General features: G+C 68.5%; 54 protein-coding genes (1 of these 54 cut by a window edge). 22 read left to right on the top strand and 32 right to left on the bottom strand.

Annotated features, from left to right (window positions below; genetic code table 11):
* Window positions 1-339 carry the 5' portion of an NAD(P)/FAD-dependent oxidoreductase gene (locus ACGTNG_RS17470; protein WP_394797768.1) on the bottom strand. The gene continues 720 nt to the left of window position 1, outside the view, so the window shows 339 of its 1,059 coding nt (coding positions 1-339); it begins with the start codon at window positions 337-339; its stop codon lies beyond the left edge, outside the window.
* A gap of 119 nt (window positions 340-458) precedes the next feature.
* Between ACGTNG_RS17470 and ACGTNG_RS17475 the strand changes: the two genes are divergently transcribed.
* Window positions 459-1,364, top strand: coding sequence for a TIGR01777 family oxidoreductase (locus ACGTNG_RS17475; RefSeq protein ID WP_394797769.1), 906 nt, complete (start codon window positions 459-461; stop codon window positions 1,362-1,364).
* A 102-nt stretch (window positions 1,365-1,466) separates the two neighbouring features.
* Here ACGTNG_RS17475 and rapA read toward each other — a convergent pair whose 3' ends face one another.
* Both rapA and ACGTNG_RS17485 read right to left on the bottom strand, forming a co-directional pair.
* Window positions 1,467-4,415 (bottom strand): RNA polymerase-associated protein RapA, encoded by a 2,949-nt coding sequence (gene rapA, locus ACGTNG_RS17480; protein WP_394797770.1) that lies wholly within the window; start codon window positions 4,413-4,415, stop codon window positions 1,467-1,469.
* 143 nt (window positions 4,416-4,558) lie between these two features.
* Window positions 4,559-5,359, bottom strand: coding sequence for a redoxin family protein (locus ACGTNG_RS17485; protein ID WP_394797771.1), 801 nt, complete (start codon window positions 5,357-5,359; stop codon window positions 4,559-4,561).
* Window positions 5,360-5,474: 115 nt separating this feature from the next.
* On the opposite strand from ACGTNG_RS17485, the gene ACGTNG_RS17490 reads away from it, so the two are divergent.
* The 16 genes from ACGTNG_RS17490 (at window position 5,475) to ACGTNG_RS17565 (ending at window position 18,697) form a co-directional block, all read left to right on the top strand.
* Complete coding sequence (locus ACGTNG_RS17490; RefSeq protein ID WP_394797772.1) at window positions 5,475-5,702, top strand: hypothetical protein; 228 nt, start codon at window positions 5,475-5,477, stop codon at window positions 5,700-5,702.
* Window positions 5,703-5,724: 22 nt separating this feature from the next.
* Entirely contained in the window at window positions 5,725-7,266 is a 1,542-nt protein-coding gene (locus tag ACGTNG_RS17495; protein ID WP_394797773.1) for a phospholipase D family protein, read from the top strand.
* Between the two features lie 234 nt (window positions 7,267-7,500).
* Window positions 7,501-8,325: a phosphonate ABC transporter ATP-binding protein gene (phnC, locus tag ACGTNG_RS17500; RefSeq protein ID WP_394797774.1), complete on the top strand. Its 825-nt coding sequence runs from the start codon at window positions 7,501-7,503 to the stop codon at window positions 8,323-8,325.
* 35 nt (window positions 8,326-8,360) lie between these two features.
* Complete coding sequence (gene phnD, locus ACGTNG_RS17505; protein WP_394797775.1) at window positions 8,361-9,380, top strand: phosphonate ABC transporter substrate-binding protein; 1,020 nt, start codon at window positions 8,361-8,363, stop codon at window positions 9,378-9,380.
* A gap of 53 nt (window positions 9,381-9,433) precedes the next feature.
* A complete protein-coding gene (gene phnE / locus ACGTNG_RS17510; RefSeq protein ID WP_394797776.1) occupies window positions 9,434-10,225 on the top strand; it encodes a phosphonate ABC transporter, permease protein PhnE in 792 nt (263 codons plus the stop codon).
* Between the two features lie 23 nt (window positions 10,226-10,248).
* Window positions 10,249-11,004, top strand: a complete 756-nt coding sequence (gene phnF / locus ACGTNG_RS17515) for a phosphonate metabolism transcriptional regulator PhnF (RefSeq protein ID WP_394797777.1) — start codon at window positions 10,249-10,251, stop codon at window positions 11,002-11,004.
* Window positions 11,001-11,468, top strand: coding sequence for a phosphonate C-P lyase system protein PhnG (gene phnG / locus ACGTNG_RS17520; RefSeq protein WP_394797778.1), 468 nt, complete (start codon window positions 11,001-11,003; stop codon window positions 11,466-11,468). The genes phnF and phnG overlap by 4 nt, the downstream gene beginning before the upstream one ends.
* The gene (gene phnH / locus ACGTNG_RS17525) at window positions 11,465-12,097 is read left to right on the top strand and encodes a phosphonate C-P lyase system protein PhnH (protein WP_394797779.1); all 633 of its coding nucleotides are present in this window, start codon (window positions 11,465-11,467) and stop codon (window positions 12,095-12,097) included. Before phnG ends, phnH begins: the two co-directional genes overlap by 4 nt.
* The gene (locus tag ACGTNG_RS17530) at window positions 12,082-13,203 is read left to right on the top strand and encodes a carbon-phosphorus lyase complex subunit (RefSeq protein WP_394797780.1); all 1,122 of its coding nucleotides are present in this window, start codon (window positions 12,082-12,084) and stop codon (window positions 13,201-13,203) included. The genes phnH and ACGTNG_RS17530 overlap by 16 nt, the downstream gene beginning before the upstream one ends.
* Window positions 13,200-14,033 carry an alpha-D-ribose 1-methylphosphonate 5-phosphate C-P-lyase PhnJ gene (locus tag ACGTNG_RS17535; protein ID WP_394797781.1) on the top strand — a complete coding sequence of 278 codons (834 nt, stop codon included), beginning with the start codon at window positions 13,200-13,202 and terminating at the stop codon, window positions 14,031-14,033. Before ACGTNG_RS17530 ends, ACGTNG_RS17535 begins: the two co-directional genes overlap by 4 nt.
* Window positions 14,030-14,818, top strand: a complete 789-nt coding sequence (phnK, locus tag ACGTNG_RS17540; RefSeq protein ID WP_394797782.1) for a phosphonate C-P lyase system protein PhnK — start codon at window positions 14,030-14,032, stop codon at window positions 14,816-14,818. The genes ACGTNG_RS17535 and phnK overlap by 4 nt, the downstream gene beginning before the upstream one ends.
* 10 nt (window positions 14,819-14,828) lie before the next feature.
* Window positions 14,829-15,572 (top strand): phosphonate C-P lyase system protein PhnL, encoded by a 744-nt coding sequence (phnL, locus tag ACGTNG_RS17545; RefSeq protein ID WP_394797783.1) that lies wholly within the window; start codon window positions 14,829-14,831, stop codon window positions 15,570-15,572.
* On the top strand, window positions 15,569-16,717 hold the full coding sequence (locus ACGTNG_RS17550) for an alpha-D-ribose 1-methylphosphonate 5-triphosphate diphosphatase (protein WP_394797784.1): 1,149 nt from the start codon (window positions 15,569-15,571) through the stop codon (window positions 16,715-16,717). Before phnL ends, ACGTNG_RS17550 begins: the two co-directional genes overlap by 4 nt.
* Window positions 16,717-17,259 carry a ribose 1,5-bisphosphokinase gene (gene phnN / locus ACGTNG_RS17555; protein ID WP_394797785.1) on the top strand — a complete coding sequence of 181 codons (543 nt, stop codon included), beginning with the start codon at window positions 16,717-16,719 and terminating at the stop codon, window positions 17,257-17,259. Before ACGTNG_RS17550 ends, phnN begins: the two co-directional genes overlap by 1 nt.
* Window positions 17,256-18,053 (top strand): phosphonate metabolism protein PhnP, encoded by a 798-nt coding sequence (gene phnP, locus ACGTNG_RS17560; protein WP_394797786.1) that lies wholly within the window; start codon window positions 17,256-17,258, stop codon window positions 18,051-18,053. Before phnN ends, phnP begins: the two co-directional genes overlap by 4 nt.
* On the top strand, window positions 18,050-18,697 hold the full coding sequence (locus ACGTNG_RS17565; protein ID WP_394797787.1) for a DapH/DapD/GlmU-related protein: 648 nt from the start codon (window positions 18,050-18,052) through the stop codon (window positions 18,695-18,697). The genes phnP and ACGTNG_RS17565 overlap by 4 nt, the downstream gene beginning before the upstream one ends.
* Before the next feature lie 88 nt (window positions 18,698-18,785).
* Here ACGTNG_RS17565 and ACGTNG_RS17570 read toward each other — a convergent pair whose 3' ends face one another.
* Both ACGTNG_RS17570 and aptA read right to left on the bottom strand, forming a co-directional pair.
* The gene (locus ACGTNG_RS17570; RefSeq protein WP_394797788.1) at window positions 18,786-20,273 is read right to left on the bottom strand and encodes a CoA-acylating methylmalonate-semialdehyde dehydrogenase; all 1,488 of its coding nucleotides are present in this window, start codon (window positions 20,271-20,273) and stop codon (window positions 18,786-18,788) included.
* Window positions 20,274-20,475: 202 nt separating this feature from the next.
* Window positions 20,476-21,831: an omega-aminotransferase AptA gene (gene aptA, locus ACGTNG_RS17575; protein ID WP_394797789.1), complete on the bottom strand. Its 1,356-nt coding sequence runs from the start codon at window positions 21,829-21,831 to the stop codon at window positions 20,476-20,478.
* Between the two features lie 171 nt (window positions 21,832-22,002).
* Between aptA and ACGTNG_RS17580 the strand changes: the two genes are divergently transcribed.
* Window positions 22,003-22,923 (top strand): LysR family transcriptional regulator, encoded by a 921-nt coding sequence (locus tag ACGTNG_RS17580; RefSeq protein WP_394797790.1) that lies wholly within the window; start codon window positions 22,003-22,005, stop codon window positions 22,921-22,923.
* Window positions 22,924-22,997: 74 nt separating this feature from the next.
* On the opposite strand, the gene ACGTNG_RS17585 is transcribed toward ACGTNG_RS17580, so the two are convergent.
* The 14 genes from ACGTNG_RS17585 to ACGTNG_RS17650 form a co-directional block, all read right to left on the bottom strand.
* On the bottom strand, window positions 22,998-24,410 hold the full coding sequence (locus ACGTNG_RS17585) for an amidase (RefSeq protein WP_394797791.1): 1,413 nt from the start codon (window positions 24,408-24,410) through the stop codon (window positions 22,998-23,000).
* 7 nt (window positions 24,411-24,417) lie between these two features.
* A complete protein-coding gene (locus tag ACGTNG_RS17590) occupies window positions 24,418-25,701 on the bottom strand; it encodes a Zn-dependent hydrolase (RefSeq protein ID WP_394797792.1) in 1,284 nt (427 codons plus the stop codon).
* A gap of 27 nt (window positions 25,702-25,728) precedes the next feature.
* Window positions 25,729-26,424 carry an ABC transporter ATP-binding protein gene (locus ACGTNG_RS17595; RefSeq protein ID WP_394797793.1) on the bottom strand — a complete coding sequence of 232 codons (696 nt, stop codon included), beginning with the start codon at window positions 26,422-26,424 and terminating at the stop codon, window positions 25,729-25,731.
* A complete protein-coding gene (locus tag ACGTNG_RS17600; protein WP_394797794.1) occupies window positions 26,424-27,182 on the bottom strand; it encodes an ABC transporter ATP-binding protein in 759 nt (252 codons plus the stop codon). Before ACGTNG_RS17600 ends, ACGTNG_RS17595 begins: the two co-directional genes overlap by 1 nt.
* A 1-nt stretch (window position 27,183) precedes the next feature.
* The gene (locus ACGTNG_RS17605; RefSeq protein WP_394797795.1) at window positions 27,184-28,224 is read right to left on the bottom strand and encodes a branched-chain amino acid ABC transporter permease; all 1,041 of its coding nucleotides are present in this window, start codon (window positions 28,222-28,224) and stop codon (window positions 27,184-27,186) included.
* 1 nt (window position 28,225) lies between these two features.
* Window positions 28,226-29,086: a branched-chain amino acid ABC transporter permease gene (locus ACGTNG_RS17610; RefSeq protein ID WP_394797796.1), complete on the bottom strand. Its 861-nt coding sequence runs from the start codon at window positions 29,084-29,086 to the stop codon at window positions 28,226-28,228.
* A gap of 48 nt (window positions 29,087-29,134) precedes the next feature.
* Complete coding sequence (locus ACGTNG_RS17615; protein ID WP_394797797.1) at window positions 29,135-30,337, bottom strand: ABC transporter substrate-binding protein; 1,203 nt, start codon at window positions 30,335-30,337, stop codon at window positions 29,135-29,137.
* A 104-nt stretch (window positions 30,338-30,441) separates the two neighbouring features.
* Window positions 30,442-31,224, bottom strand: coding sequence for a FadR/GntR family transcriptional regulator (locus tag ACGTNG_RS17620; protein WP_394797798.1), 783 nt, complete (start codon window positions 31,222-31,224; stop codon window positions 30,442-30,444).
* Window positions 31,225-31,547: 323 nt separating this feature from the next.
* The gene (locus ACGTNG_RS17625; RefSeq protein ID WP_394797799.1) at window positions 31,548-31,934 is read right to left on the bottom strand and encodes a RidA family protein; all 387 of its coding nucleotides are present in this window, start codon (window positions 31,932-31,934) and stop codon (window positions 31,548-31,550) included.
* A gap of 27 nt (window positions 31,935-31,961) precedes the next feature.
* A complete protein-coding gene (locus ACGTNG_RS17630) occupies window positions 31,962-32,729 on the bottom strand; it encodes a DUF3726 domain-containing protein (protein ID WP_394797800.1) in 768 nt (255 codons plus the stop codon).
* Entirely contained in the window at window positions 32,726-34,477 is a 1,752-nt protein-coding gene (locus tag ACGTNG_RS17635) for a hypothetical protein (RefSeq protein ID WP_394797801.1), read from the bottom strand. Before ACGTNG_RS17635 ends, ACGTNG_RS17630 begins: the two co-directional genes overlap by 4 nt.
* Entirely contained in the window at window positions 34,470-36,059 is a 1,590-nt protein-coding gene (locus ACGTNG_RS17640; RefSeq protein WP_394797802.1) for a BCCT family transporter, read from the bottom strand. The genes ACGTNG_RS17635 and ACGTNG_RS17640 overlap by 8 nt, the downstream gene beginning before the upstream one ends.
* Window positions 36,060-36,123: 64 nt before the next feature.
* Entirely contained in the window at window positions 36,124-37,131 is a 1,008-nt protein-coding gene (locus ACGTNG_RS17645; RefSeq protein ID WP_394797803.1) for a dipeptidase, read from the bottom strand.
* Between the two features lie 22 nt (window positions 37,132-37,153).
* A complete protein-coding gene (locus tag ACGTNG_RS17650; RefSeq protein WP_394797804.1) occupies window positions 37,154-38,596 on the bottom strand; it encodes an aldehyde dehydrogenase family protein in 1,443 nt (480 codons plus the stop codon).
* A gap of 112 nt (window positions 38,597-38,708) precedes the next feature.
* Between ACGTNG_RS17650 and ACGTNG_RS17655 the strand changes: the two genes are divergently transcribed.
* From ACGTNG_RS17655 to ACGTNG_RS17665, 3 genes are all read left to right on the top strand, one after another.
* Window positions 38,709-39,602 carry a LysR family transcriptional regulator gene (locus ACGTNG_RS17655; protein WP_394797865.1) on the top strand — a complete coding sequence of 298 codons (894 nt, stop codon included), beginning with the start codon at window positions 38,709-38,711 and terminating at the stop codon, window positions 39,600-39,602.
* 147 nt (window positions 39,603-39,749) lie between these two features.
* Window positions 39,750-40,202, top strand: a complete 453-nt coding sequence (locus tag ACGTNG_RS17660) for a universal stress protein (protein ID WP_394797805.1) — start codon at window positions 39,750-39,752, stop codon at window positions 40,200-40,202.
* 132 nt (window positions 40,203-40,334) lie between these two features.
* Window positions 40,335-41,264 carry a DUF808 domain-containing protein gene (locus ACGTNG_RS17665; RefSeq protein WP_394797806.1) on the top strand — a complete coding sequence of 310 codons (930 nt, stop codon included), beginning with the start codon at window positions 40,335-40,337 and terminating at the stop codon, window positions 41,262-41,264.
* A 164-nt stretch (window positions 41,265-41,428) separates the two neighbouring features.
* Here the strand turns inward: ACGTNG_RS17665 and ACGTNG_RS17670 are convergent, their stop codons facing one another.
* The 7 genes from ACGTNG_RS17670 to ACGTNG_RS17700 all read right to left on the bottom strand — a co-directional run bounded on the left by ACGTNG_RS17670 (window position 41,429) and on the right by ACGTNG_RS17700 (window position 47,565).
* Complete coding sequence (locus ACGTNG_RS17670) at window positions 41,429-41,782, bottom strand: RidA family protein (protein WP_394797807.1); 354 nt, start codon at window positions 41,780-41,782, stop codon at window positions 41,429-41,431.
* Window position 41,783: 1 nt separating this feature from the next.
* On the bottom strand, window positions 41,784-43,193 hold the full coding sequence (locus tag ACGTNG_RS17675) for an FAD/NAD(P)-dependent oxidoreductase (RefSeq protein WP_394797808.1): 1,410 nt from the start codon (window positions 43,191-43,193) through the stop codon (window positions 41,784-41,786).
* Window positions 43,180-43,512, bottom strand: a complete 333-nt coding sequence (locus tag ACGTNG_RS17680) for a (2Fe-2S)-binding protein (RefSeq protein WP_394797809.1) — start codon at window positions 43,510-43,512, stop codon at window positions 43,180-43,182. The genes ACGTNG_RS17675 and ACGTNG_RS17680 overlap by 14 nt, the downstream gene beginning before the upstream one ends.
* Complete coding sequence (locus tag ACGTNG_RS17685; protein ID WP_394797810.1) at window positions 43,490-44,614, bottom strand: NAD(P)/FAD-dependent oxidoreductase; 1,125 nt, start codon at window positions 44,612-44,614, stop codon at window positions 43,490-43,492. The genes ACGTNG_RS17680 and ACGTNG_RS17685 overlap by 23 nt, the downstream gene beginning before the upstream one ends.
* A 64-nt stretch (window positions 44,615-44,678) precedes the next feature.
* Complete coding sequence (gene dctP / locus ACGTNG_RS17690; RefSeq protein WP_394797811.1) at window positions 44,679-45,677, bottom strand: TRAP transporter substrate-binding protein DctP; 999 nt, start codon at window positions 45,675-45,677, stop codon at window positions 44,679-44,681.
* A gap of 30 nt (window positions 45,678-45,707) precedes the next feature.
* Window positions 45,708-47,006 (bottom strand): TRAP transporter large permease, encoded by a 1,299-nt coding sequence (locus ACGTNG_RS17695; RefSeq protein ID WP_394797812.1) that lies wholly within the window; start codon window positions 47,004-47,006, stop codon window positions 45,708-45,710.
* Window positions 46,999-47,565 (bottom strand): TRAP transporter small permease, encoded by a 567-nt coding sequence (locus ACGTNG_RS17700; RefSeq protein WP_394797813.1) that lies wholly within the window; start codon window positions 47,563-47,565, stop codon window positions 46,999-47,001. The genes ACGTNG_RS17695 and ACGTNG_RS17700 overlap by 8 nt, the downstream gene beginning before the upstream one ends.
* A gap of 135 nt (window positions 47,566-47,700) precedes the next feature.
* Between ACGTNG_RS17700 and ACGTNG_RS17705 the strand changes: the two genes are divergently transcribed.
* Window positions 47,701-48,639, top strand: a complete 939-nt coding sequence (locus ACGTNG_RS17705) for a LysR substrate-binding domain-containing protein (RefSeq protein WP_394797814.1) — start codon at window positions 47,701-47,703, stop codon at window positions 48,637-48,639.
* A 42-nt stretch (window positions 48,640-48,681) separates the two neighbouring features.
* Here ACGTNG_RS17705 and ACGTNG_RS17710 read toward each other — a convergent pair whose 3' ends face one another.
* The 6 genes from ACGTNG_RS17710 to ACGTNG_RS17735 form a co-directional block, all read right to left on the bottom strand.
* Window positions 48,682-50,010: a serine hydrolase domain-containing protein gene (locus ACGTNG_RS17710; RefSeq protein ID WP_394797815.1), complete on the bottom strand. Its 1,329-nt coding sequence runs from the start codon at window positions 50,008-50,010 to the stop codon at window positions 48,682-48,684.
* A gap of 117 nt (window positions 50,011-50,127) precedes the next feature.
* A complete protein-coding gene (locus ACGTNG_RS17715) occupies window positions 50,128-50,328 on the bottom strand; it encodes an SDR family NAD(P)-dependent oxidoreductase (protein ID WP_394797816.1) in 201 nt (66 codons plus the stop codon).
* 109 nt (window positions 50,329-50,437) lie between these two features.
* Complete coding sequence (locus ACGTNG_RS17720) at window positions 50,438-51,889, bottom strand: aldehyde dehydrogenase family protein (protein ID WP_394797817.1); 1,452 nt, start codon at window positions 51,887-51,889, stop codon at window positions 50,438-50,440.
* 30 nt (window positions 51,890-51,919) lie between these two features.
* Entirely contained in the window at window positions 51,920-52,663 is a 744-nt protein-coding gene (locus ACGTNG_RS17725) for an MBL fold metallo-hydrolase (protein ID WP_394797818.1), read from the bottom strand.
* Window positions 52,660-53,442: a carbon-nitrogen hydrolase family protein gene (locus ACGTNG_RS17730; protein ID WP_394797819.1), complete on the bottom strand. Its 783-nt coding sequence runs from the start codon at window positions 53,440-53,442 to the stop codon at window positions 52,660-52,662. Before ACGTNG_RS17730 ends, ACGTNG_RS17725 begins: the two co-directional genes overlap by 4 nt.
* Window positions 53,443-53,447: 5 nt before the next feature.
* Window positions 53,448-54,782: a purine-cytosine permease family protein gene (locus ACGTNG_RS17735; protein WP_394797820.1), complete on the bottom strand. Its 1,335-nt coding sequence runs from the start codon at window positions 54,780-54,782 to the stop codon at window positions 53,448-53,450.
* Between the last annotated feature and the right edge of the window lie 5 nt (window positions 54,783-54,787).

Below are 54,787 nucleotides of genomic sequence, written 5' to 3' on the forward strand. Positions count from 1 at the left end.
ACTCATGCGAGGGGCGCCGATCAGGCGCTCGACCTTATCGCGGTAGCGGTGCCAGCCGGATTCGCTCGCCTCCCACAGGGAGTCGGGCCAGGGGGCGACCACGCCCGCCTCGCGCCAGGTCGCGACCTGGCGGCGAAAGGCCGGATCACGCACGCTGAAGAACTGGGCCCCCAGGTCGACCGCGGCATGCTCGAGGCGGCGAGTGGAAAGGCGTCCTCCGGGGCCGCGCGCCTTGTCGAAGAGGCGCACTGGCAGGCCGTGCGCCTGCAGGGCCTGTCCACAGGCGAGGCCGGCGATGCCGGCGCCGATGATGGCGGTGGTAGCGGGGGCGTGGGGCATGGGCCTCTCGTGCAGTCAACGGCGTTCATCGCTAGACTAGCAGAAGTGTACAACGGCTGTATAACTCATGATGGCGTGTCGTCACGGCGTGCCACATAAGGCTTGGGGAGGGATTCCGGATGCGAGTGCTGATCACGGGCGGCAGCGGGTTCGTCGGGCAGCGCCTCTGCCGGCGGTTGAAGGAAGCGGGCCACCAGCTGCTGGTGGTGTCCCGGGAGCCCGACGCGGTCCGCGACCGCCTGCCGGAAGGTAGCGACATCCGGCGTTCGGTGCTGGACTTCGTCGACACCCCGCCGGATGCCATCGTCAACCTGGCCGGCGAGCCGATCGCCGCCAAGCGCTGGAGCGAGGATCAGAAGGAGCGGCTGATCGACTCCCGGGTCAACGTCACCGGCGACCTGGTGATGCTCTGCGAGCAGCTGAAGGCGAGCGAGGGGCGCATGCCGAAGGTGATGGTCTCGGCCTCGGCCATGGGCTATTACGGCGATCAGGGCGATCGCGAGGTCACCGAAGAGACGCCGGCCCACGACGAGTTCGCCCATCGGCTCTGCAAGCGCTGGGAGGAGGTCGCCCGCGAGGCGGCGGACTTCGGCGTGCGCCTCGCCCTGCTGCGTATCGGCCTGGTGCTCGATGTCGGCGGCGGCAGCCTTGCGAAGATGCTGCCGCCCTTCAAGATGGGGCTGGGCGGACGCTTCGGCGACGGCACGCAGTTCATGCCGTGGATCCACCGCGAGGATCTGGTGCGCGCCATCCTCTTCCTGCTCGAGCGCGACGACCTGGAGGGCCCCTTCAACGGCAGCGCCCCCCACCCGGTCACCAACGCCGAGTTTTCCCGCACGCTGGCCAAGCAGCTGGGCCGCCCGGCGCTGATGCCGGTGCCGGCCATCGCCCTGGAGGTCGCCTTCGGCGAGATGTCGCGGCTGCTGTTGACCGGCGCCGACATGCGTCCTGCGCGGTTGCAGGAGGCCGGCTTCGAGTTCCGCTTCCCGACCCTGGACAAGGCACTGGCCGATATTCTCGGCTGAAGCGATGTAGACCCAAATGCGGCTGAGGGCTCTACGCCCGAACGCACAGGGGCCCCGCCGGCATTGCCGGCGGGGCCCCTGTGCGTCGAAGGCCGCTTTCGATCAGCGCGCGTCGTCACCCACCGTGACGATCACCCGTACCGCGTCCAGTCGCAACCGCGTGGCCTCGATGGCGGCATCCAGCTCGGCGCGCTCGCGGCGCAACGACTCGAGCTCGTCGGCGCGCACCGCCGGGTTGAGACGCGAGAGCGCCTCGAGGCGGGCAAGCTCGGCGTCCAGCTCGGCGCGCATACGCCCCTGGGCGGCCTCGACGATGCTCGGCAGCTCCCGCTGGGCCTCGGCCTCGGCGCCGTCGAGCAGCTCGCGCAGCTGGTCGTGGCGGCTCTTGATCAGGTCCCGGGCGACCGCCTTCTTGACCTTCTGCACCGCCTTGGAAAGCCCGGTGAAGGAGATCTTGGCGGTCAGGTTGGCGCCCGACTCGTCGAGCAGCACGCGCACCGCGGTGGGCGGCAGGAAGCGGTTGAGGTGCAGGCGCTTCGGCGCCGGGCAGTGGGTGCGGAAGACCAGCTCGACCATCAGCCGGCCGGCGGGAATGGCCGGGTGCTTGAGCAGCGCCAGGGCGGTGTTGCCCATGGCGCCGCCGAGGATCCGCCCCATCATCTCGCGCAGCAGCGGGTGCTCCCAGGAGAGGCGCTGGACGTCGTCCCGGGCCAGGGCGCGCTCCCGGGAGAAGGTGGCCGAGAAGCCCTCCTCGCCCTTCACCAGGCCCGGCAGGCCGTCGAGCATCTGCGGGCTGGGCTGCAGGTGCTGGATGCCGCCGCCGATGTCCTGGCTGTCGACGCCGAAGATGTCCAGCGCCTGGTCCAGGTAGCGGGCCAGGGCCTTGTCGGCGTCGAGCTCGCGGATCGCCTCGGCGACCGCCTCGGCGCGGTCATGGCGACAGGCGTTGAGCTCGAGCAGGCGGTTGCGGCCGGCGTCGCGCTCCTCGAGCTTGGCCTCGAACAGCGCGCGGGTCTCCGCGATCACCTCGTCGAGGTCCTCGTCGTCGAGCAGGCTGTCGGCCAGGGTGTCGCCGAAGGCGGCGTGGATCTCGCTGCCGAGGCCGTGCGGGGCGCTGAAGGCGTCCAGGCCCTGGTGGTACCAGCGCAGCAGCTTCTCGCCGGGGCTGCCGGTGAACACCGGCGCATGGATCTCGATGGCGTGGCGCTGGCCGATGCGGTCGAGGCGGCCGATGCGCTGCTCGAGCTGGTCCGGGTGCAGCGGCAGGTCGAACATCACCAGATGACGGCAGAACTGGAAGTTGCGTCCCTCGGAGCCGATCTCCGAGCAGACCAGCACCTGACAGCCCTCCTCCTCGTCGGCGAAGGCCGCCGCGGCGCGGTCGCGCTCGACCAGCGAGAGCCCCTCGTGGAACACCGGGGCCTGATAGCCGCCGAGTACCCGCAGGCCCTCGGCGAGCCCCTTGGCGGTCGCGCGGTCGTGGGCGATCACCAGCACCTTGTCGCCGGCGAAGCCCGCCTCGCCGTCATCGGCGAGGCGCTCCAGCAGCCAGCTCACCCGCGGGTCGAACTGCCACCAGGGCTCGGTGTTGAGGGGGTCGTCGGTCATCTCCCGGTACATGGCGTCGGGGTAGATCAGCACCTCGGGATGATCCAGGCCGGTCTCGATCAGCAGCTCGTCCAGGTAGTCCTCGTCCCGGGCCAGGCGGCGAAACACGCGCCGGTAGGCGGAGGGCGCCTCGAGCTCGGCGATGTGCAGGCGACGCTCCGGGAAGCCGCCGACGTGGCGACGGCCGTTGCGGAACATCACCCGGCCGGTGCCGTGGCGGTCGAGCAGCTGGTCGCGCAGCTGCGCCCGCGCCGCGGCGCGCTGGTCGTCGCTGCGCTCGGGGTCGGCCAGGGTGTCGAGCAGCGCCAGGCTGTCGGCCTCATGGATCACCGCGGCGACCCGCTCGCGGTCGGCCGCCTCGCCGGGCAGCCGCTCGAGGGCGTCGATCGCCTCGGCGACCTCCACGTAGTGGGCCTCCTCCTCACGGAAGGCCTCGAGGCTGTGGTAGCGGTCCGGGTCGAGCAGGCGCAGGCGGGCGAAGTGGCTGGCCAGGCCCATCTGCTCCGGGGTGGCGGTGAGCAGCAGCATGCCGGGCACCTGGGCCGCCAGCTGCTCCACGCAGGCGTAGCCGGGACCGCTCTGCTCGGGGCTCCAGTCCAGGTGGTGAGCCTCGTCGACGATCAGCAGGTCCCAGTCGCAGGCCTGGGCCTGCTGCTGGCGATGGGCGTTGGCGAACAGCCAGTCCTGGCTCGCCAGCACCAGCTGGCCCGCCTCGAAGGGATTGGCGTCGCCATGGGCCAGGCTCTGCTGCTCGTCGAGCAGGGTGACCTCCAGGGCGAAGCGGCGCAGCAGCTCGACCAGCCACTGGTGGGTCAGGCTCGCCGGCACCAGGATCAGCGCCCGCTCGGCGCGGCCGGTGAGCAGCAGCCGGTGCAGGATCAGCCCGGCCTCGATGGTCTTGCCGAGCCCCACCTCGTCGGCCAGCAGCACGCGCGGCGCATGGCGGCGGGCCACCTCGTCGGCGATGTAGAGCTGGTGGGGAATCAGGTCGATGCGCGGGCCGGCCAGGCCCAGCGCCGGGTTCTGCTCGACCCGGTGATGGTGGTGCAGGGTGCGAAAGCGCAGGTCGAACCAGTCGTTGCGGTCGACCTGGCCGGTGAGCAGACGGTCGCGGGCCTGGTCGAACTGCATGGTGTCGGCGAGGCGCGCCTCGGGCAGCTCGCACAGCGCGCCGGCGTCGTCCTCTCCGATGTAGACGATCAGGCCGCCGACCTCCTTGCTGTCGTCGACGGTCATCTGCCAGCCCTCGGTGGACTGGATGCGGTCGCCGCTGCCGAAGGCCACGCGGGTCAGGGGGGCGTTGCGGCTGCTGTAGGTGCGGGTTTCCTGACTGGCGCCGAAGAGCACGGTGACGCTTCTGGCGTCGACGTTGAGGATGGTGCCCAGGCCGAGTTCGGCCTCGCCGTCGCTGATCCAGCGCTGGCCGGGAGAGAAGTCGCTCATGATGCCTCGGGGGATGCTTGGGATCGGTTCGTTGCCGCTGGCCACACCCGGCCCGGCGGCGACAGGGCGCGGTATCTTACAGCAAAGCCCGACGCGGCTTAAGCGTCCAGGCACCGATCACTGGGCGATCGCCTCTAGGCCGCTCAGCGCTCGTCCAGCCAGGCCGCGAGCTGGGCGCGGGTCAGCTCGCCGACGTGCTGCTCGCGGGCACGCCCCTCGGCGTCGAAGAGCAGGGTGGTGGGCAGGCCCGGCGACTCGGCCAGCACCATCAGTTGCTGGCGCGGATCGAGCAGCGCATGGCGGAAGTCCAGCTCCTGCTCGTCCAGGTAGCGCACCGCCTGCAGCAGCGTCTCGCCCTGGTTGACGATTACCACGCTCACGTCCTCCCGGGCATCGGCCTCGGCCAGGAGCGGCATCTCGCGCCGGCAGGGCGGGCACCAGGTGGCCCAGAGGTTGACCACCACCGTCTCGCCCTCGAGGGCGGCGAGGTTCACCGGCTCCCCCTCGAGGTTCTCCAGGGTGAGGTCGGGGAGTTCACGCAGGGCCATGCCGCCGCCCAGCGGCGCCAGGGTCACCAGCGCCAGCCACGCCAGCGAGACCCCGAGCGCCAGGCCCATGGCGCCGAGCATCGCCCCCAGCCGATCCCTGAGCGTCCAGGCCGTCCAGGCCAGCGCGGCCAGTAGCCCCCAGAGGCCGTGGTAGCCGGGCTGCCAGAGCTTGAGCGCGTCCAGCGGTGCCTCCAGGTAGGGGCCGGCGTTCATCGCCACGTGCCCGAGCCGGGCGCCGATCAGCCAGGCCAGCAGCAGGCCGTTGAACCAGCGGGCGTGGCGGCGGCGCGGCAGGCCGAGGAGCAGGGCGCTGGCGCCCAGCAGCACCAGGGCGGCGAGGAAGGCATAGAGGCGCGGCAGCGCGATCAGCAAGGGCCCCAGGGCGATGGCATCCATGTCGTGGCGGTGGCTCCGGGAGGTCGGCGGCGGGGGCGGCAGCGGTTACACTGGACGAATTCGTTTCGCCAAGCCTACTGCCGGCGGGCAGGGCTGTCATCCAGCGGGAGCATTCATGTCACGACCGGCCTTCGATACGCTGCGCGCCCTGGCCATCGCCAGCCAGGCCCTGGGCTTCATCCTGATCCTCACCCTCGAGACCGTGATGGGCGATGCGGCGCGCCCCTGGCAGGGCTGGACCCTGGCGGCGATGGTCGCCTTCGCCCTGGGCATCGCCCTGGTACGGCTCTACCGGCGCAACAAGGCGCGCAAGGCCTTGGCGCGGCAGCGGACCGATGACTAGGAGCCTGCGGCGAGGCCCATGGGTGTTGGCCGGCTGGCTGATGCTGGGCCTGCTGGCGGGCTGTGCCGGCCCGGCCGGGCCCCGGGAGCACGGGCTGGCGTTGCGGGATGACGAGATCCGTAGCACCTGGCTGGGCCAGTGGGCCCGTCAGGCCGCCGCCGAGCATGCCGGCCTGAGTGGCTTCTCCCTGCTGGCCGAGGGCGAGGAAGCCTTCGCCCTGCGCGCCAACCTGGCCGAACAGGCCGGCAAGCGTCTGGATGTCCAGACCTACCTGCTGGGGGAGGGCCAGACCGTCCAGGTGCTGCTGCATCGCATGATCGGCGCGGCCCAGCGTGGCGTCGAGGTACGCCTGCTGCTCGACGACCTCACGGCGACGGGGCAGGGAGAGAAGCTGGCAGCGTTGGACAGTCATCCCAACATCCAGGTCAGGGTCTTCAATCCCTGGCCCGTGGGGCGCGAGCACCTGATCAGCCGGGTGCTGCTGTCGCTGCCCGCCCTGGCCCGGCAGCACCGACGCATGCACAACAAGACCTGGATCGTCGACAACGCCGTGGCCATCACCGGCGGGCGCAACATCGGCGACGAGTACTTCAACGCCAGCAAGCCCCGTAACTTTGCCGATATCGACCTGCTGGCGGTGGGCGACGTGGTCGATGACCTGTCGCTGAGCTTCGACCTTTACTGGAACCACTTCCTCAGCCACCCCCTCGCGCGCTACCACACCGCCGCGCCCGAGGCCTGGCGTGAGCTGGCGGCGATGCTGGCCAGCCAGCTGGCCGAACAGCGCGACAGCGAGTCCCCCTACTTCATCGCCCTGAAAGCCCGCTACGGGGCGGCCGCCCAGGACAAGCTGTTCAGCGAGCTGCAATGGGGCCCGGGCCAGGCGTTATGGGACCCTCCAGGCAAGCTGGCCGGTCGCGACCGGTCGCCGCTCAAGCGGACCCTCTTCGGCGCCCTGCTCGACCAGCTCCCGGAGCTGGAGTCGCGGCTGGTGATCGTCTCGGCCTACTTCGTGCCCGCCGAGCAGGGGACGGCCCTGCTGACACGGCTGGCCGCGTCGGGCATCCGCGTCGAGGTGATCACCAACTCGCTGGAGGCCACCGACCTGTCCCTGGTCCATGGCGCCTATGCGGCGCGTCGTCGAGTGCTGCTGGAAAGCGGGGTGCAACTGTATGAGCTGCGGGGCCGCCAGCAGACCGGGGAGGAAGCCGAGATCGGCATTCCCGGCACCTCGATCTCCTCGCTGCACAGCAAGGCGGTGAGCTTCGACGACGACCTGGTGTTCATCGGCTCCTTCAATGCCGACCCGCGCTCGGTCGTCTGGAACTCCGAAGTGGGGGTGCTGGTAAAGAGCGAGGCCCTGGTGGCGGAGTTTCTCGAGTTCGCCGAGGCGGGCATGACCCCATCACTGAGCTACCTGCCCGGACTCGACGACGAGGGACACCTCTTCTGGCTAACGGAACTCGACGACCGCCAGGAGCGTCTCGACCGCGAGCCGGGCTCCTTCAAGCAGCGGCTGGGCTCATGGTTCAGTCGCGTGCTGGGCCTGGAGATCTGGCTCTAGTGCCTGCCATCGCCGTGGCCTGATACCCGGCTGCGCCGATGACACCCGAGTGACGACCGCGCGTCACTGTCATGACACTCCCTTCTAACCTGCTGATTTCTTTTGGCCTGGGCTGATCGGCCGGGGCCCGTCGCCGCACGGCGCGGTCGAAATTGTCACCAGACTGCCATTGTCTAGACAAGTGGCCTTCATCTTGCGCCGCGACACTGATGCCATTCCAAGAGGAGAGGCGTCATGTCGATTCCCAGCATCATCGTCGAGCGACTGAGCAAGACCTTCGGGCAGCATGCGGTCCTGCGCGACATCGACTTCGAGATCCACCCCGGCGAGATGGTGGCCCTGATCGGGCCGTCCGGCTCCGGCAAGTCCACCCTGCTGCGCCACCTGATCGGCCTGACCCGGGGCGATCGCCACGGCGGCCGCGTCCGCCTGCAGGGGCGCGAGGTCCAGGCCGGCGGCCGGCTAGCGCGGGCCACCCGCCCCCAGCGCTGCCGTACCGGCTACATCTTCCAGCAGTTCAACCTGGTGGGGCGCCTGAGCGTGCTCACCAACGTGCTGGTGGGTCGCCTGGGCTCGATGCCCCGCGGCCGGGCACTGCTCGGGCGCTTCACCGACGAGGAGCGGGCCATGGCGCGCCGCGCCCTGGCTCGGGTGGGCATCGAGGCGCTGGCCGACCAGCGCGCCAACACCCTCTCCGGCGGGCAGATGCAGCGGGTGGCCATCGCCCGGGTGCTGATGCAGGACGCCGACGTCATCCTCGCCGACGAGCCCATCGCCTCGCTGGACCCGCGCAGCGCCCAGGAGGTGATGCAGATCCTCGCCCGCATCAACGAGGAGGACGGCCGCACCGTGGTGATCACCCTGCATCAGGTCGAGGTCGCGCGGCGCTTCTGTCGGCGCGCCATCGCCCTCAAGGACGGCCGCCTCTACTTCGATGGCCCCATCGAGGCGCTCACCGACACCCGACTCACCGCCCTCTACGAGAACGCCGGGCTCGACGAGCTCAAGGCGCGCACCCCCTCCGTCGACCTCACGGCGCCCATCGGCGCCCTGGGCTGAATTTCGCCAGGCTTCACCACCCGAGGAGAATTACCATGTCATTCCCGTCACTGCGCCGCCTGTCCCTGCCGCTGATCGCCGGTGCGACCCTGCTGGCGAGCCCCTTCGTCGCCGCCGAGGAGCCGCTCAAGTTCGGCATCATCTCCACCGAGTCGAGCCAGAATCAGGCGCCGCTCTGGGATCCCTTCCTCGACGATCTGTCCGAGGCGCTGGATCGTGAGGTCGAGCCCTTCTTCGCCACCGACTACGCGGCCGTCATCCAGGCGATGCGCTTCGACCAGATCGACCTGGCCTGGTACGGCAACAAGTCCGCCATGGAGGCCGTGGACCGCGCCGGCGGCGAGATCTTCGCCCAGACCGTGGCCGCCAACGGCGCGCCGGGCTACTGGAGCCTGATGATCACCCACCAGGAGAGCGAGCTTGCGAGCGTCGACGACGTGCTGGCCAACGCCGACCAGCTGATCTTCGGCAACGGCGACCCGAACTCTACCTCCGGCTTCCTGGTGCCGGGCTACTACGTCTTCGCCCAGAATGGCGTCGATGCCGCCACCGCCTTCAAGCGCACCCTGAACTCCAGCCACGAGACCAACGCCCTCTCGGTGGCCAACGGCCAGGTCGACGTCGCCACCTTCAACACCGAGAGCATGGAGCGCCTGGAGCAGGTCCACCCGGACAAGGCCGAGCAGCTCAAGGTGATCTGGAAGTCGCCGCTGATCCCCTCCGACCCATTGGTGTGGCGCGAGAACCTTTCCGAGTCGCTCAAGGGCGAGCTGCGCGACTTCTTCTACGCCTACGGCGAGACCGAAGCCGAGCAGGGGGTCCTCGAGGCCCTGCAGTGGTCCGGCTTCGATCCCTCGACCAACGACCAGCTGTTGCCGATCCGCCAGCTCGAGCTGTTCAAGGAGCGCGCCCAGGTGGCCGCCGACGAGAGCCTCTCCGAGGAGGAGCGCGAGGCCGCCCTGGCCGAGTTCGACGCGCGCCTCGATGCCCTGAACGCGCGCCTCGAGGCGGCCGAGGCCGCCAAGGCCGACGCCTCCCACGCCCAGGCCAGCTGAGCCGATCCACCGGAAGCGGGGAGGGCGACCCCCTCCCCCTGGAGCAACGCGACATGCATCACACTTCCACCCTGAGCGACGCCGCGGCCGGCAAGCGTGGCTGGGCCACCCTGCTGGGCTGGGCCATCACCCTGGGGGTGCTTTCCTGGGCCTGGCAGGGCGCCGAGATGCAGCCCTCGCTGCTGGTCACCAACGCCGACAACATGGGCGAGCTGATCGGCGACTTCTTCCCGCCGCAGTTCGGCAACCTCGGCCACTACATCGACCAGATGATGGTGACCATCCAGATCGCCATCTGGGGCACCCTGCTGGCCGTGCTGGTGGCCATCCCGGCCAGCCTGCTGTCGTCGGAGAACCTCACCCCCTGGTGGGTCCACCAGCCCGTGCGCCGGCTGATGGACGCCTGCCGCGCCATCAACGAACTGGTCTTCGCCATGCTCTTCGTGGTGGCGGTCGGCCTCGGCCCCTTCGCCGGCACCCTGGCGCTGTTCATCCACACCACCGGCGTGCTCGCCAAGCTCTTCTCCGAGGCCGTGGAGGCCAGCGAGGCGGGCCCCATGGAGGGCATCCGCGTCACCGGGGCGGGGCGCATCGAGGAGATCGTCTTCGGGCTGATCCCCCAGGTGCTGCCGCTGTGGATCTCGGTGAGCCTCTACCGCTTCGAGTCGAACATCCGCTCGGCCACCGTGCTCGGCATGGTCGGCGGCGGCGGCATCGGCGTGGCGCTGTGGGAGACCATGCGCGGTTTCCAGTACGCCGAGACGGCCACCATCATGCTGGTGATCATCGTCGCCGTGACGCTGCTCGACATGGCCTCCCAGTTCGTCCGCAAGCGCTTCATCTGAAGCGCTTTTCTTCAGGAGCCGACATGTCTAGACAAGTCGTCCGCGAGCCCCGCTACCGCACCCTGGCCGAGACCCTGGCCCGGGAGGTGAGGGCCGACTACGCCCCCGGCGAGCTGCTGCCCGGCGAGGCGCTGCTGGCCCGGCGCTTCGGCGTCAATCGCCACACCGTGCGCCGGGCCCTGGACGAGCTGGTCGCCGCCGGCATGGTCACCCGCCACCAGGGGCGCGGCACCCAGGTGGTCGACCGCCGCCTCGACTACGCCCTCACCGCCGGCAGCAAGGTCACCCACAACCTCGCCGAGCAGGGCCTGGCCAGCGAGACCCGCTGCCTGACTCTGGGGCTCCGCGAGGCGCCCGAGGCGATCGCCCGGCGCTTCGAGCGGGCCGCCGGTGAGTCCCTGCTCTGCGTGGAGACGCTGCGCCACGTCGACGACGCCCCGCTGCTGCGGCTGCGCCACTGGTTCGACCCGGCGCGGGTGCCGGGCTTCAGCGAGCGCTACCGCGGCGGCTCCACCCGGGCGCTGCTCGCCCAGCACTACGGCCTGCACCTGAGCCGCCGCCGGGTGCGCATCGAGGCGCTCGCCGCCGACCCCGACGACAGCCGGCTGCTGCAGTGCGCCCATCGCGCGCCGCTGCTGGCGCTGACCAGCGACAACGTCGATGCCGACGGCGCCCTGGTGGAGGTCTCGGAGGGCCGCGCCCGGGCCGACCGCCTGGCCTACCACATCGACTTCGACGCTCCCCCTTCTTCGATGACCCCCGACGAGGTTTTTCCATGAAGCAGACGCCCTCCCGACGGACCCCGGCCGAGCGCCAGCGCGTCCTGGCGCTGACGCCCCGCGAGCGCCTCGAGGCGCACTGGGCCGCGCTGGCCCTCGCCGCCGACTACCGCTGCGTGCGTGGCCCCGAGACCGGCATGGCCATGGTGCGCGGCCGCATGGGCGGCACCGGCAACGCCTTCAATCTCGGCGAGATGACCCTGAGCCGCGCCAGCGTGGCGCTGGACGGCTGCGCCCCGGACGGTGGCCCGTTGGGCCACGGCTGGGTGGCCGGCCGCGACCACCGCCATGCCGAGCTGATCGCCCTGGTCGACGCCTGCGCCCAGCGCCCCGACTGGGCCGCGCGCATCGACGCCGAGCTGATCGACCCGCTGGCCGCGTCGCTGGCCGAGGGCCGCGAGGCGGCCTCGCGCACGGCGGCGGCGACCCGCGTGGACTTCTTCACCATGGTTAGAGGCGAATGACGATGCGCTGGAAGGCCTTCCCCGATCCCGTCCACGACGGCCAACGCCAGTTCCGCCGGGTGCTCGCCGCCATGGCCGAGCCCGGCACCCTGCACACCGCCGCGGCGCCGGCGGTACCTGCTGAGGCCGCCATCGGCGCCGCCCTCTGGGGCACCCTGCTGGCGCTGTGCGACCTCGAGACGAAGCTGTGGATCGCCCCGGGCCTCGAGGCCGGCGGGCTCGCTGAGGCGCTCGGCTTTCATACCGGCTGTCGGGTCACCACGGCCCCCGAGGAGGCCGACTTCGCCCTGGTCACACCGGCCACGCTGGCCGAGCCCGCCCCGGCCTTCGCCGAGGGCAGCGACGCCTACCCCGATCGCAGCACCACCCTGCTGGTGGTGCTCGACGTCCTCGCCGAGGCGGGCCCCTGGCGGCTCGCCGGTCCCGGCATCCCCGGCACCCGCACCCTGGCCGTCGGCGAGGCGGCGCCGCTGATGCGCCGCCTGGTCGCCAACCGCGCCCGCTTCCCCCGGGGCCTGGACGCCATTCTCACCTGCGGCGAGCGCCTGGCGGCGATTCCCCGCAGCACCCGACTCGAGGCCCCGGCCCTCGATCAGCCCAAGGAGGACAGCGTATGTATGTCGCAGTGAAGGGCGGCGAGCAGGCCATCGCCAACGCCCACCGCTGGCTGGCGGACCGCCGCCGCGGCGAGCGCGACCGGCCCGAACTCTCGGTCGACCAGATCGCCGGCCAGCTCAACCTGGCCGTGGACCGGGTGATGGCCGAGGCCTCGCTCTATGATCCCGAGCTCGCCGCCCTGGCCCTCAAGCAGGCCAGCGGCGACCTGGTGGAGGCGGTGTTCCTGCTGCGCGCCTACCGCACCACGCTGCCGCGCCTGGCCGAGACGCTGCCGGTGGCGACCGACGCCATGCGCGTCGAGCGGCGCATCAGCGCCACCTACAAGGACATCCCCGGCGGCCAGGTGCTCGGCCCGACCTACGACTACACCCATCGGCTGCTCGACTTCCTGCAGCTGGCCGAGGGCGAGACCCCCGACCCCGCCCGGGCCGAGCAGGCGCTGGAGGCCTGCCCGCAGATCCTCGAGCTGCTCGACGACGAGGGGCTGGTCGAGCGCGAGGTGGACGACGGCGCCGCGCCCTGCGACATCACCCGCGACCCGCCCGACTTCCCGGTGGATCGCGCCACCCGCCTGCAGATGCTGGCCCGGGGCGACGAGGGGTATCTCCTGGCGCTGGGCTACTCCACCCAGCGCGGCTACGGCCGCAACCACCCCTTCGCCGGCGAGATTCGCATCGGCGCCGTGGAGGTCGAGATCGTCGTCGAGGAGCGCGAGGCGCCGGTCTGCCTGGGCGAGATCACCCTCAGCGAGTGCCAGATGATCAACCAGTTCGGTGGCTCGCGAGAGGCCGCGCCCCAGTTTACCCGCGGCTACGGCCTGGCCTTCGGGCGCAACGAGCGCAAGGGCATGGCCATGGCGCTGGTCGACCGGGCGCTGCGCGCCGAGGAGCTCGGCGAGCCGGTCCAGGGCCCGGCCCAGCAGGCCGAGTTCGTGCTGGCGCATGCCGATAGCGTCGAGGCCTCGGGCTTCGTCTCCCACCTCAAGCTGCCCCACTACGTCGACTTCCAGTCCGAGCTGGAGCTGCTGCGCCGGCTGCGTCGCGACCACGCCGCGCGCCGTGACGCCGCGACCAGCGTCGCCCCCGAAGAGACGCCCGCAGAGGAGCCCCAGGCATGAACGGCTACAACTTCGCCTACCTCGACGAGCAGACCAAGCGCATGATCCGCCGCGGCCTGCTCAAGGCGGTGGCGATCCCCGGCTACCAGGTCCCCTTCGGAGGCCGCGAGATGCCCATGCCCTACGGCTGGGGCACCGGCGGCATGCAGCTCACCGCCAGCATCCTCGGCGAGGACGACACCCTCAAGGTGATCGACCAAGGCGCCGACGACACCACCAACGCGGTGAGCATCCGCGCCTTCTTCGAGCGGGTGGCCGGGGTCGAGACCACCACCGCCACCGAGCGGGCGGACGTGATCCAGACCCGCCACCGCATCCCCGAGACGCCGCTCACCGCCGGGCAGATCCTGGTCTTCCAGGTGCCGATCCCCGAGCCGCTGCGCTTCATCGAGCCGAGCGAAGAGGAGACGCGCATGATGCACGCCCTGGAGGAGTACGGGGTCATGCACGTCAAACTCTACGAGGACATCGCCCGCCACGGGCATATCGCCACCACCTACGCCTACCCGGTGAAGGTCGACGGCCGCTACGTCACCGATCCCTCTCCGATCCCCAAGTTCGACAACCCCAAGCTGCACATGAGTGATGCGCTGATGCTGTTCGGTGCCGGGCGCGAGAAGCGCCTTTACGCCATCCCGCCGCACACCCGGGTGGAGAGCCTGGACTTCGAGGATCACCCCTTCGAGATCCAGGAGTGGGACGCCCCCTGCGCGCTGTGCGGCGCCCGGGACAGCTTCCTCGACGAGGTGATCACCGACGACCGCGGCGGGCGCATGTTCGTCTGCTCGGATACCGACTACTGCCAGAACCGTCAGGAGGAGGTGGCATGAAGTGCCCCCAGCTCGATCGTCCCACCCTGCTCGAGGCGCGCGACCTCACTCGCCTCTACGGCCCCGGCAAGGGCTGTGACGGCATCGACTTCGCGCTGCGCAGCGGCGAGGTGCTGGGCATCGTCGGCGAGTCCGGCTCCGGCAAGTCGACCCTGCTGCGCACCCTGTGCGGCATGGAGGCCCCGGACGCCGGCCGGGTCCTCTACCACGGCCACGAGGGCGAACTCGACCTCTACGCCATCGGCGAGGCGCGTCGCCGGGCGCTGCTGCGCATGGAGTGGGGCCTGGTCCACCAGAATCCGCGTGACGGCCTGCGCCTGGGCGTCTCCGCCGGCGCCAACATCGGCGAGCGGCTGATGGCCCTGGGCGAGCGCCACTACGGAGAGCTGCGCGCCGCCGGCCAGGACTGGATGGGCCGCGTCGAGCTCGACCCGGGCCGCATCGACGACGCCCCCCAGCACTTCTCCGGCGGCATGCAGCAGCGCCTGCAGATCGCCCGCACCCTGGTCACCCGGCCGCGGCTGGTGTTCATGGACGAGCCCACCGGCGGCCTCGACGTCTCGGTGCAGGCGCGGCTGCTCGACATGCTGCGCACCCTGGTGCGCGAGCTCGGCCTCTCGGTGGTGCTGGTCACCCACGACCTGGCCGTCGCCCGGCTGCTCGCCGACCGGCTGATGGTGATGCGCCGCGGCCGCGTGGTGGAAGCCGGCCTGACCGACCAGATCCTCGACGACCCGCAGCACGCCTACACCCAGCTGCTGGTGTCGTCGGTACTGACGCCCTGAGGAGCCCGAGATGACCGCGATGAATCAACCCTTCCTGAGCGTCGAATCCCTCGACAAGACCTTCGTGCTGCACGGCCAGGATGGCCTGCGCCTGGAGGTGATGCGCGATCTGTCGCTGACCCTGTCGCCGGGCGAGTGCCTGGTGTTGGCCGGGCGCAGCGGCATCGGCAAGAGCACCCTGCTGAAGATGCTGCACGGCAGCTACCGGGTCTCCGGCGGCCGCCTGCGCCTGTACTTCGAGGACGGCGAGCTCGCACTCGAGTCGCTGCCGGCCCACGCCTGGCACCCGCTGCGCCGCGACGTGATCGGCTACGTCAGCCAGTTCCTGCGCGTGGTGCCCCGGGTGCCCGCCGTGGAGGTGGTGATGGAGCCGCTGCTGGCCCGCGGCTGTGACGCCAGCGAGGCGCGGGCGAAGGCCGAGGCGCTGCTCGCACGCCTCAACCTGCCCGAGCGGCTCTGGTCGCTGCCCCCCGGCACCTTCTCCGGTGGCGAGCAGCAGCGCGTCAACATCGCCCGGGGCTTCATCGGCGAGCACCCGCTGCTGCTGCTCGACGAGCCCACCGCCTCGCTGGACGCCGCCAACCGCGACGTGGTGGTGGCGATGATTCAGGAGGCCAAGGCCCGCGGCACCGCCATGCTCGGCATCTTCCACGACGACGACGTGCGCGAGCGGGTCGCCGACCGCCTGCTGCCGCTGGACCGCCACATGTCGGCTCGCCAGATGCCCGCCACCCCTGAGGAGACGCCCCGATGAGTGCCAACGAACAGATCCTGACCAACGCCCGCCTGATCCTCGACGACGAGGTGGTCACCGGCAGCCTGGTGATCCGCGACGGCCTGATCGCCGGCCTCGACGCGGCGCCGAGCCGGGCCCCCGGCGCCATCGACTGCGACGGCGACTACCTGCTGCCGGGGCTCGTCGAGCTGCACACCGACAACATGGAGAAGTACTTCCAGCCGCGGCCCAAGGTGGCCTGGCCGAGCCGCCAGGCGGCGCTCGCCCACGACGCCCAGATGGCCGCCAGCGGCATCACCACGGTGTTCGATGCGGTGTCGATCGGCGACGTCGACGAGCAGAGCATGCGCCACGGCGCCCTGCACGAGATGGTCCAGGCGCTCTCCGGCATCGTTGACGACGGCCTGGCGCGGGTCGACCACCGCCTGCACCTGCGCTGCGAGGTCTGCCATCCCGAGACCCTGGCGCGCTTCGACGAGTTGGCCGACGCGCCGCTGCTGGGGCTGGTCTCGCTGATGGACCACGCCCCGGGGCAGCGCCAGTTCGTCAGCCTCGACGCCTACCGCACCTACTACCAGGGCAAGCACGGCCTTGACGACCGGGCGCTGGAGACCTTCATCGCCCAGCAGCTTTCCAACAGCGAGCGCTACAGCGCCGAGCACCGCCGCCTGATCGCCGAGCGCTGCCGCACCCGCGGCCTGGCGCTGGCGAGCCACGACGACGCCACCATCGCCCACGTGGCGGAGAGCCGCGAGTACGGCACCCGAGTGGCGGAGTTCCCCACCACCCGCGAGGCCGCCGAGGCCTCCCACCGCCACGCCATGGCGGTGATGATGGGGGCGCCCAACGTGGTGCGCGGCGGCTCCCACTCCGGCAACATCGCCGCGGCCGAGCTGGTGCGCCTGGGCGTGCTCGACATCCTCTCCTCGGACTACTATCCGGCGGCGCTGCTCGATGCGGTGTTCCGGGTCGCCGAGATGGAGGGGGGCTATGCGCTGCCCCGCGCCGTGGCGACCGCGACGCGCACCCCCGCCGCCGCGGTGGGGCTCGAGGACCGCGGGCGGCTGGCCGAGGGGCTGCGTGCCGATCTGTTACGCACGCGGTTGGTGGATGGCCATCCGCTGGTGCAGCGGGTGTGGAGCCGCGGCAGGCAGGTACACTGATGGGCCGCCTGGTCTACCTGATGGGGGCCAGCGGCGTCGGCAAGGACTCGCTGCTCGATGCCGCCCGGGCCCGCCATCCCGACTGGCTGGTGGCGCATCGCTACGTGACCCGCGACAGCGGTGGCACCGAGAACGGCGTGGCGCTGACCCCGGACGAGTTCGCCTCGCGGCGGCGCCTGGGGCTGTTCTGCCTGACCTGGCAGGCCCACGGGCTCGACTACGGCCTCGGCCTCGAGCTCGAGGCCTGGCTGGCCCGGGGCCAGACGGTGCTGGTCAACGGCAGCCGCCGGGCCCTGCCCGCCGCCCGGGTGCGCTTCGGTGAGGCGCTTTCGCCGATGCTGGTCACCGCCCCCGAGGCGGTGATCGCCGAGCGGCTGCGGCGTCGCGGGCGCGAGGACGAGGCGCAGATCGAGGCTCGCCTGGCGCGCCACCGCGAGCTCGCCGCCGCACTGCCCGAGGTGGCCCGGGTCGACAACGGCGGCTCCCTGGCCGAGACCCTGGCGGCGCTGTGCGAGCGACTCGACGAGGAGTGCCGGGCATGAACTTCCGCTTCGTCGGCACCGGCGACAGCGCCCAGGTGCCGCGCTTCGGCTGTGACTGCCCGGCCTGCGCCCGGGCCCGGGTGCTGACCAGCCACCGGCGCGGCGCCTGCTGTGCCGAGGTGCGCCTCGATGGCCGGCGACTCCTGCTCGACGCCGGGCGCACCGACCTCGCCGACAGCTGCGAGGCCGAGCGTCCCGCGGCGATCCTGGTCACCCACTACCATGCCGACCACGTGCAGGGGCTCTTCCACCTGCGCTGGGGCACCGGCGAGCCGATCCCGGTCTACGGCCCCAAGGACCCGCACGGCTGTGCGGACCTCTACCGCAACCCCGGCGTGCTCGACTTCCGGCCCGGACTCAAGCCGTTCCGGCCGCTGCATCTGGAGGGGCTGACGGTCACGCCGGTGCCGCTCAACCACAGCAAGCCGACCCTGGGCTACTGCCTGGACGACGGCGGCCAGCGACTCGCCTACCTCACCGACACCCTGGGACTGCCCGCCGAGACCGAGCGTTTCCTGCGCGACTGGCGGCCCGACGTGGTGGTGCTCGACGCCACCCATCCCGCGGCCTACCAGTCCCCGCGCAACCACAACAACCTGCCCCTGGCGCTGCAGATCCTCGAGCGGCTCGCCGCGCCCTGCGCCTACCTCACCCATATCGGTCACGACCTGGATGCCGAACGGCTGGACGCGGCGACGCCGCTGCCTCTTGGTGTCCGCTTCGCCCACGATGGCCTGGCGCTGAGCGTTCTGCATGGTGGCGCCATGGCCGCCGACACGGAGACTTCCTCATGACCCAACCGCCCGCCATCCGGCTGTCCCCGACCCCCCGGGTGGCCGACTCCGCCCACCTGCATGCCGCCGAGTTGGGACGCTGGACCGAAGTGGGCGAACGCTGCGTGCTTAACCATGTCACCCTCGGCGACTACAGCTACATCGAGCGCGACAGCGACTTGATGTACGTCGAGGTGGGCCGCTTCACCTCCATCGCCGCCAGCGTGCGCCTCAACCCCAGCAACCATCCCTGGTGGCGGGCCACCCTGCACCACTTCACCTATCGGCCCGGCAAGTACGGCCTGAGCGAGGAGGCCGATGGCCTGGACCCGGAAGTGTTCCAGTGGCGTGAGGCCGACCGGGTGGCGATCGGCCACGACGCCTGGCTCGGTCATGGGGTCATCGTGCTGCCCGGGGTGACGGTGGGCAATGGCGCCATCGTCGGCGCCGGCAGCGTGGTCACCAAGGACGTGCCGGCCTACCACATCGCGGTGGGCAACCCCGCCCGGGTCCTGCGGCCCCGCTTCGAGGACCCGAGCCTCGCCGAGCGACTCGACGCCCTGGCCTGGTGGGACTGGCCGGAGGCGCGCATTCGCGACTGCCTGCCGCTCTTCCAGCAGGGGGTCGAGACCTTCCTGGCGGCGGTGGAGGCGCGTGAGGCTTAGCGTGAAAAACCGATAGCACGGCCCCTCCCGGCCGGGGCAAGTGGCCCTCCTGGGTCGGGCAGGGAAGGAGACTACCGTCCTCGAGCGGTCAAGAAGGGAAGGAGAACTGCGCCCCCTCGCGCACCCCGGCCGACGGCCAGCGCTGGGTGATGGTCTTGCGCTTGGTATAGAAGCGCACCGCATCCGGGCCGTAGGCGGAGAGGTCGCCGAACAGCGAGCGCTTCCAGCCGCCGAAGCTGTGGTAGGAGACCGGCACCGGCAGCGGCACGTTGACGCCCACCATGCCCACCTGGATGTGGTCGCTGAAGTAGCGGGCCGCCTCGCCGTCGCGAGTGTAGATGCAGGTGCCGTTGCCGTACTCGTGATCGTCGATCAGCCCCATGGCCTCCTGCATGGAGTCGGCGCGGACCACCAGCAGCACCGGGCCGAAGATCTCCTCCAGGTAGCAGGTCATGTCGGGGGTCACTCGGTCGATCAGGGTGCCGCCCACATAGAAGCCCTGCTCGTGGCCGGGCACCTGCACGCCGCGGCCGTCGACCACGATCTCGGCGCCCTCGCGCTCGGCGCTGTCGATATAGCCGCAGACCTTCTCCTGGTGGGCCTTGGTGATCACCGGGCCGAAGTCGTTGCTCGCCTCAAAGAAGGGGCCGACCTTCAGGGTCTTCATCTGCTCCTGCATCTTGGCGATCAGGGCATCGGCGGCGTCGCCCACGGCAACGGCCACGGAGAGCGCCATGCAGCGCTCGCCGGAGGAGCCGAAGGCCGCCCCGGTCAGCGAGCTGACCACGTTGTCCATGTCGGCATCGGGCATCACGATGGCGTGGTTCTTGGCGCCGCCCAGCGCCTGGCAGCGCTTGCCGTTGGCGCTGGCGCGGCTGTAGATGGTTTCGGCGATCGGCGTGGAGCCGACGAAGCTCACGGCCTTCACGCGCTCGTCGTCGAGCAGGGTGTCGACGGCTTCCTTGTCGCCGTTGACCACGTTCAGCACCCCGGCGGGCAGGCCGGCCTCCAGCGCCAGCTCGGCGATGAACAGCGCCGAGGTGGGGTCGCGCTCGGAGGGCTTCAGTACGAAGGTGTTGCCGCAGGCGATGGCCATGGGGTACATCCACAGCGGCACCATCGCCGGGAAGTTGAACGGCGTGATGCCGGCGACCACGCCGAGCGGCTGGAACTCGCTCCAGGAGTCGATGCCGGGGCCGGTGTTCCTGCTGTGCTCGCCCTTGAGGAGCTCCGGGGCGCCACAGGCGTACTCGACGTTCTCGATGCCGCGCGCGAGTTCCCCCTGGGCATCGTGGACGATCTTGCCGTGCTCCTGGCCGATCAGCCGGCAGATCTCGTCGGCGTGCTGCTCCAGCAGCGCCTTGAAGCGGTACATGACACGGGCTCGCTTGGCGGGCGGCGTGTCGCGCCAGGCCGGATAGGCGGCCTCGGCGGCGGCGATCGCCTGCTCGACGGTGGCCTGGCTGGCCAGGCTGACCTGGCCGGCGACCTCGCCGGTGGAGGGGTTGAAGATGTCCTGGGTGCGCCCGTTGCCGTCGACGCGGGTGCCGTTGATCAGGTGGCCAAGCGTGGTCATAGGTGTCCTCACAGATGGAGTGTTGTTGGTTGAAGTCATTACTCTGCAGGTCAGTCGTCGTCGACGGGACTGCGAGCGGGGCCGGCCCACCGGAGGCGCCGTGAACCCTTCCATGGGGGCTACTTTTGCCATCCATGGCAAAAGACCTTCTCTTCGTCCCGTCCCCGGCGCCCCTTGTCATTCGTCGCTGCGATTGCCCCGTTCAGTCCAGTTCGCCGAGAGCGTCGCCCAGGGCGTTGATGAGGCGGTCGATCTCCTCGCGCTCGACGATGAAGGGCAGACCGAGCTGGATGGTGTCGCCGCCGTAGCGCACGTAGAAGCCTTTCTCCCAGCACTTCATGGCGATCTCGTAGGGGCGGCGGGCCGGCTCGCCGGGGTAGGGCGCGATCTGCAGGGCACCGGCGAGGCCGTAGTTGCGGATGTCGGTGATATAGCGGCTGCCCTTGGGGCCGTCCTTGAGAGAATGCAGGGCGTTCTCGAAGATCGGCGCCATCTCGCGTACGCGCTCGATCAGGCGCTCATTCTCGAGCACGTCCAGGGCGGCCAGGGCCGCGGCACAGGCCACCGGGTGCCCCGAGTAGGTGTAGCCGTGGGGCAGCTCCATCATGTAGTCGGGGCCGCCCTGCTCCATGAAGGTGTGGTAGATCTCGCCCTGCACGATGACCCCGCCCATGGGCACGGCCCCGTTGGTCAGCTGCTTGGCGACGTTCATGATGTCCGGCACCACGCCGAACTCCTCGGCGCCGGTCATCGATCCCATGCGCCCGAAGCCGGTGATCACCTCGTCGAAGATCAGCAGGATGTCGTTGGCATCGCAGATCTCGCGCAGCCGCTTGAGATAGCCCACCGGCGGCGGAATCACCCCGGCGGAGCCGGCCATGGGCTCGACGATCACCGCGGCGATGTTGGAGGCATCGTGCAGGGCGATCAGCTCGAGCAGCTCGTCGGCCCGCTCGGCGCCGCGCTCTGGCATGCCGCGGGTGAAGGCGTTCTCCTTGAGCAGGGTATGGGGCAGGTGGTCGGCATCGATGCCCTGGCCGAACATCATGCGGTTGGCGCCGATGCCGCCCAGGCTGATGCCGCCGAAGTTGACGCCGTGATAGCCCTTGGTGCGGCCGATCAGCTTGGTCTTGGTGGGCTTGCCCTTCTTGCGCCAGTAGGCACGGGCGATCTTCAGCGAGGTATCGGCGCTCTCGGAACCGGAGCCGGTGAAGAACACGTAATCGAGGCCCTTGGGGGTCAGCTCGCGAATGCGGTGGGCCAGTTCGAAGGCCTTGGGGTGGCCGTACTGGAAGGCCGGCGCGTAGTCCAGCTGGCGCAGCTGCTGGGACACCGCCTCGGCTATCTCCGGGCGGCAGTGGCCGGCGCCGCAGGTCCACAGGCCGGAGAGGCCGTCGTAGATCCGGCGCCCATCGGCTGCGGTGTAGTAGCTGCCCTCGGCGCCGACGATGATCCGCGGGTCGCGCTTGAACTGGCGGTTGCCGGAGTAGGGCATCCAGTAGGCATCCAGCTGCTCGGCGGTCAGGCCCGCGGTCTGCTGGGGAGAACGATCTGACATGGCAGCACCCTCTGTTGTCATCGTCTTGTTGGCGGCTGTGTAGGATCAGCTTGGCCCGGCGCCGGGCTAAGTTAAATCTAGGCTTATTTAATTTCATGTAAGCGTGGAGTTAACTTATGGTCCTTCCCGGAATAGGCTGCGGGAGACACATCACCGCGAGAGGAAGAGACCATGGCACGTCGCAAGGAGGCCCTGACGGGACAGCTCAGCGATGCGGACCTGCGGCTGCTGCGGATCTATCGCAAGGTCGTGGAGTGCGGCGGCTTCTCCGCCGCCGAGGTGGAACTCAACATCAGCCGCGCCGCCATCAGCATGGCGATGAACGACCTGGAGACGCGCCTGGCCCTGCGGCTGTGCCAGCGGGGCCGCAGCGGTTTCGCGCTGACCGACGAGGGTGCCGAGGTCTATGAGGCCACGCTGCAGCTGCTGGCGGCGACGGAGGGGTTTCGCACCCGCGTCAATAGCCTCCACGCCTGGCTCAAGGGCGAGCTGAACATCGGCATCACCGACAACCTGGTGACCATGCCGGAGATGCACATCACCGACGCGCTCAGCGCGCTGAAGGTGCGCGGTCCGGACGTGCGCATCAATATCCGCATGATCCCGCCCCATGACATCGAGCTCGGCGTGCTGGATGGTCGCCTGCACACCGGCGTGGTACCGGCGATCAAGACCCTGCCCGGGCTGCACTACCTCTCGCTCTACGAGGAGACGTCGCAGCTCTACTGCGCGCAGGGACATCCGCTGTTCGACGCCGAGACCGTGACGGAGGCGCAACTGGCGAGCAGCGATGCCGTGACGCCGGCCTATGCCCAGAGTCCTGAGATCAAGGCCCAGCACGAATCGCTCACGGCCACCGCCTCGGCCACGGATCGCGAGGGCATCGCCTTCCTGATCCTCTCCGGCCGCTATGTCGGCTATCTGCCGACGCACTTTGCCGAGCGCTGGGTGCGCGACGGCAGGATGCGCGCGCTGAGGCCAGACACCTGTCGCTACGTCACCCGCTACAGCGCCATCACCCGCAAGGGGGCCCCGCCCAACCTGGTGCTGGAGAGCTATCTCGAGGAGCTCGGGCTGCGGGTGGAAGTCTGAGTCTCGCCGCATACACTCGCTTGCCGGCCTGCCGGGACTGGGCGGCGGTTCGGGCCTCGCGGCGGTGGCGATCTTCAGTTGGCGGGGGGCTGCAGCCTCGGCAGGTGCGCTTCCAGCAGCCTGGCGGCCTGCATCACCTTGAGGTCTTGGTACTTTGGCCCGACCAGATGAATCCCCACCGGGAGCCCCTGATGATCCAGGCCGCAGGGTAGAGAGGCGGCCGGCTGTTGGGTGAGATTGAACGGGTAGCTGAATGGCGTCCAGTCCATCCAGTCCTGAAAAGCCCCCCCTGGCGGGACATTGTGACCGGCCTCGAACGGACTGATCGGCATGGTGGGGGTGATCAACAGGTCGTAACGCTGGTGGAACTGCGCCATGTGCGCCGTGAGGCGTTCACGCTCCCGGCAGGCCGTCAGGTAATCGCGCATCGAGATGTCCATTCCACGATGGGCAATGTCCAGAAAGCCAGGGTCGAGCCTGGCCTGCTGTTCCTCATCCAGGCGTTCCAGCATCTGTGAGGCACCGGCGAACCACAGGGTGTTGAACGTGCCCAGTGGATTGTCGAAGCCTGGATCCACCTCGTCGACAGTGGCCCCAAGCTCCCTCAGCAGCCCCACACCCCTCTCGACGTTTGCGGTGATATCCGGCGCGACCTGTACATAGCCTAGATCCCGACTGAAGGCGATTCTCCACCCTTTCAGGTTCGGTGGTGGAGGGGTCAGCCAGTCGAACCGTCGCGGATTGCCGAGATAGCCATCTCGGGCATCCGCTTGAGCCAGGACATTGAGCATCAGGGCGCTGTCCTCGGCGGAGCGCGTGATGGGGCCCAGGTGGGAGAGGGTGCTCATGGCACTGGCGGGCCACTGGGGCACCCACCCGAAAGTGGGCTTGATACCGAAGGTGCCGGTGAAACTACAGGGAATACGGATCGAGCCGCCGGCATCGCTGCCCTGGTGCAACAGCCCTAAGTTCAGGGCCGCTGCCGCTGCCGCGCCTCCCGAGGATCCGCCGGGGGTGAGGCGCGCATCCCAGGGATTGCGCGTGATGCCATGCAGCGGATTGTCGGTCACTCCCTTCCAGCCGAACTCCGGTGAGGTGGTCTTGCCGATCAAGACCGCGCCGGCGTCGCGGAGATGCTGGCTGATCGGAGCATCGACCTCGCATGCCGCCTCTGCCGGGCTGGTCATTGAGCCCATCCGGGTCGGCATGCCACGGGTCAGGGTCAGATCCTTGATGGTGGTGGGGATCCCGTCCAGGGGGCCGCAGGGGGCCCCGGCCAGCCAGCGAGCCTCCGAGGCTCTTGCGGCCTCGAGTGCTTGCTCCGTTGCTACATGAGAAAAGGCGTTCACTCTGGGATTGTCACGCTGAATGCGGGACAGGCAGTCCTCGACCAAGGTGATTGGCGAAAGCGCCTGGCGACGGAAGAGTGCCAACGCTTCGCTAGCGGTGAGGGAGGCCAGTTCGCTCGACGAGAAGGAGGCTGTCATGGTCTGCTCACTCCTGCTCGGCGTCGATGACCTGGGCGAATTCCAGCATGGCATGCAGCAGCACGTTGCAGCCGCTATGCAGGTCCTCCGGTGTGGCGTTCTCGATCTCGTTGTGACTGATCCCGTTCTCGCACGGCACGAAGATCATTGCCGCGGGCGCTACACGGCCGAGGAAGATGGCGTCATGGCCAGCACCGCTGACGATATCCATGTGAGCGCAGTTCAACTGCTGCGCGGCGTTGCGTACCGCACGCACACAGTGTGGATCGAACGATTCCGGTGCGAAATCGGCGGTGGGTGTCAGTTCGGCGACCAGTCCATGGCGGGTGCTGATTTCCTCGACGGCCGAGCCGAGCTCGGCGACCATCTCATCCAATGCTTCCGGGTCTAGGTGACGCAGGTCGATGGACATGGCGACCTCGCCGGGGATGACGTTGCGTGAGCCCGGATGCAGCTTCATGGACCCTACCGTGCCGCGGCCATGGGGCTGTCGGGCATTGGCGATGCGATTGATCGCCTGGGTCACTTCTGCCGCCCCCATCATGGCATCCTTGCGCAGTGGCATGGGGGTGGGGCCGGCGTGCGCTTCCACGCCTGTCAGGGTCAGGTCGAACCACTTCTGGCCCAAGGCCCCGATCACGACACCGATGGTAGTGCCGGTATCTTCCAGAATCGGGCCCTGCTCGATATGGGCCTCGAAATAGGCACCGATGTCATCGGTTCCCACGACGTCGTCGCCCCGGTAGCCAATGGCCTCCAGCGCGTCTCCCGCCGTCACCCCCTCGCCATCGGTCTTGCCGAGCATCTCCTCCAGCTTCAGCTGACCGGCAAATACGCCGGATCCCATCATGCATGGCGGGAAGCGACAGCCTTCCTCGTTGGTCCAGACCACTACCTCGATCGGGGCCCTGGTCTGGATGTCGTGCTGGTTGAGGGTGCGGATCACTTCGAGACCTGCCAGGACACCGAAGCAACCATCATATTTCCCTCCGGTTGGCTGGGTATCGATATGACTGCCGGTCATGACGGCAGGTCTCTCTGGGTTCTGGCCCGGACGGCGGGCGAAGATGTTGCCGATAGCATCGATGCGGATCGTGCACCCTTCGGCGCGACACCAGTCGATGAATACGTCGCGGGCCTGGCGGTCCAGTTCGGTCATGGCCTGGCGGTTGACTCCTCCCTTGGGCGTGGCGCCAAGCTGTGCAAGGTCCATCAGTGCCGTCCAGAGACGTTGCCGGTCGGTGTGCAGGCCGGTGATGGAGGGAGTGGCCATGTCGTTGACTTGAGTCATGGGGTATTCCTTATTGTTGTTTGTCCGTCAGGCGCTGAGGGCCAGGTAGCGGTCTCGGATCGAGGGGTCGGCCTGAAAGTCATCGGCACTGCCGTGGTAGACAACCTGTCCTTGCTCGAGAATGTAGTGGCGATCTGCCACGGCCTCGCAGACCCGAAGATTCTGCTCCACGAGCAGCACGGGGAGGCCTTCCTTGCGAATGGCTGCCAGGATCTTGACGATCTCGTCGATGATGACCGGAGCCAGACCCTCGGTCGGTTCATCCAGCAGGAGTATCCGGGGATCGTTCAGCAGTGCCCTGGCGATTGCCAGCATCTGCTGTTCCCCACCGGACAGGGCATTGCCCGAGTTACGCCGCCGCTCCTTGAGTCGGGGGAACCACTGGTAGATGTCCTCCAACTGCCAGCGACTACCCCTGCGCACCGATATCTTCAGGTTTTCCTCGACGGTCAGGATGCTGAAGATGCCTCGGTGTTCGGGCACCAGTGCCACCCCCCGACGAGCAATGTGGAAAGGCTGTTGTCCCGTGACGTCGTGGCCCTCGAAGGTGATATGCCCCCGTCGGGTGTCCACCAGGCCCATGATGCTTTTCAGCGTGGTGGTCTTCCCTGCGCCGTTACGCCCCAGCAGCGTGACCAGTTCGCCGGCATCGACGTGCAAGGACACACCCTCGAGCACGTGACTCTTGCCGTAGTAGCTGTGGATATTGTCGAGTTCGAGCATCAGGCGGCCTCCCCTAGATAGGCTTCTCTCACGCGCTGGTCCTGACGCACCGTTTCCGGCGCACCTTCGACCAGTACCTGACCGCGGTTCATGACCGTGATGATGTCGCTGATCGACATGACAATGCTCATGTTGTGTTCGATCAGCAGGATGCTGTGATCCTTGCCTAGTTCGCCGATCAGACGGGTCATGGCAGGAATGTCATCGATGCCCATGCCTGACGTGGGCTCATCCAGCAGCAGCAGCCTAGGGCGCGCGCAGATGGCCATGCCGACTTCCAGAATGCGCTGCTGGCCATGAGACAGCTCACCCGCCGGGATAGCGGCGCGATCGGATAGCCCCAGTCGTTCCAGTATCTCGTTGGCCGTCTGGATGTGCTGCTGGCGGGCATTCAAGCGTTGCCAGAAATTGAGGGCGCGCCAGCCATCCACCCCTTGTGCCGCCAGGCGCAGGTTTTCCAGAACACTGAGTTCCTGGAACAGGCTGGTGATCTGAAAGGAACGGGCCATGCCCAGGGCGACCCTGCCATGGGCCGGTTGGCGGGTGATGTCCTCGCCCTGGAGCAGGATGCGACCACTGGTCGGGCGTCGCTCTCCCGTCAGGCAATGAAAGAGGCTGGTCTTGCCGGCGCCGTTTGGACCGATGACGGTATGGATGGTCCCGGGCTTGATGCACAGGTTGACCCCGTTTACCGCCTTGAAGGCGCCGTAGGCGAGTTCAAGCTGCTGGGTCTCGAGCAGGGGCTTAGTGGTTTCCATTTCAAGCCTCCTCGTCGTGCGGTTTGGAGGAGTTGCGAGACTCCCGATTCAGCAGGGAGTGCAGCCCTCCCCAGAGGCCGCCGCGCATGAAGATCACCACGCCGATCAGCGCCACGCCGAGGAGCAGCATCCAGCGCGGCCAGATGGAGGACAGGATGTCGCCGAGCAGCACGATACTTCCGGCGCCCAGCAGTGAGCCGAACAACGAACCTGTGCCGCCGATGATGGTCATGATCAGGATCTGCTCGGACATCAGGAGCTCGATGTTCGATAGCGGAACGAAGTTGAGCAGCATTCCGTAGAGTGCTCCGGCGACTGCGGTGATGGCACCTGACAGGACGAACACCATGATCTTGAACAAGCGAGTGTCGTACCCCAGGGCGGAAGCACGCGATTCGTTCTCGCGGATCGCCAGCAGGGTGCTGCCGAAAGGGGAGTCCGTGATCCTGCGAGCGATGATATAGATGGCGGCGAAGATCACGGACACCAGGCCATAGAAAGCCAGGGGCGAGGCGAAGCTCATCAGCGTCATCTCGCCAAGGGCCAGCGGTGGGCGAGGGACGCCCAGCAGGCCGTTGTCGCCGCCGGTCCAGTCGCTGAGCGTGTAGGCAAGGAAGTACGCCATCTGCGTCAGGGCGAGGGTCAGCATCACGAAGTAGATGCCCTTGCGGCGAATGCACAGCATGCCCACCAGCATGGCGAGGACGCTGCCGACGACCAGAGCAACGATCAGCGCACCGACCAATCCGAAGTTCCAGTGAATCATGGACAGGGCACTGGCATACGCACCGGCACCGAAGAAGATCGCCTGACCGAACGAGAGCAGGCCGGTATAGCCGAGCAGCAGGTTACAGGCCAGGGCGGCCATGGCGAAGATCAGGATCTCCGTGGCCAGCGTGGCGGAGGGCAGCGCGATGGGCAGGGCGATCAACACGGCGAACATGGCCAGAGTCGTGCCCGAGGCACGACGGTTCTTGCCGAGCCGGGCGAGCAGGCCGGTATTCGAGGAGGTGGGGGGTGTCACGGCTGTCTTGGTGTTCATGTCAGGCTCTCCCGAAGAGTCCGTAGGGGCGCAGCAGGATGACCACCGCCATCGCGGCATAGATCATCAGGCTGGCGCCTTGGGGCCAGATGGTGGTCATCAGGCTCTGCACCACCCCTACCAGCAGGCCGGCGACAAGGGCGCCGGAAAAGGAGCCCATGCCCCCGATCACGACCACGACGAAGGCCAGGCCGAGCACTTCCGGGCCGATGAAGGGGTGTGCCCCCCGCAGCGGGGCCGACAGTACGCCGGCCAAGCCCGCCAGACCCACGCCCAGGGCGAAGGTGATGGAGAACAGCCGAAATATGTTGGATCCCAGCAGGGACACCATCTCGGTGGATTCGCTGCCGGCTCTTACCAGAGCACCAAACCGGGTGCGTTCCAGCAGCAACCAGAGCAGGACGGCGACGGTGGCGCTAAAGGCGATCAGGAAGAGGCGATAGATGGGGTAGGCGAAGTCTCCGAAGCGCACTACCCCTTGGAGCAGTTCCGGCGTGGGAATGCTCTTGCCGACTGGCCCCCAGATCATGATCGACAGTTCCTGGATGATCAGGGCAATGCCGAGAGTGACCAGGATCTGAAAGGTGTGCGGCAAGTGGTAGATGCGCTGGATGAGGCTGCGTTCCAATGCCCAGGCCAGCATGGCCACCAGTAGCGGCCCGGCGATCAGGGCGAGCCAGAAGTTGCCGGTCAGGGTGACCAGGGTGTAGCACAGGTAAGAGCCCAGCAAGAAGAAGGCACCGTGCGCGAAGTTAACGAAGTTGAGAAGCCCGAAGATGAGGGTCAGCCCCACCGAAATGAGGAAATAGATCATCCCCAGGCCCAGGCCATTGAGGACCTGGAACAGATAGACATTGAGCATGGTCACGTCTCCTGGTGGGCCGGGGCATTGAACGCCCCGGCACCCGGGTCAGAGTTGGCAGGCGGAATCGTCGCTGCTGGCGAACGAGCGTCCTGAACTGATCACGTCGGCGTAATCATCCGGGTCGTTCATCTCGCTTTCGGCCTTGCCCTGCAGGAGGTAGTAGTCCTTGATCACCTGGTGATCGGCTGCCCGGATGGTCTCTTCACCCGTTGGACCCTGGTAGGTCAAGCCTTCCAGCGCCTCCAGGAGTGCCGGACCCTCGGTGGCACCGGAGGCATCCACGGCCTCCAGCATCACTCTCGTCATGATGTAGTCGGCGGCCAGCGGGTAGTTGGGGGTGATATCGAATTTCGCCTTGACGGACTCGACGAGCTCTCGATTGAGAGGCGTATCCACTTCATGCCAGTACTGCGCCCCGAAATAGATGCCGTCGACGTTATCCGCGCCCAGCTCCTGGAACTGTTCCAGGCCGGCCGACCAGACCATGACGATGTCCATCTGCTCGTTCAGGCCGAAGTTGCGAGCCTGGCGAAGTGCGTTGGAAGACTGTGAGCCAAAGTTGAGCAAGACCAGCACATCGGGTGAGGAGGACATGGCATTGGTCAGATAGCCGGAAAACTCCTGCTCCTGGAGAGAGTGATAGCTATTGCCGACGTGCTCGAGACCATGCTCCTCGAAGACATCCTTGGCATTCTGGAGCAGGGCTTCCCCGAAGACATACTCGGGAGTGATGGTGTACCAACGCTTGGCGTCGGGCATCTTGTCGATCAGCGGCTCTAGTGTCTCCCGGATCGCCCCATAGGTGGGGACCGACCAGCGGAAAGTGGAGGCATTGCATTCACTGCCAGTCAGCTCGTCGGCTCCGGCAGGGGTCATGAAGACACCGCCGACATTGTTGACCTCCTTGCCGACTGCAAGCGCTGTCGACGACAGCGTCGCCCCGTTGAATAGCCTTGCGCCATCCTGATTGATGGCTTCCTGAACCTTGCGGATAGCCCGTCCCGCATTGCCTTCGGTATCCAGCGTCGTGTAGGTGATCTGGCGTCCGAGGCTGTCACTCATCTCCTCGATGGCCAGTTCGGAGCCCATCTCGGCGTACTTGCCATAACTCGCGAAGGCGCCGGAGAGTGACTTGACACCATAGAAGTCGATAGGGGATTGCTCCTGAGCCATCAATGGCGCAGTAAGAAGGCTGCAGGAAACAAGCGTTGTTGCCGCGATAGAGGTCGGTTTGATACGCACAGACATTATTGTTCCTCATTCTGGTTTTTACCCAGTGCCATTCGGCGCTATGGTTTTTTGTGGCTGGCGTTTTGGTCGTATTTTGTTGTTATTGGTTTCTTGCGGTGGCGTTAGTGGGGTTCGCTCTCCTTGAGTGAGTCGGGGGAAACGAGAAACTGCTTGGCCATTTCCCCTTCCAGGGCTGACATGTGGTGTTCGGCATCGCACATGTGTTCATGCATCAGTTCACGAACACGCCTTCGGTCCTTGTGCTCGAAAGCATCCAGCAGGGCGATGTGATAACGAATATTCGCCTCGTCGAATACATGACGATCTGGCTTGTAGGCTTTCTTGATCACCACGAGGTCGCGTAGGAGGTCATTCAGGAACTGACTGATGAATCTCAGCAAAGGATTCCGACAGTATTCGGCAAGGACATTATGAAACTCGAGTTCCAGGATGCGGTGCTGACGCTGGCTGAGTTCATCATTGTGTGGGTGCTGACACTGCTCGATATTCTCGCGAAGGCGGTTCATCGCGGTGTCATCAAGCTCGTCGATCACGGAGTCGGCTATCTCGACCTCGACCATTCTCCGTAACTGGTAGACTTGACTGCCGTCTATGTTCTGGAAATGCAGGAAGTTGCGTAAGGCATTCGAGGCTGGCTCGATGGTGACTTCCTGAATGATGGCCCCTCCGCCGGGCCCGGTCTTGAGTTTGACAAGTCCCTCGACCTCCAGGACTCGCAGCGCCTCACGGATCGTGCCTTTAGCGCACTCATACCGTTCCATCAGCGCCTTCTCGTTGGGCAGTCGGTCACCCGGTGCCAGGTTGTCCATCACGATCCAGTGCTTGATGTCTTCGCAGATCAGGTCGGCAAGTTTCTGGCGCTTGGTTGTTCTGGGGATCGACACGGGCGAGCGCCTCGGTTGATTTATTCGAATAAATATAATGATTAGTCGAGGCCTTTCTCCCCGTCAAGTAGAAACCCGACGCTGCCGAGCGAAGCCATCCAGGGTTGATGTGTTAAAACCCTGAAATATTAGATGGTTATGGGTTTGGGTGACGAAGCTTCTGACGCAGAATTAGCTGTGATCGATGCGCAGTGGCGGGCCCGTGGAGGGTATGCGAGGGGGGCGATGCGGCCTTCGGGGACCTTGGTAGATGGCACGTTGACATGAAAGCATGCGGGGGAGGCTCATCGAGCCTCCCCCGCATGCAGTTCGACGAAGCCGCCTCAGGACGCGGCGGCGTCCACGGCCGCGTAGGCCACCATCTCGACCCGCATCTCTTCCCGGGCGAAGCCGGAGACGATGATGGCGGCGCGGTTGGGGTAGGGCTCGCGCACGTACTCGGCATAGACCTGGTTGACCGTGGCCAGGTCCTCGCGGGCGGTGACGTAGATCAGCACCTGGGTCAGGGCCTCCACGCCGGCGCCGGCCTGCTCCAGGGTGTGGACGAGGTTGTCCAGGGTCTGGCGGGTCTGGGCCTCGATGCCGCCCGCCACCACCTGGCCGTCGGCGCCGATGGGGATCTGGGCGGTGAACAGGATGCCGTTACCGACGACGGCCCATTCCAGGGGCGCCTTGGAGGCGAAGAGGTCGGTGCTTACGGGGTGAATCATGTCGTGGGTCTCGTCTCAGTCTCAGGGTCAGTCGTTGTCGTTGGTGCCGGCGCCGGCCCCTTCCCGGGAGGTCTCGGTGGCCTCCACCAGCATGCGGGTGGCGAGGTGCTTGAGGCGCTCCCAGACGGCCTCGTCGACCTCGATGCCCTCGGCCAGGGACCGGTGGCGGCAGGCCAGCAGGTCGGATTCGTTGTGGCGGGCGAGCAGGTCGTAGCGGTAGTCCGAGCGCATCGCCGGCAGCAGGTCGACGTGGTTGGCCATCACCAGGGTGATGCCGTCGTTGGGCTCGTTCTCCTCCGGGACTTCCTTCACCGCATAGACGCGGATCTCGGGGACCGAGCTGTTGGCCTGGAAGCCGACGACCTGCTCGGTCGGCGGATGCTCGGCGTTGCGCCAGAAGGCGGTGACGTTCATGCCGCGCCCGGCGAGTCGCGCCAGGTAGCCCATGATCAGCTGGCGGTTGTGGCAGTGGCGGATCTTGATCACCGAGAGGCCGCGCGCGCGAGCCTTGGCGAAGCCGAGTTCGAGCGCCAGGGTGGAGCTTCGCAGCACGCTCTGGCCGTGGCCGTCGACCACCGCCAGGTCGCCGTCCTGGTAGAGCACGCTGGGCAGCTCGTCGGGGTCGTCCGTGAGCAGGAAGTCCAGGCCGCGGTTGAGGGCGGCGAGGCCCCCCAGGCCGAAGCACTGCATCCAGGCGACCATGTCGGCGGCGTCGGCCGCGTCGCCTTCCTCGAAGCCCATGCCGATGAACGCCTTGCGGCACAGGCCCTGCAGCTCGTTGTAGGACGCCTTCATGATGTCTCTCCTACCTCTTGTCGTTGTGCGTGCATGATCCCCTCGGGCTCCAGCGGGAAGCTCCAGTCGTCGACCTCGGCCTGGTCCCGGGGCTCGGCGTTGAGCTCCTCGACCAGGGGCGCGCCCTGGAAGAGGGTGATGCGCACCCAGCGGTCGGACTTGGGATCGAAGCGCCCGGCGCCGAAGAACGACAGCTTGGTGCGCAGCAGGTGCATGGGCTTCATGTCGCGGTGCCAGAGGTTGGCGCGGATCTCGCCGTAGGGCGTCTCGGCCATGGTCTGGATGCGCCGCACGATGTCCTTGTGGCGCGGGTGGGCGATCAAAAACTCCACCACCAGGGCGCGGGGGTTGGCCTCGAGGAACTCGGAGAGCACGCCGTGGGTGTGGTGGACCCGCGGCGCGATGGCCAGCGACAGCTCCTTCTCGGCCCCCGGCTCGACGCCGCGCACGCCGAGCCGCGGCTCCTCCTTCTCGGCGGAGCGGTACCAGAACCAGTAGCGCGCCTCGGGCGCCTCGAAGTCCTCGGCCAGCGCCCAGTCGTAGTGGGTCTCGATCAGCTGCTTCAAGCGCACCAGCGGCATGTCCGGGGTCAGCTCGAGGCGCTCCTCGGTGCCCATCTGGTCTTCCAGCGGGTCGACCTGCTCGGGATAGAGCTCGATCAGCAGGGTGTTGACCAGCTCCTGGGCCTCCAGCGGCAGGGTGCGCGCGCTCCAGGCCACCAGCTGGGGCCACAGGGTCTCCTCCAGCGGCACCTCCTCGAGCCAGGCGATCACCTCGGGCAGCGCCGCGACCACGGCGGCATTGCGCTCACCCTGCTCGGCGTCCTCGGTGACCGTCTGGTCGAGGTGGCGCATGGCGCGATGGGTCAGTGCGATCAGCCGCTGGCGCCGCTCCTCGTCGGGCACCTGGCCGAGCACCAGGGCCAGGGCGGTCTCCCGGCAGGTCACCCACTGCTGGATCAGCTGGGGGTGGTTGATCAGGAAGGGCGCCATGCCAAGCCCGGTGGAGTTGCCGATGCCCAGGTAGCGGCGCAGCTCGGTGGTCAGGGGCACCGCACGCTCGGGCGCCTGGCAGCGGGCGATGTGCTCCACCTGCTCGATGGAGAAGTGGCGCAGCAGGTAGACCGCCAGCATCTGGGCCGAGAAGGGGCGGTGGAAGTCGGGGTTGTCCTGCAGGCGCACGAAGTCGGCGATGCCGAACTTGCCGTTGCCGTAGACCGCCGTGGTCCGGTAGAGGTAGCCGACCCGGGTCAGCCAGGCGGGATCGGGCTGCTCGCCGCTGGAGAGCGCCTCCACGAAGTGGGCGAAGTTGCGCAGGCTGCGGTTGGCCCGGGAGAGCACCAGCAGCCGCGGGTGCTGGCGGCCGGCCTCCTGCAGCGGCACGTTGGCGGCCATCTGCTCGAGCAGGGCGTCGTCGACGTCGCCCTCGACCACCCCGAAGGTCACGTCCCAGGCCTGGGCGATCACCCGGTCGGAGCGCTGATCGTCGGCCAGCTGCTGGGAGAAGATCACCCCGTGATAGCGGCCCTGGGGCGTCTGCAGGCGATAGATGGCGACGCCGTGCCCCTGCTCGTCCAGGTCGAAGCGCGCGGTGCTGATCTGCCAGCGCTGGCGCGCCATCTGGCGGACCAGGCTGCGCACGAAGCTCAGGCGGCTGGCCGGCAGGCTGCCCAGCCGCTCGAGGTCCATGACCTCGCCGGCGCCGCGCAGCGGCACCGTGCCGGCGATCGGGTAGCGGTACTCAAGCATCGTGGGTCTCCGAGGAGCGGCGGGCGAGCAGCCCCTGCTCGCGGGCCATGGCGTAGGCGGCCTGGGGGCCGGTCCACAGCGAGGGCAGCAGTACCAGCGACACCGGAATGGCGGTGATGACGATGAACTGCTGCAGCACGCTGATCTGGCCGGCGCCCATGTAGAGCAGGATGCCGGCCATGATGGCCATGGCGATGCCCCAGAAGGCGCGAATCAGCGAGCTGGGACGATCGTGGCCGGAGCCCACCACGGCGATGGCGTAGCTCATGGAGTCGCCGGTGGTGGCGACGAAGATGGTGGTCAGTACCAGGATCGCCACGGCCATCAGGGTGCCGCCGGGCAGCGCCTGCGCCACGGTGAGGGTGGCCACGTCGAACTGGAAGTTGTTGAGCGCCTCGGTGAGGTCGATCACCCCGGTCAGCTGGTAGTGGATCCCCGAGCCGCCGAGCAGCGTGAACCAGATGGTGGTGGCGACCGGCGCCAGCACGGCCACGGCCAGGATCATCTGGCGTATCGAGCGCCCCCGCGAGATGCGCGCCACGAAGATCGCCATCAGCGGCCCGTAGCCGATGAACCAGGCGAAGAAGAACACCGTCCACCACTGCATCCACCAGGCGGGCGCGGTCTCGGCGGTCATGGTGGCCATCGAGAAGAACGAGGTCAGGTAGGTGCCGAAGCCCTGGGTGAAGGCGTTGGTCAGAAACAGCGTCGGGCCGAAGACGAAGATCACCGCGGCGATGGCCAGCGCCAGGAAGACGTTGAAGCGGCTCAGTATCTGGATGCCCCGGTGGATGCCGGTCACCGCCGAGGTGACGTAGACCACGGCCAGGGCGACGAGGATGGCGAGCTGGGTGCCATAGCCCTCGGAGATCCCGAACAGCTCATGCAGGCCGAAGCTGACCTGGGTGGCCAAAAAGCCGATGGGCCCCACGGTGCCGGCGACCACGGCGATCACGCACAGGGCGTCGATCACGCCGCCGACGGGCCCCTGGATGATCCGCTCGCCGAGGATCGGCGTGAGCAGGGTGCGCGGCTGCAGCGGCTGGCCCTTGTCGTAGTGGGCGTGGGCCAGCACCACCGCGGTCAGCGAGCCGAGTACCGCCCAGGCCAGGAAGCCCCAGTGCATGAACGACTGCGCGAGGGCCCCGGCCACGGCGTCGACCGTGCCGGCCTCGCTGTCGAAGGCCGGCGGGGTGACCACGAAGTGATAGACCGGCTCACCGGCGGCGAAGAAGACGCCGCCACCGGCCAGCAGGGTGCACATGATGATCGACAGCCACTTGAAGGTGCTGATCTCCGGCGTGGCGAGGTTGCCGACCCGCGCGTTGGCGGCGGGGGTTAAGGCCACGCCGATGCCGATGAAGAAGGTCAGCAGCAGCAGTAGCTGGAAGTAGGAACCGAGGGTGGCGGCGGTCCAGGCGAAGCCGGCGCCGATGACCTCGGCCACCCCGTCGATGTCGTAGAGCGACAGGGCGATGAACAGAAGGATGAAGCCGACGCTGAGCACCAGGACGACGGGATCGCCCAGGCGGTGCTCGCGCCGCGTCGGCGTAGCGGAGTGAGTGGCGTTGTGTTGTGTCATGTCGGTGGCCTTTGCAGTGGGCCCCTGAGGGGCCCTTGTTATTGTCCCGAAGCGTGCGTCGATGTCAGGCGGCGGCCTCCTCGGTGCGGGCCGGCGTGGCGGCCCGCTCCAGCAGCTCGACCCAGTTCTGGCCCATGATCCGCGCGATGGATGCCTCGTCGAAGCCGCGCTGGCGGAGTCCCGCGACCAGGTTGGGGAAGTCGCGGCTGTCGCGCAGCCAGGCGAGCGGCCGCGGCCAGCCGGCGTTAGCCTGGCTGCCCTCGCCGTAGTCCATCTCCTTGGACCAGCGACCGTTACGCATCCACTCCAGCACCGAGGTCGGCTGCGCCTGGCACAGGTCGGTGCCGATGCCGACATGCTCGATGCCCATCAGGTCGGCGGTGCGGGCGATCATGTCGCAGTAGTCTTCGAGGCTGCAGTCGGGCCCGTTCTTCAGGTGGAAGGGGTAGGCGGAGAAGCCCAGCAGGCCGCCGGACTCGGCAATCGCCTCGAGCACCCTGTCCGATTTGTTGCGCCTGGCCGGATGGAAGGAGGCCGGGTTGGCGTGCGAGATGATCACCGGCCGCTCGGAGAGCTCCACGGCCTCCAGGGTCGAGCGCTCGGCGCTGTGCGACATGTCGATGACCATGCCCACGCGGTTCATCTCGCGGATCACCTGGCGACCGAAGCGGGTGATGCCGCTGTCCTCGGCCTCGTAGCAGCCGCAGGCCAGCAGGCTCTGGTTATTGTAGGTCAGCTGCATGATCAGCAGCCCCAGGTCGCGCATCACCGCGACCATGTCGATGTCGTCCTCGATGGGCGAGCAGTTCTGGGCGCCCAGGAAGATCCCCACCTTGCCGGCCTGGCGGGCGCGCTCGATGTCGCCCGCCTCCTTCACCGGCATGATCAGGTCGCCATGGGCCTCGAAGCGGCGATTCCACTCGCCCAGGCGGGTCAGGGTCTCGCGGATGTTCTCGTGATAGACGAGGGTGGCGTGGACGGCATCGACGCCGCCCTCGCGCATCTGTTCGAAGATCTCCCGCGACCAGTTGGAGTACTGCAGGCCGTCGACGATCAGCAGCTCTTTTGACATGACGCTCTCCTCGGGCCTCGGCTCAGCCGGCCTTCACGTAGCAGGTCTTGACCACGGTGTAGAACTCTCGGGCGTAGCGGCCCTGCTCACGAGGGCCGAAGCTGGAGTCCTTGCGGCCGCCGAAGGGCACGTGATAGTCGGTGCCGGCGGTGGCCAGGTTGACCATCACGCAGCCGGTCTCGGCGCGGGCCTTGAAGTCGCTGGCGAGCTTCAGGGAGTCGGTGATGATGCCGGCGGTGAGGCCGAAGTTGGTGTCGTTGAGGGTGGCCACGGCCTCCTCGTAGTCGCGCACCTTGATCACGCAGGCGATCGGCCCGAAGACCTCCTCGCGGTTGATGGCCATGGCGTTGGTGGTGTCGACGAACAGCGTCGGGGCCATGTAGAAGCCGTCGGTGTCGCGGGTGAGGCGCTCGCCGCCGAAGGCCAGGGTGGCGCCGTCGGCGCGGGCGCGCTCGATCCAGGCCAGGTTGGACTCCAGCTGGCGGCCATCCACGGCGGGGCCGATGTGCACGCCCTCTTCCAGGGCGTGGCCGACGCGGATGGTCTCGAGCTTCTTGATCAGCTTCTCGACGAAGGCGTCGTGCACGGCCTCGGTGACGATCAGGCGCGAGGAGGCGGTGCACTTCTGGCCGGTGCCGGAGTAGGCGCCGGCGAAGGCGGCCTCCACGGCCAGGTCCAGGTCGGCGTCGTCGGCGACGATCAGGGCGTTCTTGGAGCCCATCTCCAGCTGGCACTTGACCAGGTTGCCGGCGGTGGCGGCGGCCACGCGGCGGCCCACGTCCAGCGAGCCGGTGAAGCTCAGGGCGTGGATGTCGGGGCTCGAGATGAGCGCATCGCCGACGCTGGCGCCTGGGCCCATCAGCAGGTTGAAGGTGCCGGCAGGCAGCGCCTGGCGGCTGATGATCTCGGTCAGCGCCCAGGCGCTGGCCGGCACCAGGTTGGCCGGCTTGAAGATCACGGCGTTGCCGAAGGCCAGCGCCGGGGCGATCTTCCACACCGCGGTGGCCATGGGGAAGTTCCAGGGGCTGATGATGCCCACCACGCCGACCGGCTCGCGGCGCGTGTCGACCTCGACGCCCGGGCGCACGGAGTCGACCCGCTCGTCGATCTGGCGCAGCACCTCGGCGGCGTAGTAGTGGAAGAACTGCCCGGAGCGATAGACTTCGCCCACGCCCTCGGCCAGGGCCTTGCCCTCTTCGCGGGCCAGCAGCCGGCCGAGCTCGTCCTTGCGGGCGATCAGCTCGTCGCCGATGGCCATCAGCACACCGTAACGCTGCTCGAGGCCGCTATGACGCCACTCGTTAACGCCGCGCCGCGCCGCGGCGATGGCCACGCCGACCTGGTCGACGCCGGCCTGGGCGTAGTGGCCGATCACGTCGCTGGTGTCGGACGGATTGACGTTGGCGATGCTGTCCTGGCCTTCGACCCAGCTGCCATCGATGTAGAGGGAGTGAACGTGTGACATGGAAACCTCCTTGGTGACGTTGCCGTCATCCTAGGTGAGCGTCCAAGATAAGCATAATCAATAAAAAAGATCCGATGATCAGGTTTTCTTACCATGAGGAGGGGAGGTGGCCATGCTGCCGGAGCTCAAGATTCAACCGCTGCGCTGCGTGCTGGCCATCGTCGACGAGGGGGGCTTCCACGCCGCGGCGCGTCAGCTGCACCGCACCCAGCCGGCGGTCTCCATGGCGGTGCGCGAACTGGAGCAGCGGCTGGGCGAGCCACTGTTCGAGAAGGGCGGCAAGGCGGCCCTCACGCCCTTCGGCCGCTACTGTGTCCCGCGCTTCCGCGAGCTGATCACCCAGCACGACCGGCTGAGCCGCGAACTCTGGGCGCAGGTGCAGAAACAGGCGGGGCACGTGGACATGGCCGCGGTGCCGTCGGTGGCCAGCCGGCTGATGCCGCGGCTGCTCAGCGACTTCATCCTGCGCTATCCCGACCTCAAGGTGAGCCTGCAGGACGGCAGCGCGGACTTCGTCAGGCGCTTGGTGGCCGGCGGGGAGGTCGAGCTGGGGCTCACCAGCCTGTGGCGGGAGGAGGACGAGCTCTCCTTCACGCCGCTGATGCACGACGATGTCGGCGTGGTGTGCCGGGACGATCATCCCCTGGCCGCGCGTGCCGAGCTGGGCTGGGAGGCGCTGCAGGGCCAGGTGCTGATCCGCAACGGTACCTCGCGGCTCCTGGAGGGCACCGAGGCCGAGCCGCTGCTGGCTGAGAGCGCCTTCGACATCTCCAACATGATCTCGCTGACCGCCATGCTGGTGGCGGGGATCGGCATCACCACCCTGCCGCGGCTGGCCTTTCCCCAGGAGTACGAGCGGCTGCGCTTCATCCCGCTGGTGGACCCGATGGTGGAGCGCGAGCTGGGCCTGCTGCGCCCCGCCCAGCGCAGCCTCTCCCCGGCGGCCCAGGCCATGGAGGCCTTCGTCATCGAGTCGCTTCGCGCCGAGGCCTTCGCCATCCCCTGACGAACAGGCCTTCCTCGCAACGGGTTTGGCCGGCCAGCCGAGCGCGCCTTATATATCGGTATTTGCCGAAATGTGGGTAGCGTCTAGTCTTGAGAGTAAAGGGCCGGTCGCGGCCCACCTCCCACCCGCACAGGACCGAGACCCGCCATGTATACCTCAATCCTTGTCCCGCTCGATGGTTCCTCCCATGCCGAGAAGGCGCTCACCGTGGCGGCCCAGCTGGCCCGCGGTGCGGGGGCGACCCTGCATCTGATGACCGTGGCCGAGTTTCCGCCCGACAACATTGGCCTGTTCACCGGCGGCACCGCCGAGCCGTTCTCCGAGGAGGATCGCGAGAAGCTGGCCGCCGGCATGAAGGACGAGGCGCGCAAGGTCATCGACCAGGCCCGGAGCGCGGTCGACCTCGAGGGCATTGAGGTCGAGGAAGTGGTGCGCCAGGGGCGTCCGGCCGAGTGCATCAACGAGGCGGCCGAGTCCCTCGACGTCGATGCCATCATCATGGGCAGCCGCGGCGTCAGCGACATGCGCGGCATGGTCTTCGGCAGCGTCTCCCACAAGGTCAGTCATACCGCCGGCTGCAGCGTGATCACCGTGACCTGATCGGGTCCGCTGATTGGAGCGATTTCCAGGGCACTCTTCCGGGGCCGGCGTTTATCGTCGGCCCTTCTTCTCCGTTAGCGCGCTCGCGTGCTTCCGCGCCTTTCCAATCCCGTCAACCAAAGGAGCCACCGCGTGGCCGGCAGCAGCCTACTGACCCTGATCGACGATATCGCCACGCTTCTCGATGACGTCTCGATGATGACCAAGGTGGCGGCCAAGAAGACCGCCGGCGTGCTGGGCGACGACCTGGCGCTCAACGCCCAGCAGGTCACCGGTGTCCAGGCCGACCGGGAGCTGCCGGTGGTCTGGGCGGTGGCCCGGGGCTCGCTCATCAACAAGCTGATCCTCATTCCGGCGGCGCTCGCGATCAGCGCCCTGCTGCCCTGGGCGGTCACCCTGCTGCTGATGCTCGGTGGCGCCTACCTCTGCTTCGAGGGCGTCGAGAAGCTGGCGCACAAGTTCCTGCATGCCCAAGAAGCGCAGGAGGAGCACCGCCAGCGTCTCGCCGCCGTGGCCGACGAGACGGTCGACATGCGCGCCTTCGAGGCGCGGAGGATCAAGGGCGCGGTGCGCACCGACTTCATCCTCTCCGCCGAGATCATCGTGATCACCCTGGGGACGGTCGCCGGTGAGGCCCTGGGCATGCAGGTCGCGGTGCTGGTCGGCATCGGTCTCTTGATCACCGTCGGCGTCTACGGGCTGGTGGCGGGGATCGTCAAGATCGACGACCTGGGGCTCTACCTGAGCCGCCGAGAAGGGCTGTCATCATCGGTCGGGCGAGGCCTGCTGGCCGGGGCGCCCTACCTGATGAAGGGGCTCTCGGTGGTCGGCACCGTGGCGATGTTCCTGGTCGGCGGCGGCATCCTCACCCATGGCATCCCCGCGGTCCACCACCTGGTGCAGGGCGTGGCCGAGGCCCGTCTCGATATTCCCGGGCTCGATGCCGTGGTCCATGGCCTGGGCCCGTCGCTGCTCAACATGCTCTTCGGCCTGCTGGTCGGCGCGCTGCTGCTGGGCGTGGTGAGCCTCGGGCAGCGGCTCTGGGCGAGCAGGGCCGGGTGAGGGGGCGGGAGCGATCTCGCCAGGGCGGCGTGCTTTCTTGACCGATGACACCGGCCTCACGCAGCACCCGGCGGCCTGCGTCTGGGCCCTTCGCCGGCGGGTAACGCCAAGGGCCCCGCGATCGCTCGCGGGGCCCTTGGCAGGAGTTGGTGTGCCTGGCCGGGTCAGCTGGCCAGGGCGGCTACCACGGAGATCTCGACCAGCAGCTCCGGGCTTGCCATGCGAGCCTCCACGCAGGCGCGGGCCGGGGCCTTGCCCTCGGGCACCCAGGCGTCCCAGGCACGGTTCATCTCGTCGAACAGCGCCATGTCCTTGAGGTAGAGGGTGGCGGACAGCAGGTGCTCCCGGTCGCTGCCGACGCTCTCCAGCAGGGCGTCGACCTTGGCCAGCATGGTCTCGGTCTGGGCTGTGATGTCGGCATGACGGTCCTCGGCCACCTGGCCGCAGAGGTAGACGGTGTCGTGATGGACGACGGCGCGGCTCATGCGCACGCCGGTCTCGAAGCGTTGCAGGGTCATCTCAGTTCCTCATTGGGGTATCGGGTCCGTTCAGGCTGGCCAGCTCGCCCAGGCTGAGCGGCTTGATCGGGGGGCGGATGTGGTAATAGCCGACGGCGTCGACCGGCTCGCCGCACTGGTCGGCGATCACCTGGGAGACCGTCAGGCCGCACAGCCGGCCCTGGCAGGGCCCCATGCCGGCCCGGCAGAAGGCCTTGGCCTGGTTGGGGCCGCGACAGCCGGCATCGGCGATGCGCCGCAGCTCCCCCGCCGTGACCTCCTCGCAGCGGCAGACGATGGTGTCGTCCTCGGGCACCAGGAAACGCCGAGCCGGCTGGTAGAGCACGTCCAGGAAGGGGCGGATGGCCAGCTGGGGCGCCAGGCGCCGGCGCAGCGGTGAAGCGAGACGATCACGCGCCGAGGCGTCGAGGCGCTCGAGCTGCTCGGCGATGGCCAGGGCAGACAGGCGTCCGGACTCCTCGGCGGCCATGGCGCCGGCGATGCCGCCGGAGTCGCCGGCCACGAAGATTCCCGAGCGGGACGTCTCGCCCCAGGCATCGAGGCGGGGCCGCCAGCACTGCTGGGCCTCGTCCCAGTCGTGCGCCAGCTCGAGTGCCCGGGTCAGCTGGACGTTGGGCACCACGCCCTGATGCACCAGCAGGGTCTGGCAGGGTGTCTCGTGCCACTGCCCCGCCTGCCGGTAGCGCACCTGGGTCAGGCGCTCGCCATCGCGGCCCTGGGCCTCCAGGCGCTCGATCCCCTTGAGGTGGGGAATGCCGGCGCGACGAATCTCCCGAAGCAGCCCCAGGCCCTTGGCCAGCAGCCGCGGGTTGCGCAGCGCGCCGGCCAGATGGCGCGCCGCCCGGCGCCAGTTGCGGCGCGGCGTGGTGTCGAGCAGCGCCTCGACGGTCACGCCGGCGCGCGAGAGCTGGGCGGCGATCAGCAGCAGCAGGGGACCGCTGCCGGCCAGCACGATGGGGCCGGGCGGGGCCATGGCGCTGCTCTTGAGCAGGATCTGGGCGGCGCCGCCGGTCATCACGCCCGGCAGGGTCCAGCCCGGGAAAGGCACCGGACGCTCCTGGGCGCCGGTGGCCACCAGCAGGCGCCGGGTGCGCAGCCGCTGGCTGACGCCCCGGTGGGAGACGTCGAGGCTCAGGTCGTCCTCGACCCCCCAGACGGTGGTGCCGGGCCTGAAGTCCACGCCGGCCTGCTCGAAGGCCTCGAACAGGGCGCGGCCATGATAGTAGTCCTCGCCGAGGATGGCCTCGTTGGCCAGGGGCGACCGGCCAATCGCCCGGTAGATCTGGCCGCCGGCCTCCTCCTGCTCGTCGAGCAGGGCGCAGCGCAGTCCCTGCCGGGCGGCCTCCACGGCGGCGGCCATGCCGGCCGGGCCGGCCCCGATGATGATCAGGTCGTAGTCAGGCGGCGCCATGGGAGTCCTCCCCGTGCATGTCGCGCGCGCCGCACTGCCGGCGAATCCGCATGCCGTCGTAGACGGGGATCATGCAGCCCTGCTGGTTGGGCGCGCCGTCGATCTCGATCAGGCACTCGAAGCACACTCCCATCAGGCAGTAGGGCGCCCGCGGTGCCTCGCTTGCCGGGGTGGTGCGGGAGGGCAGCAGGCCGGCGGCCAGGACCGCGGCGGCGGCGCTGTCGTGCTGCCCCATCTCGATGGGGGTGTCCTCCACGAACACCGTCACCGTGGCCTGCGGCCGGCAGGGCAGGCGCTCAAAGGGCGAAGCGTTGGGCATGGAACTCCTCCAGGGGCAGGTCGGTGTCATCGCCGGCGATCCAGTCCGCCAGCGGGCCTTCATGCAGGGCGCCGAGGGTCACGCCGCTGTGGCAGGTGACGAGATAGGCGCCGGGACACTCCCGGGAGGCCTGGTAGACCGGGTAGCCGTCGGGGGTCATGACGCGCAGGGCGCCCCAGGCCCTGACCATCCTGACGTCGCGCAGCAGGGGGAAGAGGCGCACGGCGCGGTGGGCGATGTGCGCCATGACGTCGGTGCTGGTGCCGCTGTCGAAGCCGACATCCTCCTTGGAGTCGCCGATCTGCACGGTGCCCTCGCCGGTCTGGCGGACGTGGCCGGTGGGGTAGTGCAGGAAGGGCCGCACGCGTTCTGCGATCAGCACCTGACCGCGATTGGGGAAGACCGGCGCCGACAGGCCGACCATCGGGGCGAGCTCGCGATTGCCGAGCCCCGCGGCCAGCACGACCTTGGCGCAGGACCAGTCGCCGGACGGGGTGGTGACCCGGAAGGCCTCGCCCTGGCGCTCGATGCCCTGGACTCGCCCGCCGTTGTCGATCACGCCGCCCTGGTCGCGGAAGCGCTGGGTCAGCGCGCGCAGCAGCAACAGCGGATTGAGGTGGCCGTCCTCGGGGCACCAGGTGGCACCGGCGACCTCGTCGCCGATGTCGGGGAAGTAGTCGCGCACCTGGGCGAGATCCAGCGTCTCATGGGGATAGTCGCCGCCCGCGGCGTCGCGCATCTTGGCCAGCATTTGCCGCCGGGCCTCGAGCTCGTCCTCGGTGAGGCACAGATAGAGCCCGCCGCGCTGCTGGAGCTGGACATCGATGCCGGTCTGCTCCCGCAGGCGCCGGGCGAGGTCCGGCCACAGTCGAGCCGAGCGACGGGTGATGCTGGCATAGGCGGGTTGGGTATCGCCCTTGCCCTGGACCCATACCAGCCCGAAGTTGCCGCGAGAGGCGCGCAGGGCGATGTCGCCCTCGTCGAGCACGGCGACATCCAGACCATGGCGCTGGAGGCCTAGCGCGATGGCGATGCCGACGAGCCCGCCGCCGATCACGCATGCGTCGGCGCTACGCGAGCCGTTTGGTGGCCTTGGCGTCATCGTCGTTACCTGAATGATGGTCGAGAGGGGGAAGGAGGCCCGGCCGGTGGCCGGGCCGGGGTGTTCAGCGAATGGCCTTGTCGAGCACGGCGTTCGCCCATTCGGCGCCGATGTCATCGAGGATGACCGGCCAGACGTTCTCGCGAACCAGCTTGGCGTGGCCGGCGATCTGCTCGTCGGAGACCGGCACGATGGTGGCGCCGGCGTCGGCCAGCAGCTGCTCATTGCGTGCCTGGTCGGCCTCGGCCCCTTCCCAGCGCGCCGCCTCGAAGCGCTCTGCGGCGTCCTGGAGCGCTACCTGCTGCGCCTCGTCCAGCTCGTTGTAGATGTCCTGGTTGATCAGCAGGTACCACATCTCGAAGTGGGTGTTGAGCGGCAGGTAGTACTCGGTGACGTCGCGGAACGAGGCATAGTAGCCCTCGGCGCCCGAGCCCATCACGCCATCCACCACGCCGGTCTGGACGGCGGTGAAGGCGTCGGAGAAGGGCAGCGGCGAGCCGATGTAGCCGATGTTGTCGGCCATCAGCTGGAAGGACTTCATGGGCGGCACGCGCAGCTTGGCGCCCTTGTCGGCGCTCGGGTCGGCGGCGTTATCCACCTCACTGTTCAAGGCCACGCCGCCGAAGTAGACCGGCCAGGCGCCCAGCACCTGGATGTTCTGTTCCGCGTAGATCTTCTCGACCTCTTCACGCAGCGGCGCGCCGTCCTGGAACACCTGCTGAGCCTCGTCCCAGCTCTGCACGAGGTAGGGCAGGTAGGCCAGCTGGAAGCGCTTGTCGGCGCCGGAGGCCGGCGGCTGTACCGCCATGTCGACGGCGCCCAGGCTGACGCGCTCCTGCACCACCGTGTAGTCGCCCAGAGCGTTGGCCGGGAAGAGGCGCACGTTCAGCTCGTCGTCGGTGGCCGCCGCGACGTCCTCGGCGAAGGCCGCGGCGGCGTCGTCGATGGCGGTGTCCTGGGGGCGCACGTGGGAGAGCTTCAGGGTGGCGGCCTCGGCGACCGTGGACAGGCCGGCCGCGAGGGCGACGGCGCTAACAAGAGTTTTCATCTTGAGGGTTTTCATTGTTGTCTCCTGATGAGAGCGGATGGACGATCAATAGCCGAACAGGCCGGGCAGGAACTCGGACAGGTCGGGCCAGGCAGAGACCAGCACCACCACCGGGATGTAGCCGAACAGGATCAGCGTCATGGCGGGCTTCACTACCTCGGTGAAGCGCACCTTGCCGATGCGGGACCCCAGGTAGAGGATGCTGGCGTAGGGAGGCGTCACCCCGCCCATGGCGGTGTTGACGCCCATGATGGCGGCGAACTGCACGGGGCTGACGCCCAGCGCCTCCATCAGCGGAAGCAGCAGCGGCGCCGTGAGGATGATGGCGGTGATGTCGTTGACGATCATGCCGATGAAGAACAGCAGCAGGTTGATCAGCAGCAACAGGACCAGCTTGTTGTCGGTGATCTGGAAGATCATGTCGACCAGCGCCTGGGGGATGCTCTCCATGACGTAGATCTGGCTGAGCATCAGGCTGAACAGGATCATGATCAGGATGGCGCCGATGGCGGTGGCCGACTCCTTGCCGGACTCCAGCAGGGTCCGCCAGGTCAGGCCGCGGTAGATCAGAAAGCCCACCGGCAGCGCGTAGATGACCGCCACGGCCGCGGCCTCGGTCGGTGTCATGATGCCGCCGTAGATGCCGCCGAGGATGATCACCGGCATCAGCAGGGCCGGTAGGGCATGGCCCGTGCGCCGCCCGGCATCGCGCATCATCTGGTCGAAGGGCAGCGGCTCGTCGAGGACCAGGTCGAACTTGCGCGACATCACCATGTTGACGAGGCAGAAGTTGAACATGATCAGCAGGCCCGGCCCCAGGGTGGCCAGGAAGCTCGCCAGGATCGAGGTGTCCGTGACCCAGCCATAGACGATCATGGTGACGCTGGGGGGAATCAGCAGGCCGAGGATCGACGAGTTGGCGATCAGGGCGGTGGAGTAGGCGCGCGGATACCCCTTGCGCTCCATCTCCGGGATCAGCAGCGGGCCGATGGCGGCGATGCCGGTCAGGCCGCTGCCGGAGATCGCGCCGATGATGGCGCAGCTCACCGCCGCCACGGCGCCCAGGCCGCCGCGGATCCGCCCGACGAAGACATTGACGAACTTCAGCAGGCTGCCGGCGATGCCGCTCACGCTCATCAGGGTGCCGGCGAAGACGAACAGCGGGATGGCCAGCAGGATCGGGTTGGTCAGCTGACTGAAGCCCCAGACCATCATGCCGCGCATGGTGGCTTCGCCGATCAGGGTCATCACCATCAGGGCGGCGCCGAAACAGAAGGGCAGGGGAACGCCGATGGTCAGCAGCACAATCAGGACGGCAAAGGCCAGCAGGGCGATCTCAATCATGGGAGGTGTCCTTCTGCGAATCGGTGAGTACCCGGAACTCGTGTACCTCGGAGGTCTCCGGATAGTCGGGATCTGCGGAGGCGTGGTCCGGGCGCTGGCGAACGCCGAACAGGAAGCCGAGGTTGCGCAGCAGGTGCCAGACGGTGAAGGCGATCATCAGCACCAGGCCGATGAACAGGGCCGATTCGTAGATGATCGTCGGCAGGTAGAGGGTGGGGGTCTCCTTGTCGACGCGCAGCGCGTAGGCGAAGTAGTCCCAGGCCCAGAGGGTGAGCCAGACCGAGACCACGATGCTGACGATGTCGGCGATGGCCTGCAGCAGCGCGCGAGCGCGATCGGTCTTGAGGAAGATGTCCAGGACATTGGCGCGGATCTGGGTGTCTTCCCGAGACGCGTTGACGCTGCCGAGGATGTAGAGCCAGATCGTGGGAATGATGGCGGCCTCCTCGAGCCCCATGATCGGTGTCTCGAAGAGGTAACGGGTAATGACCTGGATGAACTGGCAGATCGCGACGGTGCCGATCAGCAGGGTAAGGGTGTAGCGAAAGAGTCGTTCCATAGGGCCGTTCTCGCTTGTTGTGGTTGTCTGCCGGGGCCGTACGGCATACCGGGCAATCTTGGGCAGGTCGGTATATAACATCAAATCGTTTATATGTATGATTTGATAACACCATGTTGTTATCTATGGGCCGACATGCCGAAATTGACCTATCGCCAGATCGAGGCGTTTCGCGCGGTGATGATCAGCGGAACCACCAGCGGCGCCGCGGAGATTCTCTGCGTCTCTCAACCGGCCGTGAGTCGCCTGCTCGCCGATTTTGAGGCGACGGTAGGGGTGGCGATGTTCGAGCGGCGCCGGCGTCGTCTCCATCCGACGCCCGAGGCCCGGTTCTTCTTCGAGGAGGTGGAGCGCGCCTTCGTCTCCCTCGAGCATCTGTCGCGCGCCGCGGAAGAGCTTCGGGAGTTCCACCTCGGCTCGTTGAGGATCGCTTCCATGCCGGCGGCCTCGGTCGAGTTCCTGCCCGATCTGACGGATCGGTTCAGCCAGGAGCATCCGGGGGTGTCGATCACCCTGCAGGTGCGCAGTACCCAGCAGGTGGTCGATCTGGTGGCCACGCAGCAGTTCGACCTGGGCGTGATCTCCGGCATTCCGCTCGATGATCCCGCCGTGGAGGAGCGCCCCCTGGCCGACAGCCGGCTGGTGTGCGTCCTGCCGTCGGGACATCACCTGGCCGACCGGGAGGTCATCGTGCCGGAGGATCTCGAGGGCGAGGTGTTCGTCTCGCTGGGGTCGGAGCAGAGCCTTCGCCACACCATCGACGGGGTGTTCGAGCGGGTCGGCGTCAAGCGCCAGTTGCTGATCGATACGCAGCTGCACTATGCCGCCTGCGCCTTCGTGCTGGCAGGGTCGGGGGTGTCGTTGGTGGACCCCATCACGGCCTGGCACTACCGACGGCTGGGCCTCGTCGTCAGGCGCTTCGAGCCCCGGGTGCAGTATCGCTACAGCGTGATCCTGCCGCGGCAGAGGGGGATCTCGGGCCTGACCCGGTCCTACCTCGCCCTGCTGGACGAGTCGCTCAGGAGGCTCGAGGCGGAGTCGGAGGGGCTGTTCGAGATGAGTGCGGGCCGCTAGGCGTGACCCGCACTCGGTCGGGCCGTTCGGTAGGCTGACCCTTCAGTCGGGCGCCGAGGGCCGCGCCATCAGGTAGTCGGCCAGCGCTCGGTAGGCCGGCTGCGAGGTCGGGTCGGTGGCCGCATTGGCCGCCACCGGGTGGGAGGCCAGGCGCACGATGACCATCTCCGCGATGGGATCGATCCAGATCGTCTGGCCGTGCACGCCGCGGGCGGCGAAGGCGCCGTGGTCGTCGTGGCTGACCCACCACATGCCGCGATAGCTCCAGCCATCGAGGGCGGTGTAGCCGGCCTTGGCGAAAGCCGCCTTGTCGCCGCCCTCGCGAAGGCGCGCGAGGGCGGCGGCGGGCAGCAGCTGCTCGCCGTCCAGGCGTCCCTCGTCGAGGACCAGCTGGCCCAGGCGACCGAGATCGCGCAGGGTGGCGTTGAAGCCGCCGCCGGCGAAGGGGGTGCCGATCGAGTCCACTGTGTAGAAGGCCTCGCGCTCGGTGCCCAGGCGCGTCCAGACGCGCTCGGCCAGCCAGTCGGCGACGCTCTGGCCGGTGGCGCGGGCGATGATCCAGCCCAGCGCATCGGAGTTGATGGTGCGGTAGCCGAAGGCCTCGCCGTGCTCGCCGGCCTTCTCGACCGTCTCGAGGAAGGCGAAGTAGCTGCGCGGGCCCGTGTAGTCGGGGGGCGGCGGCAGCGGGCTGCCGGCGCGGGCGTAAGTCCAGACGTCGGCCTCCGGGTCGGCGTAGTCCTCGGAGTAGTCCAGCGCGGTGGTCATGTCGAGCACCTGGCGCAGGGTGGCATCGCCGAAGGCGCTGTCGGCGAGCTCCGGCACCAGGTCGCCGACCCGGGCGCGCTCGTCCAGCGTGCCCTCGGCGACCAGGATCTCGCCGATCAGCCCGGTGATCGACTTGGTCACCGACATCACGCCGTGCAGGGTGGTCTCGTCCAGGCAGCCGGCGTAGCGCTCGTACACGACCCGGCCGCGATGCAGCACCAGCAGGCCGTCGGTGCGATTGACCGCGAAGGCCTCGCCCCAGGTCATCGGGGCGTCGCCGTCGGTGGGCTGGAAGCTCACCTCCTCGATCGCCGGGTCGAGGGCGTAGGACAAAGGGCGGGCGGCGTCGGTCCCGTTGCGTACCCCGGCGGTGGGCATCAGCTCGCGGAAGTGGCAGACCGTCCAGCGGAGCTTGTCACCGGCGAAGTAATCCTCGTCGGTGAAGCGGATGGTGCGCTCCTCTGGCGGCGGGAAGCCCTGCATCCAGCCGGGGGCGGCGTCGGCCGCTGCCGGCTGCGCGCCGGCGAGCAGCAGAAACGTGGATATGACTGCGGAGACTGTCTTGGAGAATGTGTTGGAGCGTGCCGTGGTCCAGGTGCGTGTCATGACGTGCCTCGCTGTGCCCACGGCCATCGCGCCGTTCCGGGCGGTGTCTGTGCCATCAACCATCCGCCATCGGTGCCGCCCCCAGCCGTGAGCTCATGCACCCTGGGTGGCCCGCGCTCAATCCAGCTCCTGCCCCCCCCCACCGCCGTCGGTGATCTCCCGGGCCACCCGCTCGGCGGCCTCGGCGTGCAGGTCGGTGACCAGCACCGCGGCGCCGGCCTGGGCGAAGGTCCCGGCGATGGCGCGGCCGATTCCCGTGCCGGCGCCGGTCACCAGGGCGACCTGATCGTCCAGGCGAAAACTCTGCGGATCAAACATCGGCATGACTCCTGTCGGGGCGCGAGTCATCCACAGATTAGCAGGGTTGACGGACGTTCCCTCCGGTGCGGAGTGGCGCCGCGGGCCGGCCGTTTTTCCCCGGGTTGGTTCAGGTCGCGGCGGGGCCGATCAGGTGCTTGACATCGAGGTAGGCCGAGAGCCCCCAGGGGCCCAGCTCGCGGCCGATGCCGCTGCTCCCGAAGCCGCCCCAGCTGGCCTCCGGCATCACCAGCTGCTCGCTGTTGAACCAGATGCTGCCGGCGCGCAGGGCGCGCCCCACCCGCTTGGCACGCTCGACGTCGCCCGAGATGACGGTGGCGGCGAGGCCGAAGGCGGAGTCGTTGGCCAGCGCGATGGCCTCGGCCTCGCTCTCGACGCTACGGGCGCAGAGCACCGGGCCGAAGATCTCCTCGCGCCACAGGCGGCTGTCGGTGGGCACGTCGCGGTACAGCGTCGGGGCGACGAACTCGCCCTGGCGCGGTAGCTCCCGATGGCGGCCGTCGCGCACGGCGGTGAGGCCCTCCTCGGCGGCGATGGCCAGGTAGCGCTCCACGGCCTGGCGCTGGCGGGCGCTGGTCATGGGGCCCATGTCGGTGCCCTCGTCCAGCGGATCGCCCAGGCGGATGGCATCGATGCGCGTGGCGAGCGCCGCGTAGAGCGCCTCGGCCAGCGACGCATGGACGATCAGCCGCGAGGTGGCCGAGCAGATCTGCCCGGAGTTGAAGTAGATGCCGGCCATCACCCAGTCGGCGGCCGCCTCGACGTCGGCGTCGTCGAGCACCAGGATCGGCGACTTGCCGCCCAGTTCCAGCGACACCCCTCGGGCGCCCTCGGCGGCGGCGCGCATGACCTTCTCGCCCACCGCGTTGCTGCCGGTGAAGGAGAGCTTGTCGACGCCGGGGTGGGCAGTGAGCGGCGCACCGATGCCCTCGCCGTCGCCATGCACCAGGTTGAGCACGCCGGCGGGCAGGCCGATCTCGAGGGCGATCTCCGCCACCGCCTGCTCAGGCAGCGGCGTTACCTCGGAGGGCTTGAAGACGACCGTGCAGCCGGCGGCGAGCGCCGGGGCGATCTTCCAGGCGCTGGTCACCAGCGGGAAGTTCCAGGGGGTGATCAGGCCCACCACGCCGGCGGGATCCTCGTAGGTGAGGGCCTCGACGCCCTCCATGCCGTGCTCGACGAGCCGCCCCTGGCGCGCCTCGAGGGCCCGGGCCTGCTCGGCGTAGTAGCGGTAGCAGGCGATGGCATCGTCCAGGTCGATGGCGGTCTCGGCCAGCGCCTTGCCGTTGTTGCTCGCCGAGAGGCGCATCAGCGCCTCGCGCCGCGCACTCAGCGCCTCGGAGAAGGCCGCGAGGAAGTCGGCTCGGCGCTCGCCGCCGAGTTCCTGCCAGGCGGGCTGGGCGCGGCGGGCGGCGGTCACCGCGGCGTCGACGTCGGCCGCATCGCCGGCGGTGAGCTCGGCGATCGGCGCCTGGCGGTAGGGATCGGTCACCGTCAGGCGGCGCGTGGCCGGGCTCTCGACCCAGTGGTTGTCGATGAACTGCTTGGTCAGTCGTTGCACGCGAGGCTCCAGAAGAGGGTGGGCAAGGGGCTAGCGCCCGTGGGCGCGCAGCCAGTCGTCGATCAGGGTGGCGAGGCGGCGCCCCGAGAAGCTCGGGAAGTGGCCGCCGTGAACGGTGCGCACCGGCAGGTTCCTGAGCCGCCGCAGGCTGGCGGCATAGTCGTCCAGGTCGCTGTGGTAGGCGTCCTCGATCAGCTCGCCGTCGTAGATGACATCCCCCGAGATCAGGGTGGCCGTCGCGGCTTCCCAGAGCGCGATGCCGCCCGGGGAGTGCCCGGGGGTGTGAATCACCTCGAAGCGCCGGTCGCCAAGATCGAGCGTATCGCCGTCCTCGAGCCGGGCGATCGTCGCCGGCGCGGGAATGCGGTAGCCCGAGTGGGCGTAGGGCGCCGGCGGCAGGGCATCGAACATGGCGTCGTTCAGGAAGCTGTCGGCCAGGGTGCGACGGTGGTCCGGCGCCGCCAGGATATCGGCCTCGGCGGCATGCACGTGGCAGCAGCCGAACTCGTGGGCGGCGCCGATATGGTCGAAGTGGGTGTGGCTCGCCACGGCGACGATGTCCCGCTCGGCGAGCCGGGCGACCTGCTGGCGCAGCGGCACGGCACCGAGGCCGAAGTCCACCACCAGGTCGCGATCGCGACCGCGGACATGCCAGATGTTGCAGCGATAGAACGGCTTGATCGCGGGCTCGTCGATCAGCGTGATCCGATCCGCCATGGGAGTGGTGCGATACCAGCTCGTGGCCTCGCCCCGCGGCAGGGAAAAGCGGCTCATGGCGTGATCTCCGGTAAGGGACGCAGGTCCTTCAGGTAATCCTGATGGGCTCGGCTCTCGGCGATACGACCGCGGTCGAGATCGACCACCAGGCTGCCCGCGCCGGCACCCAGCTGGCCCAGGATCTCGCCATCCGGGCCGGCGACCAGGCTGTTGCCGCAGTAGTGGAGCTCGGCCTCGGCCCCGGCCCGGTTGATGCAGGCGACGAAGCACTGGTTGTCCAGCGCGCGGGCGCGGATCTGCAGGACCTGGCGCTCGGCGTTGGGCACCATGTTGGCGGTGGGCGAGAGGATGACCTCGGCGCCGCCCCGGGCGAGGGCCCGTGCCATCTCGGGGAACTCGTTGTCGTAGCAGATCATCAGCCCCAGTCGACCGAGGCGGGTGTCCACCACGCAGGCGTCGTCGCCCGCGGCGAAGTGGTCATGTTCGCGGTCCCACAGCTGGCGCTTGTGGTAGGTGGCGAGGCGCTCACCCTGGTCGTCGATCAGCACGGCGGCGTTGGTCAGCCGCCCGTCGGCTTGGCGCTGGGCCAGGCCGACGAGCAGGAAGAGCCCATGTTGGGCGGCCAGCTCGGCGAGCCGCCGGACGATCGGGCCGCCCTCCGGCTCGGCGAATTCCTCCAGTCGTGCGAAGACGTTGTAGCCGCTCAGGGCGAGCTCGGGCAGGGCCAGCAGGTCGGCACCGGCCGCCGACGCCTGCCGGCAGAGGGCCTCGAGGGCGACCAGGTTGGCGGGCACGTCGCCCCACCGGGGAGCGGTCTGGGCCAGCATCAGTCTCATCGGCGTTACTCTCCTGTGGCCTGCGAGGCGGTCGCACGCGGGCGGGTCATCAGCACGGCGCCGAGCCAATAGAGGCCGCCGGTGATCAGGAACACCGGCAGCGAGGCGCCGAAGGCCAAGGGGGAGACCAGCGACCAGTAGGCGGCGAGGCCGGCACCGATCAGGTAGGCACCGATGGCCACCGGCGCGGTGGGGCGGCCCAGCTGATGGCGCGCCTTGAGCAGTTCCGGGCCGTAGCCGTCGCGGCCGACCAGGTAGTAGTCGGTGATCATCACCGAGAAGGCCGGGATGAACAGGGCGCCGATCAGCAGCAGGAAGTTCTGGAACTGGTCGAGGATGCCGGGGATCAGGGCGCCGAACACGGTGACGATACCGATCACCAGGGCCGGCTTCCAGAACGACATGCCGGGCGACACGTTCATGCAGGAGAGGGTGGCACTGTAGACGGCCATGACGTTGGTGGTCATCACCGAGAAGAAGATGACCAGTGCCGCCGGCAGGCCGAAGCCGAAGCCGGTCAGCAGCCGGGTCGGGTCGTAGGTCTGCTCCATGCCGTTCAGCACCGAGAGGCCGGAGACGGCGGCGCCGAGGCCCATGGCAATCATCGCGGCCAGCACATACCCGAGGTAGGTGCCCCAGACGGCGATGGCGCCGCTCTTGCAGTTGCGGTTGTAGTCCGCCGAGGAGGAGATCCACGAGAAGGCGGTGGCAATCACGATGTCGAAGGCGATGCCCAGGGTGATGCCGTTGCGCGCCTCGACCGGCATGTCCAGCAGTGCCGAGACATCGTAGTGGAGGTTCAGCTGGTAGAGCACCACCGCGGCCAGGCCGACCATAGCCATCGCCGCCCAGCGCTCGACCCGCTCGATGCCCAGGTGGCCGCGCAGCACGACCAGCACCACCACGCTCTCGCAGAGGATGGTCATCAGCGGCAGGTTGGAATAGCCGGTGGTCGCCTGGATGGCGTAGTCAAGGCTCATGCCGGCGAGCAGGGCCTGGATCCAGCTCCAGGCGATCAGCACGCCCATGTTGACCAGCGAGATCAGCCGGCTGCCCAGCGGCCCGTAGGCGCGCCGGGTCATCGCCATCGAGGGCAGGCCGGTGCGCTGCCCCATCAGTCCGACCAGCAGCAGCGGGATGGCGCCGATCAGCGAGCCGATCAGCACGCTCCCCATGGCGGTCGCGAAGGGCAGGTCGGGCACCAGCAGCATGCCCGTGAGGATGGTGGTCACCACCACGTTGGCGCCGAGCCACAGCGCGACCGTGCCGAAGGCGCCGAGGCTCTTGTGCTGGTGGTCGTCGAGGGTGTCCTGGCCGAGCAGTCGGTCGAGGAAAGCCATGGTCA

This window comes from Halomonas sp. B23F22_3 (genome assembly GCF_043496965.1).
Lineage (GTDB): Bacteria > Pseudomonadota > Gammaproteobacteria > Pseudomonadales > Halomonadaceae > Halomonas.

What these genes read in the sequence shown, in the direction of transcription:
- ACGTNG_RS17625 (WP_394797799.1), bottom strand. Translation starts at nt 31,934, where the DNA reads ATGATTCACCCCGTAAGCACCGACCTCTTCGCCTCCAAGGCGCCCCTG.
- ACGTNG_RS17485 (WP_394797771.1), bottom strand. Translation starts at nt 5,359, where the DNA reads ATGGATGCCATCGCCCTGGGGCCCTTGCTGATCGCGCTGCCGCGCCTC.
- ACGTNG_RS17615 (WP_394797797.1), bottom strand. Translation starts at nt 30,337, where the DNA reads ATGTCTGTGCGTATCAAACCGACCTCTATCGCGGCAACAACGCTTGTT.
- ACGTNG_RS17610 (WP_394797796.1), bottom strand. Translation starts at nt 29,086, where the DNA reads ATGCTCAATGTCTATCTGTTCCAGGTCCTCAATGGCCTGGGCCTGGGG.
- phnE (WP_394797776.1), top strand. Translation starts at nt 9,434, where the DNA reads ATGCATCACACTTCCACCCTGAGCGACGCCGCGGCCGGCAAGCGTGGC.
- ACGTNG_RS17645 (WP_394797803.1), bottom strand. Translation starts at nt 37,131, where the DNA reads ATGTCAAAAGAGCTGCTGATCGTCGACGGCCTGCAGTACTCCAACTGG.
- dctP (WP_394797811.1), bottom strand. Translation starts at nt 45,677, where the DNA reads ATGAAAACCCTCAAGATGAAAACTCTTGTTAGCGCCGTCGCCCTCGCG.
- ACGTNG_RS17650 (WP_394797804.1), bottom strand. Translation starts at nt 38,596, where the DNA reads ATGTCACACGTTCACTCCCTCTACATCGATGGCAGCTGGGTCGAAGGC.
- ACGTNG_RS17655 (WP_394797865.1), top strand. Translation starts at nt 38,709, where the DNA reads ATGCTGCCGGAGCTCAAGATTCAACCGCTGCGCTGCGTGCTGGCCATC.
- phnC (WP_394797774.1), top strand. Translation starts at nt 7,501, where the DNA reads ATGTCGATTCCCAGCATCATCGTCGAGCGACTGAGCAAGACCTTCGGG.
- ACGTNG_RS17600 (WP_394797794.1), bottom strand. Translation starts at nt 27,182, where the DNA reads ATGGAAACCACTAAGCCCCTGCTCGAGACCCAGCAGCTTGAACTCGCC.
- phnH (WP_394797779.1), top strand. Translation starts at nt 11,465, where the DNA reads ATGACGATGCGCTGGAAGGCCTTCCCCGATCCCGTCCACGACGGCCAA.
- ACGTNG_RS17595 (WP_394797793.1), bottom strand. Translation starts at nt 26,424, where the DNA reads ATGCTCGAACTCGACAATATCCACAGCTACTACGGCAAGAGTCACGTG.
- aptA (WP_394797789.1), bottom strand. Translation starts at nt 21,831, where the DNA reads ATGTCAGATCGTTCTCCCCAGCAGACCGCGGGCCTGACCGCCGAGCAG.
- phnN (WP_394797785.1), top strand. Translation starts at nt 16,717, where the DNA reads ATGGGCCGCCTGGTCTACCTGATGGGGGCCAGCGGCGTCGGCAAGGAC.
- ACGTNG_RS17550 (WP_394797784.1), top strand. Translation starts at nt 15,569, where the DNA reads ATGAGTGCCAACGAACAGATCCTGACCAACGCCCGCCTGATCCTCGAC.
- phnD (WP_394797775.1), top strand. Translation starts at nt 8,361, where the DNA reads ATGTCATTCCCGTCACTGCGCCGCCTGTCCCTGCCGCTGATCGCCGGT.
- ACGTNG_RS17570 (WP_394797788.1), bottom strand. Translation starts at nt 20,273, where the DNA reads ATGACCACGCTTGGCCACCTGATCAACGGCACCCGCGTCGACGGCAAC.
- ACGTNG_RS17675 (WP_394797808.1), bottom strand. Translation starts at nt 43,193, where the DNA reads ATGGCGCCGCCTGACTACGACCTGATCATCATCGGGGCCGGCCCGGCC.
- ACGTNG_RS17695 (WP_394797812.1), bottom strand. Translation starts at nt 47,006, where the DNA reads ATGATTGAGATCGCCCTGCTGGCCTTTGCCGTCCTGATTGTGCTGCTG.
- phnF (WP_394797777.1), top strand. Translation starts at nt 10,249, where the DNA reads ATGTCTAGACAAGTCGTCCGCGAGCCCCGCTACCGCACCCTGGCCGAG.
- ACGTNG_RS17490 (WP_394797772.1), top strand. Translation starts at nt 5,475, where the DNA reads ATGTCACGACCGGCCTTCGATACGCTGCGCGCCCTGGCCATCGCCAGC.
- ACGTNG_RS17730 (WP_394797819.1), bottom strand. Translation starts at nt 53,442, where the DNA reads ATGAGACTGATGCTGGCCCAGACCGCTCCCCGGTGGGGCGACGTGCCC.
- ACGTNG_RS17705 (WP_394797814.1), top strand. Translation starts at nt 47,701, where the DNA reads ATGCCGAAATTGACCTATCGCCAGATCGAGGCGTTTCGCGCGGTGATG.
- ACGTNG_RS17530 (WP_394797780.1), top strand. Translation starts at nt 12,082, where the DNA reads ATGTATGTCGCAGTGAAGGGCGGCGAGCAGGCCATCGCCAACGCCCAC.
- ACGTNG_RS17635 (WP_394797801.1), bottom strand. Translation starts at nt 34,477, where the DNA reads ATGCTTGAGTACCGCTACCCGATCGCCGGCACGGTGCCGCTGCGCGGC.
- ACGTNG_RS17685 (WP_394797810.1), bottom strand. Translation starts at nt 44,614, where the DNA reads ATGACGCCAAGGCCACCAAACGGCTCGCGTAGCGCCGACGCATGCGTG.
- ACGTNG_RS17590 (WP_394797792.1), bottom strand. Translation starts at nt 25,701, where the DNA reads ATGACTCAAGTCAACGACATGGCCACTCCCTCCATCACCGGCCTGCAC.
- phnG (WP_394797778.1), top strand. Translation starts at nt 11,001, where the DNA reads ATGAAGCAGACGCCCTCCCGACGGACCCCGGCCGAGCGCCAGCGCGTC.
- ACGTNG_RS17585 (WP_394797791.1), bottom strand. Translation starts at nt 24,410, where the DNA reads ATGACAGCCTCCTTCTCGTCGAGCGAACTGGCCTCCCTCACCGCTAGC.
- ACGTNG_RS17565 (WP_394797787.1), top strand. Translation starts at nt 18,050, where the DNA reads ATGACCCAACCGCCCGCCATCCGGCTGTCCCCGACCCCCCGGGTGGCC.
- ACGTNG_RS17680 (WP_394797809.1), bottom strand. Translation starts at nt 43,512, where the DNA reads ATGCCCAACGCTTCGCCCTTTGAGCGCCTGCCCTGCCGGCCGCAGGCC.
- phnP (WP_394797786.1), top strand. Translation starts at nt 17,256, where the DNA reads ATGAACTTCCGCTTCGTCGGCACCGGCGACAGCGCCCAGGTGCCGCGC.
- ACGTNG_RS17475 (WP_394797769.1), top strand. Translation starts at nt 459, where the DNA reads ATGCGAGTGCTGATCACGGGCGGCAGCGGGTTCGTCGGGCAGCGCCTC.
- ACGTNG_RS17710 (WP_394797815.1), bottom strand. Translation starts at nt 50,010, where the DNA reads ATGACACGCACCTGGACCACGGCACGCTCCAACACATTCTCCAAGACA.
- ACGTNG_RS17725 (WP_394797818.1), bottom strand. Translation starts at nt 52,663, where the DNA reads ATGAGCCGCTTTTCCCTGCCGCGGGGCGAGGCCACGAGCTGGTATCGC.
- ACGTNG_RS17700 (WP_394797813.1), bottom strand. Translation starts at nt 47,565, where the DNA reads ATGGAACGACTCTTTCGCTACACCCTTACCCTGCTGATCGGCACCGTC.
- ACGTNG_RS17735 (WP_394797820.1), bottom strand. Translation starts at nt 54,782, where the DNA reads ATGGCTTTCCTCGACCGACTGCTCGGCCAGGACACCCTCGACGACCAC.
- ACGTNG_RS17630 (WP_394797800.1), bottom strand. Translation starts at nt 32,729, where the DNA reads ATGAAGGCGTCCTACAACGAGCTGCAGGGCCTGTGCCGCAAGGCGTTC.
- ACGTNG_RS17670 (WP_394797807.1), bottom strand. Translation starts at nt 41,782, where the DNA reads ATGACCCTGCAACGCTTCGAGACCGGCGTGCGCATGAGCCGCGCCGTC.
- ACGTNG_RS17640 (WP_394797802.1), bottom strand. Translation starts at nt 36,059, where the DNA reads ATGACACAACACAACGCCACTCACTCCGCTACGCCGACGCGGCGCGAG.
- ACGTNG_RS17715 (WP_394797816.1), bottom strand. Translation starts at nt 50,328, where the DNA reads ATGTTTGATCCGCAGAGTTTTCGCCTGGACGATCAGGTCGCCCTGGTG.
- rapA (WP_394797770.1), bottom strand. Translation starts at nt 4,415, where the DNA reads ATGAGCGACTTCTCTCCCGGCCAGCGCTGGATCAGCGACGGCGAGGCC.
- ACGTNG_RS17660 (WP_394797805.1), top strand. Translation starts at nt 39,750, where the DNA reads ATGTATACCTCAATCCTTGTCCCGCTCGATGGTTCCTCCCATGCCGAG.
- ACGTNG_RS17535 (WP_394797781.1), top strand. Translation starts at nt 13,200, where the DNA reads ATGAACGGCTACAACTTCGCCTACCTCGACGAGCAGACCAAGCGCATG.
- phnL (WP_394797783.1), top strand. Translation starts at nt 14,829, where the DNA reads ATGACCGCGATGAATCAACCCTTCCTGAGCGTCGAATCCCTCGACAAG.
- ACGTNG_RS17580 (WP_394797790.1), top strand. Translation starts at nt 22,003, where the DNA reads ATGGCACGTCGCAAGGAGGCCCTGACGGGACAGCTCAGCGATGCGGAC.
- phnK (WP_394797782.1), top strand. Translation starts at nt 14,030, where the DNA reads ATGAAGTGCCCCCAGCTCGATCGTCCCACCCTGCTCGAGGCGCGCGAC.
- ACGTNG_RS17605 (WP_394797795.1), bottom strand. Translation starts at nt 28,224, where the DNA reads ATGAACACCAAGACAGCCGTGACACCCCCCACCTCCTCGAATACCGGC.